The sequence below is a fragment of the Ignavibacteriales bacterium genome (genome assembly GCA_026390595.1).
Taxonomy (GTDB): domain Bacteria; phylum Bacteroidota; class Ignavibacteria; order UBA10030; family UBA10030; genus UBA9647.
This window is the reverse complement of the sequence record JAPLFQ010000027.1, coordinates 1-42,494: the sequence shown is the minus strand read 5'-3', so window position 1 is coordinate 42,494 and position 42,494 is coordinate 1. Positions and strand designations below refer to the sequence as shown.

44 protein-coding genes, 4 tRNA genes and 1 other RNA gene are annotated in these 42,494 nt (G+C 52.9%); 6 read left to right on the top strand and 43 right to left on the bottom strand.

The window, feature by feature from the left end; all coding sequences use genetic code 11:
• On the bottom strand, positions 1-1,054 hold a 1,054-nt coding region (locus tag NTU47_15745; protein MCX6135258.1), incomplete at its 3' end, for a tetratricopeptide repeat protein.
• Between the two features lie 143 nt (positions 1,055-1,197).
• Between NTU47_15745 and NTU47_15740 the strand changes: the two genes are divergently transcribed.
• Positions 1,198-1,707 carry a periplasmic heavy metal sensor gene (locus NTU47_15740; protein MCX6135257.1) on the top strand — a complete coding sequence of 170 codons (510 nt, stop codon included), beginning with the start codon at positions 1,198-1,200 and terminating at the stop codon, positions 1,705-1,707.
• 29 nt (positions 1,708-1,736) lie between these two features.
• Here the strand turns inward: NTU47_15740 and NTU47_15735 are convergent, their stop codons facing one another.
• The 8 genes from NTU47_15735 to NTU47_15700 form a co-directional block, all read right to left on the bottom strand.
• A complete protein-coding gene (locus NTU47_15735; GenBank protein ID MCX6135256.1) occupies positions 1,737-2,450 on the bottom strand; it encodes an SDR family NAD(P)-dependent oxidoreductase in 714 nt (237 codons plus the stop codon).
• The gene (locus NTU47_15730) at positions 2,447-3,166 is read right to left on the bottom strand and encodes an SDR family NAD(P)-dependent oxidoreductase (protein MCX6135255.1); all 720 of its coding nucleotides are present in this window, start codon (positions 3,164-3,166) and stop codon (positions 2,447-2,449) included. Before NTU47_15730 ends, NTU47_15735 begins: the two co-directional genes overlap by 4 nt.
• 2 nt (positions 3,167-3,168) lie before the next feature.
• Complete coding sequence (gene folE / locus NTU47_15725) at positions 3,169-3,750, bottom strand: GTP cyclohydrolase I FolE (GenBank protein ID MCX6135254.1); 582 nt, start codon at positions 3,748-3,750, stop codon at positions 3,169-3,171.
• Positions 3,751-3,752: 2 nt separating this feature from the next.
• Positions 3,753-4,160, bottom strand: coding sequence for a 6-carboxytetrahydropterin synthase (locus tag NTU47_15720; GenBank protein ID MCX6135253.1), 408 nt, complete (start codon positions 4,158-4,160; stop codon positions 3,753-3,755).
• Between the two features lie 17 nt (positions 4,161-4,177).
• Complete coding sequence (gene bcp / locus NTU47_15715) at positions 4,178-4,630, bottom strand: thioredoxin-dependent thiol peroxidase (GenBank protein MCX6135252.1); 453 nt, start codon at positions 4,628-4,630, stop codon at positions 4,178-4,180.
• A gap of 53 nt (positions 4,631-4,683) precedes the next feature.
• Positions 4,684-5,157, bottom strand: a complete 474-nt coding sequence (locus tag NTU47_15710; GenBank protein MCX6135251.1) for a peroxiredoxin — start codon at positions 5,155-5,157, stop codon at positions 4,684-4,686.
• Positions 5,158-5,377: 220 nt separating this feature from the next.
• The gene (locus tag NTU47_15705) at positions 5,378-5,773 is read right to left on the bottom strand and encodes a transcriptional repressor (protein ID MCX6135250.1); all 396 of its coding nucleotides are present in this window, start codon (positions 5,771-5,773) and stop codon (positions 5,378-5,380) included.
• Positions 5,774-6,198: 425 nt separating this feature from the next.
• A tRNA-Ser gene (locus tag NTU47_15700) sits at positions 6,199-6,286 on the bottom strand.
• Positions 6,287-7,254: 968 nt separating this feature from the next.
• On the opposite strand from NTU47_15700, the gene NTU47_15695 reads away from it, so the two are divergent.
• The 5 genes from NTU47_15695 (at position 7,255) to NTU47_15675 (ending at position 12,461) form a co-directional block, all read left to right on the top strand.
• Positions 7,255-7,341: transfer RNA gene (locus NTU47_15695), tRNA-Ser, on the top strand.
• A 131-nt stretch (positions 7,342-7,472) separates the two neighbouring features.
• A complete protein-coding gene (locus tag NTU47_15690; protein ID MCX6135249.1) occupies positions 7,473-8,762 on the top strand; it encodes a nodulation protein NfeD in 1,290 nt (429 codons plus the stop codon).
• 29 nt (positions 8,763-8,791) lie between these two features.
• A complete protein-coding gene (locus NTU47_15685) occupies positions 8,792-9,580 on the top strand; it encodes a slipin family protein (protein MCX6135248.1) in 789 nt (262 codons plus the stop codon).
• Complete coding sequence (locus tag NTU47_15680; GenBank protein MCX6135247.1) at positions 9,558-11,897, top strand: hypothetical protein; 2,340 nt, start codon at positions 9,558-9,560, stop codon at positions 11,895-11,897. Before NTU47_15685 ends, NTU47_15680 begins: the two co-directional genes overlap by 23 nt.
• Before the next feature lie 360 nt (positions 11,898-12,257).
• Complete coding sequence (locus tag NTU47_15675) at positions 12,258-12,461, top strand: cold-shock protein (GenBank protein ID MCX6135246.1); 204 nt, start codon at positions 12,258-12,260, stop codon at positions 12,459-12,461.
• Positions 12,462-12,554: 93 nt separating this feature from the next.
• Here NTU47_15675 and NTU47_15670 read toward each other — a convergent pair whose 3' ends face one another.
• The 34 genes from NTU47_15670 to serA all read right to left on the bottom strand — a co-directional run bounded on the left by NTU47_15670 (position 12,555) and on the right by serA (position 42,297).
• The gene (locus NTU47_15670; GenBank protein ID MCX6135245.1) at positions 12,555-12,971 is read right to left on the bottom strand and encodes a cobalamin B12-binding domain-containing protein; all 417 of its coding nucleotides are present in this window, start codon (positions 12,969-12,971) and stop codon (positions 12,555-12,557) included.
• Between the two features lie 27 nt (positions 12,972-12,998).
• Entirely contained in the window at positions 12,999-13,583 is a 585-nt protein-coding gene (locus NTU47_15665; protein MCX6135244.1) for a Maf family protein, read from the bottom strand.
• A gap of 65 nt (positions 13,584-13,648) precedes the next feature.
• Positions 13,649-14,065, bottom strand: coding sequence for a hypothetical protein (locus tag NTU47_15660; protein ID MCX6135243.1), 417 nt, complete (start codon positions 14,063-14,065; stop codon positions 13,649-13,651).
• A gap of 129 nt (positions 14,066-14,194) precedes the next feature.
• Positions 14,195-15,046, bottom strand: coding sequence for a DMT family transporter (locus NTU47_15655; GenBank protein MCX6135242.1), 852 nt, complete (start codon positions 15,044-15,046; stop codon positions 14,195-14,197).
• Between the two features lie 70 nt (positions 15,047-15,116).
• Positions 15,117-16,265, bottom strand: a complete 1,149-nt coding sequence (locus NTU47_15650) for a DUF362 domain-containing protein (protein MCX6135241.1) — start codon at positions 16,263-16,265, stop codon at positions 15,117-15,119.
• A complete protein-coding gene (locus tag NTU47_15645; GenBank protein MCX6135240.1) occupies positions 16,262-17,161 on the bottom strand; it encodes a decaprenyl-phosphate phosphoribosyltransferase in 900 nt (299 codons plus the stop codon). The genes NTU47_15650 and NTU47_15645 overlap by 4 nt, the downstream gene beginning before the upstream one ends.
• A 26-nt stretch (positions 17,162-17,187) precedes the next feature.
• Positions 17,188-18,852 (bottom strand): methylmalonyl-CoA mutase family protein, encoded by a 1,665-nt coding sequence (locus NTU47_15640; protein ID MCX6135239.1) that lies wholly within the window; start codon positions 18,850-18,852, stop codon positions 17,188-17,190.
• A 30-nt stretch (positions 18,853-18,882) separates the two neighbouring features.
• A complete protein-coding gene (gene mutL, locus NTU47_15635; GenBank protein MCX6135238.1) occupies positions 18,883-20,751 on the bottom strand; it encodes a DNA mismatch repair endonuclease MutL in 1,869 nt (622 codons plus the stop codon).
• A gap of 7 nt (positions 20,752-20,758) precedes the next feature.
• Positions 20,759-21,775: a dipeptide epimerase gene (locus NTU47_15630; protein ID MCX6135237.1), complete on the bottom strand. Its 1,017-nt coding sequence runs from the start codon at positions 21,773-21,775 to the stop codon at positions 20,759-20,761.
• Between the two features lie 6 nt (positions 21,776-21,781).
• A complete protein-coding gene (ftsY, locus tag NTU47_15625; protein ID MCX6135236.1) occupies positions 21,782-22,735 on the bottom strand; it encodes a signal recognition particle-docking protein FtsY in 954 nt (317 codons plus the stop codon).
• The gene (locus NTU47_15620; GenBank protein MCX6135235.1) at positions 22,735-23,295 is read right to left on the bottom strand and encodes a CDP-alcohol phosphatidyltransferase family protein; all 561 of its coding nucleotides are present in this window, start codon (positions 23,293-23,295) and stop codon (positions 22,735-22,737) included. The genes ftsY and NTU47_15620 overlap by 1 nt, the downstream gene beginning before the upstream one ends.
• Positions 23,295-24,791: an amidophosphoribosyltransferase gene (purF, locus tag NTU47_15615; GenBank protein MCX6135234.1), complete on the bottom strand. Its 1,497-nt coding sequence runs from the start codon at positions 24,789-24,791 to the stop codon at positions 23,295-23,297. Before purF ends, NTU47_15620 begins: the two co-directional genes overlap by 1 nt.
• Before the next feature lie 107 nt (positions 24,792-24,898).
• A complete protein-coding gene (locus tag NTU47_15610) occupies positions 24,899-25,195 on the bottom strand; it encodes a hypothetical protein (GenBank protein MCX6135233.1) in 297 nt (98 codons plus the stop codon).
• Positions 25,196-25,208: 13 nt separating this feature from the next.
• Complete coding sequence (locus NTU47_15605; protein ID MCX6135232.1) at positions 25,209-25,841, bottom strand: hypothetical protein; 633 nt, start codon at positions 25,839-25,841, stop codon at positions 25,209-25,211.
• A gap of 100 nt (positions 25,842-25,941) precedes the next feature.
• Positions 25,942-26,610 (bottom strand): outer membrane beta-barrel protein, encoded by a 669-nt coding sequence (locus NTU47_15600; protein ID MCX6135231.1) that lies wholly within the window; start codon positions 26,608-26,610, stop codon positions 25,942-25,944.
• 42 nt (positions 26,611-26,652) lie between these two features.
• Positions 26,653-27,846, bottom strand: a complete 1,194-nt coding sequence (locus NTU47_15595) for an aspartate aminotransferase family protein (protein ID MCX6135230.1) — start codon at positions 27,844-27,846, stop codon at positions 26,653-26,655.
• Complete coding sequence (gene coaE / locus NTU47_15590) at positions 27,843-28,460, bottom strand: dephospho-CoA kinase (GenBank protein ID MCX6135229.1); 618 nt, start codon at positions 28,458-28,460, stop codon at positions 27,843-27,845. Before coaE ends, NTU47_15595 begins: the two co-directional genes overlap by 4 nt.
• A gap of 50 nt (positions 28,461-28,510) precedes the next feature.
• The gene (gene rny / locus NTU47_15585; GenBank protein MCX6135228.1) at positions 28,511-30,073 is read right to left on the bottom strand and encodes a ribonuclease Y; all 1,563 of its coding nucleotides are present in this window, start codon (positions 30,071-30,073) and stop codon (positions 28,511-28,513) included.
• 31 nt (positions 30,074-30,104) lie between these two features.
• A non-coding RNA gene (gene ssrS, locus NTU47_15580) (6S RNA) lies at positions 30,105-30,344 on the bottom strand.
• Positions 30,345-30,404: 60 nt separating this feature from the next.
• Positions 30,405-30,713, bottom strand: coding sequence for a cell division protein ZapA (locus NTU47_15575; GenBank protein MCX6135227.1), 309 nt, complete (start codon positions 30,711-30,713; stop codon positions 30,405-30,407).
• Between the two features lie 84 nt (positions 30,714-30,797).
• The gene (locus NTU47_15570; GenBank protein MCX6135226.1) at positions 30,798-31,139 is read right to left on the bottom strand and encodes a hypothetical protein; all 342 of its coding nucleotides are present in this window, start codon (positions 31,137-31,139) and stop codon (positions 30,798-30,800) included.
• A 42-nt stretch (positions 31,140-31,181) separates the two neighbouring features.
• The gene (gene pheT, locus NTU47_15565; protein ID MCX6135225.1) at positions 31,182-33,605 is read right to left on the bottom strand and encodes a phenylalanine--tRNA ligase subunit beta; all 2,424 of its coding nucleotides are present in this window, start codon (positions 33,603-33,605) and stop codon (positions 31,182-31,184) included.
• 12 nt (positions 33,606-33,617) lie between these two features.
• Positions 33,618-34,628, bottom strand: a complete 1,011-nt coding sequence (gene pheS, locus NTU47_15560; GenBank protein ID MCX6135224.1) for a phenylalanine--tRNA ligase subunit alpha — start codon at positions 34,626-34,628, stop codon at positions 33,618-33,620.
• 131 nt (positions 34,629-34,759) lie between these two features.
• A complete protein-coding gene (gene rplT / locus NTU47_15555; GenBank protein MCX6135223.1) occupies positions 34,760-35,107 on the bottom strand; it encodes a 50S ribosomal protein L20 in 348 nt (115 codons plus the stop codon).
• 19 nt (positions 35,108-35,126) lie between these two features.
• Positions 35,127-35,321, bottom strand: coding sequence for a 50S ribosomal protein L35 (gene rpmI / locus NTU47_15550; protein MCX6135222.1), 195 nt, complete (start codon positions 35,319-35,321; stop codon positions 35,127-35,129).
• 11 nt (positions 35,322-35,332) lie between these two features.
• A complete protein-coding gene (gene infC / locus NTU47_15545; protein ID MCX6135221.1) occupies positions 35,333-35,890 on the bottom strand; it encodes a translation initiation factor IF-3 in 558 nt (185 codons plus the stop codon).
• Positions 35,891-35,901: 11 nt separating this feature from the next.
• Positions 35,902-37,842: a threonine--tRNA ligase gene (gene thrS, locus NTU47_15540; protein ID MCX6135220.1), complete on the bottom strand. Its 1,941-nt coding sequence runs from the start codon at positions 37,840-37,842 to the stop codon at positions 35,902-35,904.
• 107 nt (positions 37,843-37,949) lie between these two features.
• Positions 37,950-38,023, bottom strand: a tRNA-Val gene (locus tag NTU47_15535).
• Between the two features lie 151 nt (positions 38,024-38,174).
• Positions 38,175-39,143 carry an aldo/keto reductase gene (locus NTU47_15530; GenBank protein MCX6135219.1) on the bottom strand — a complete coding sequence of 323 codons (969 nt, stop codon included), beginning with the start codon at positions 39,141-39,143 and terminating at the stop codon, positions 38,175-38,177.
• A gap of 3 nt (positions 39,144-39,146) precedes the next feature.
• Positions 39,147-39,392: a hypothetical protein gene (locus NTU47_15525; protein MCX6135218.1), complete on the bottom strand. Its 246-nt coding sequence runs from the start codon at positions 39,390-39,392 to the stop codon at positions 39,147-39,149.
• 228 nt (positions 39,393-39,620) lie between these two features.
• A complete protein-coding gene (locus NTU47_15520; GenBank protein ID MCX6135217.1) occupies positions 39,621-39,839 on the bottom strand; it encodes a hypothetical protein in 219 nt (72 codons plus the stop codon).
• Positions 39,815-39,900: transfer RNA gene (locus NTU47_15515), tRNA-Leu, on the bottom strand. Before NTU47_15515 ends, NTU47_15520 begins: the two co-directional genes overlap by 25 nt.
• Positions 39,901-40,026: 126 nt before the next feature.
• The gene (locus NTU47_15510; protein MCX6135216.1) at positions 40,027-40,560 is read right to left on the bottom strand and encodes an ORF6N domain-containing protein; all 534 of its coding nucleotides are present in this window, start codon (positions 40,558-40,560) and stop codon (positions 40,027-40,029) included.
• A 537-nt stretch (positions 40,561-41,097) separates the two neighbouring features.
• Positions 41,098-42,297: a phosphoglycerate dehydrogenase gene (serA, locus tag NTU47_15505; protein ID MCX6135215.1), complete on the bottom strand. Its 1,200-nt coding sequence runs from the start codon at positions 42,295-42,297 to the stop codon at positions 41,098-41,100.
• Positions 42,298-42,494: the final 197 nt, after the last annotated feature.

Here is a 42,494-nt window from a genome sequence, read left to right as displayed (position 1 = left end):
CAAGCTCATACTGATAAAGCCTCCCAAGCTCAAACGCCGCTTTCGCTCCCGCCTCGGTCTTGGCATTGGTGGTGTCGACGAGACGATACATATCGATAGCTTCGTCGAGCTTGCCGCTCTTTTCCTGCGTGAGGCCGAGCTCATAGCGGATTGTTCCCCGGTAACCGAGAAAACGGTAATCGGACTCCATTTTCCGAAGTACCGAGATCGATTGGTCGAACTTATCGCACAGCCGATATGCGATCGCCGTCTGCAGCTGGCTATCGTACAGAGAGGATTCATCCGGTGAGTACTTCTCGACATCAGCATACGCAAGAGCCGCCTTTTCGTAATCAGGCAGCGAGAAATACAGGTCACCAACCTTTATCTGGGCTTCGGCCCGCATTGACCCATCACTCGCGGTTGCTACAGCCTTCGCATAGTGATCGATGGCAACGTCCGTGTTCTTCTGGGAAACAGCGATATCCCCCAGGATCATCAACGCCTCTCCGGCAATGTTCTCTTTGCCTTCACCTGCAGCAGCCAGAGCGAGGTCTTGTCCGACGCGGAGAGCGTCATCAAATTTGTTCAGTCTCTGCATCGTCTTCAGCAGCCAGAGCTGACTTTCCAGAGCCATTGAGCGCTTAGGATTCTTGGCGAGGAGTTCAGTGAATTTCCGCTCCGCCTTCACGAATTCTTCCTGGTAGAAGTACGACTTTCCAATCAGGAACAGAGCATCATCGACCACACCACTTTTTGGATAGAAGGACAATACGTTGGAGCATTTGTCAATGACTGCGGTGAATTTCTGCTTTGCCGTCGACCCTGTTGACACAGGCTGGTTGGGATTACCCGACTTCGCCTTCAATGTTGCCCGCGCCGCCAGCACTTCGGTTTCTGCTTCATCGAAGAGCCGCTTGGCGTTGTAGTAGGCATTGAAATAGGCGACTGTGTCATCGTAGCTCTGCGAAAACCAGCCACCAATAGAGCTGAATACTGAACAGCCGGACTGGCTAAGGCTCAGAAGGAGTACAAAGGCAAGTATTGTTGCGCGGATCGATCGCACGTTGACCATTTCTCCCTCCAATATATCAAACCTGTTCTTTGATTGCAAGAAACATCCTGCTGAAAACCAGCCCGGACGTTAAACCATCACCGTCGATTGCTATCTAATGCATGAATCCACTCAACTTGGCTTTTCACTCTGGAGACGGAATTATGAAAAAGGTCCTCATCGCTGTCAGTCTTCTCCTCCTGCCGCTTTGCCTTTCATTCGCTCAGGAGAGGCTCAACCGGCCGAACAGCAGTACCGACAATCGAGATCGCTTCGTTCGATTGCTGAAACTTACCGATGAACAGAAAAAGAGCATCGAGAGTCTCCGCTTCGAACTTGGCAAGAGATCCGTTGACCAACAGGCCCGCGGCAAGACCGCCCGCCTGGAACTTGCAGAGATGTTCAAGGCCGAACAGCCCAATCAGGCGGCAATACAGAAGAAGCTCGCCGAGATCTCGCAACTGCAATCAGTGCAGCGCGTTCTTCGTGTCGATCACTGGTTCGCCGTGAACAAGCTTCTCACACCGGAGCAACAGAAAATCTGGAAGAAGGCGTCGGCCAGACTCTGGGCTCAGCAAAAGGCAAGCATCATCCGAGGTCGAGCTGCACAAATCATGCGGAAAGGGCGAAACGCCCGCAGGGTTGCCCAGCCTCCTGGACCGATGGAACGCTGACAGTTCTAACGACGAAGAACGGTAACAAGTTATTTGGGGTTGGTCGGCCGGATATCTATCTCGCTGACCATCGCCCGTTCTGGAAGCATGAGAGCTGCCAGAACTGTATCTGCGACGTCTTGCGGATGGAGAATTTTCTCCGACTTTGAGGGGTCCTTTGGGGTTGGGGAAAAAGAAGTATCAACTGAACCGGGACAAATCGTCACCACACGAATATTGTGCTCGCGGACTTCGAGCATGAGTGACCGGGAAAAACCTATCAGAGCCCATTTCGTCGCGGCATATCCTGCACCACCAATGAATGCATTTCTGCCGGCAAGCGACGCGACATTCACAATCGCACCGCTTTTCTGAGCCTCCATAAACTTCAGTGCATGCTGTGTCGCCAGCATGACCGCACGCATATTCAGACTCCACATCCTGTCAAAATCACCAAGTGCGAGCGTACGAACTGGTGAAAATACACCGATGCCGGCGTTGTTCACAAGAATATCGAGTCTTTGATACTGCCTCTGCAGCTCTTCAAAGAGCTTTGCGATTTGTCGGTCATCCGTGAGATCAGCCGGAATAACTGAGCTCCTCTCACCACTCGACTCTATCTCCTTTTTCACCTGATTCAATTCCGCCACGGTTCGAGCAGTCAGAATCACTTCAACGCCTTCTTTCGCCAGGGACAGCGCGACGGAACGGCCAATTCCGCGTCCTGCGCCTGTGACCAACGCAACTGAGCCCTTGAGGTTCATACCTGCAAATCTCCAACTTGTGGACGAATAACGATATCCTCAACGACCATCGAGGGGGGTTGACAGCTCACGTAATACAGCATCCTGGCGATTTCATCCGGCTTCATCATCTGGTCCCCATACTTCTCGCGGTGCTTGGGATGCCAGATCGGCGTCAACACCGCACCGGGATACACATTCACGATTTTGATTCCCCTGCTTCGTGTTTCTGCCCGCAGGACATTCATCATGGCCTCTGCTCCCGCTTTCGAAGCTGCGTACGCTGACGATCCGGTGTACACAGCCTTCGCTGCGAATGAAAGCACATTGAGAATCAATCCTCGCCCCTTCTCAAGCATTCCCGGCAGGACAGCTTGCGTAGCGAGAAACGTCCCTCGCAGGTTCGTGGCCATAACCTCATCAAATTGCTCGATGGTCGTGGACATGAAATCTTTGAAATACGTCACCCCGGCATTGTTGATCAGGATATCAACCGGACCCAACCCTGTACGAATCGCTTCAGACGAAGAATAGACTTGTTCCGCGTTTGTGATGTCGCATGGGAACACCATGCAGGTCCCTGAAGAGGATACAATCTGACTTTGCAGCGATGCAAGATTTGCTGACGTGCGGGCGCTTGCGGCGATGGTGTCACCGTGTGATGCGAATTCTTCAGCGAGAGCCCTGCCAATTCCTGAACTCGCGCCAGTGATCCAGACGGTGCGTACTGATGCCATGGCTAATGTCCGAGTTGGCGCTGCAAAAGCGTGAGAAACTCCGTTCGGGTTTTCACATCGTCACGAAACGAACCCAGCATTGCGCTCGTGGTGGCGGCGGAGTCATGCTGCTCGACCCCCCGCATCATCATACAGAGGTGACGGGCTTCCATCACGACGCCGACCCCCCGAGGCTTCAGGTACTTGAAGATCGTTTCGGCGATCTCCTGCGTCAATCGCTCCTGCACCTGCAACCGCCTTGCGAAAACCTCGACGACTCTCGGCAGCTTGCTCAGTCCGATGATCTTTCCGTTTGGTATGTACGCAATGTGACACTTTCCGTAGAAAGGGACGAGGTGGTGCTCACAGAGGCTGAAGAAATCGATATCGCGAACGATGACCATCTCGCTGTACCGCTCTGTGAAAACCGCTTTGTTCAGAACCTTTTCGACATCTTCGTGATACCCCTTCGTAAGGAATTGATACATTTTCGCCACCCGATCAGGTGTTTTGGTCAATCCTTCTCGTTTCGGGTTCTCACCAAGGTGAACGAGAAGATCCGTAATCGTTTGCTCGAAATCTTTGCCGCCCATAGCTTTCTTCATAGTCATTCGCCTCGATATTCCACGACGTTGTTCTCGGTTTCATGAAGTCGAATCGAATACAGTGTCCCTTCCGGGATCTTCGGATACAGGACTATCCAGAATGCTTTCGCAATGTTCTCCGCGGTCGGGATCACACCGCGCATGAACTCCACATCCAGATTCAAGTGCTTATGGTCGACCTTGTCGATGATTTCCCTTCCAACAATCTCTTTGAGCTTTTTCAGATCTATGACATAGCCTGTCTCTGGCCGGGGTTTGCCGGCGACGGTCACCTCCACAACGTAGTTATGACCGTGGCCGTTCTTGTTTGAACATTTGTCATAAATCCTGTCGTTCTCAGCTTCGGTAAGTTGAGGATTGTAGAGGCGGTGGGATGCACTGAATACCGCCCTGCGCGTCACATACACCATCAGTTAATCTCCGTTCTTTAGAGTGCTGCAAGCACTTCATCGGTGTGGCCGTCGACCTTCACCTTTGAAAACACCATGGAAATTCGTCCTGTTTCGTCGATGAGAACAGTCGTTCGCTCGATGCCCATGTACTTCCGCCCGTACATCGATTTCTCCTTCCAGACACCGTACGCCTTCAGCGTTTCTTTTTTTTCATCACTCAGCAAGGGGAAACTCAAGTCATATTTCGCCGCGAACTTCCCGTGCGATGCGGCGGTGTCCGCACTGACCCCCAGAAGAACCGCTCCTTTCTTCTTGAGCGCCGGGAGATTCTCCTGGAAGGAGCATGCCTCCTTCGTGCAACCAGACGTATCGTCCTTCGGGTAAAAATACAGAACAACCTTTTTTCCCCGAAGATCCTTCAGAGAAATTGATGTTCCATCTCCCGTCGGAAGAGTGAACGGAGGCGCCTTCTCACCTATCTTCAGCATGCTGGATTTCCTTCCCTTTCTTCATTCCTTATTGCGGGCACGTCGAGAACACTTTATCGGATCGCCTCGAGCGCCTTGGACACTTCTTCATAGTTTGGCTCGACGCCGGGATTGTCGCTCACCCATACGTACCGAACCACCCCGGCATTATCGAGAATGAATACAGATCTTTTTGCAGCAGCATAACCCACAAGGCCTGCAAAGTTCTCCAGCACGATACCGTATGCCTTCACCGCTGTCCGGCTGTAGTCTGAAAGCACCGGGAATTGCAGGTTGTTCTGCGTTGCGAATGCCTTGTTCGAGAACGGGGCGTCGACGCTGATTCCCACCACATGGGCATTCAATTCGTTGAACCGACTCATTGAATCCCTCAATGCACACACTTCCTTCGTGCATACGCCGGTGAACGCTCCGGGGATGAAGGCAAGGACTGTCTTCTTTCCCAGAAACTCGGTCAGCGAACGGGGTTTCTTGTCTCCATCCACGAGTGTAAAATCGGGAGCTTTGTCTCCAACTTGTACGGCCATAGCACCTCCAACATTCATCTGGAATTATTGATTTGAGTTATTGTGCACGACTTGTATGTCCGAACGCAGGACAGAAAACACACCAGAGATGCTGGAACAGGCTTGCGGAACGCCAGCGGGACTGGTGAATCTTCGTCTCGTGATCCAAGAAGAAACGCTCAAGGTGCTTTTCAGGTTGATGGTTCGTTCGCAACCTCAACGAGAGAGCCGGACAAGGAACTTAGGCCTTACGCAGGCAATCGTTGCAGACCCCGTAAAAATCCAAGCGGTGCGCCGAGATCGTGCCCGGGACAGCATCGCGGACCCGATCGTGGAGGTCATCTTGAGGAGGAACTGCGAGGTCCCTCACAACGCCACACTGTTTACAAACAAAATGGTAGTGTTGTTCTATGGTCGCGTCGTACCGGTGAAGTCCTTCACCGAAATCGAGTTCGCGAATTTTCCCCTGCGCTGTAAGGATGTGGAGGTTGCGGTAGACGGTGCCAAGAGACACCCGGGGAATCTGTTCACGAACCTGTTCGTGAACCCATTCCGCGGTCGGATGAGAAGTTGTCCGCTTAAGGACCTGAAAGATCTTCTCTCGCTGTCTGCTTCGCTTTGTTCCGAGGATTTGCATTCTGACGCTTTACTTAGCAGTTATCGTTGGCAATATATCAAAACGCACAGGTAATGTCAAGGTAACTGCCTGACCACCATCCCGCGCCGCATTCGTTCCACTTTTCGCCGCTCACTTCATCCATATCCCAAACAAACGAGCATGTCGTTTTGTTCCTTGGTACTTGTAACTGACGATATCCGGCCGCGATGATCGTGAAACCTTCCGCAGGAACTCGTCAAGCCTGCCTGACCGTGAACGATGAATCTGGCACTCTGCTGCCGCACTCGGGCATCAAGGAAGCCGACGGTCGGACTTGATGCAGCTCGACTTGATATGGGATCCTGAGTCGTGTGGGGCTCGCGTGAACACGAGCCTTCAAAGTGTTATTGGGGAAAGACAACGGCGTGTAGAATAGCGTGGCGGGAAAGCGACTTTATTGCTTGCGGAAGGGGAGGGATTCGAACCCTCGATACCGCAATGCGGTATTCCGGTTTTCGAGACCGGCCGATTCAACCACTCTCGCACCCTTCCGTGTGGCTGCTAATAATTAGATAATATACGATTTGATTTGAAGAAGTTCAAACGAGCGAACATCAAAAAAAGCGTTTTGGAAGCCGGCCAGAGCTCTCGGTCGACTTCGTTGTGACGATCCCTACCGGCTGCTTCGTCTCCTCACGCGTTCCTCCGCCGCTATTCTCCCAGGCCGGAGATTGCCCGCCACAATTCTTCGAGGAGTTGATCACTGACGGGATTCGATTGGTCATGCGGGAAGCACCACATCCGCTTTCCGGACACCCCCTCCCCACTTCCACAGACTCGCAGTGAACATGATGCTTCGCAACTGGTATTCAAACCGACTTCAAACATGCTGCTACTCCTCGGCTGCCAGAATGTTCCGACTTCGTTCGAAATGAGCGTGTACAACATTCTTCCCACTCCACTCTCAGTGTTAATTTCGTAGAAAAGCTTGTCTCACGATCGAAGTCCTTTGCATTTTCAGCCATCTTTTGCTATTATTGTTTCAGTTGTAGATTCGTGAGAGGTTTGTAGTTTCTGGATGAGCCTGGACTAGGCAAGAACCACCGAAACCGCACCATCAGCATTCATCGGAGAGATGCAGGAGTGGCTGAACTGGCACGCCTGGAAAGCGTGTGTGCCTGAAAGGGTACCGTGGGTTCTGCGCCGAAGGCGCATCCGCCTCCGGCGGAGAATCCCATCATTACTTGCCTATGGTTCAGGTTTACGTTCTCTGGAGTGAAAGCCTACAGAAGCGCTATGCAGGAAGCGCCGTCGACGCTGCCAAACGGCTTGATGAACACAACGCAGGAAGAAGTCGTTTTACAAAAGGCGGCATACCTTGGATCTTGATTCACATTGAAGAGTTTCCTGACTTGTCTTCAGCTCGACGTCGTGAAGTTTTTCTGAAGACCGGAGTTGGAAGAGCGTGGTTGGATGTGCAATACCCCCAATACGCCCGAAGGAACAAGTAAGAAGACAACGGAGAGATGCAGGAGTGGCTGAACTGGCACGCCTGGAAAGCGTGTGTGCCTGAAAGGGTACCGTGGGTTCGAATCCCACTCTCTCCGCAACCACTGAACTCTGACAGTTCAACAACAAGTCGCTAGATCATCGCAGTTCTTTCGCCCAGAGTAAATCGCCGCGGCCTTAGTCGCGGTCCTATTCTCTGCACTTCAGCGAGCAAGTCAGGAGCTCTCCCATGAAGATCCTGCGAAGTGTGACCCTCTTAGTTCTTCTCACTCCATTTCTCACCGTTCCGGCGATTGCACAGAAGATCGTCGCCATCCGAATAGACAAGACGATCAATCCCGCCGCGGCGGAATACCTCCACAGCAGCATCCAATCGGCAACCGAGAAGCAAGCTCAGTGTCTCATCATCTTTCTCAATACCCCCGGCGGTCTTCTGAAATCTACACGGGCGATGGTGAGTGATATCCTTGAGTCGAAAATTCCGATCATCGTGTTCGTCTCCCCTCCCGGCTCGCAATCTGCGTCTGCCGGAGTGTTCATAACTCTTGCTGCCCATGTTGCAGCCATGGCTCCCGGCACGAATATCGGGGCCGCCCATCCGGTGACGCTGCAGGGAAGCATGGACACAACGATGATGGAAAAAGCCACGAACGATGCTGCTGCTTTTGTACGAACCATTGCAGAAAAGCGGCATCGAAACATCACCTGGGCTGAAGAAGCAGTCCGCCGCAGCCTTTCTATTACGGAAACAGAGGCGCTGAAGATGGGGGTCATCGATCTGGTTGCCAGGAACACGGACAGCCTGCTGGCGGCTCTCGACGGAAGAACAATCGAGCTCCCCTCCGGCCCGACAACACTGCACACCAAAGGCCAGTCAATTGAAGAATGGGAGATGAGTTTCACCGAGCGATTGCTTGACACCCTGAGCGATCCGAATATCGCATACGTACTGATGTTGCTCGGCATATATGGGCTTCTATTCGAACTGTACAATCCCGGTTCGGTATTGCCCGGTGTCGTTGGAGGAATCAGCCTCATCCTCGCCTTCTATTCATTGCACACACTCCCAATAAATTACGCTGGTCTCGCACTCATCGTTTTCGCCATCATTTTGTTCGTAGCTGACCTCAAGGTCGCCAGCCACGGCGTTCTCTCGGTTGGAGGATTGATCGCACTCATTCTGGGATCCATGATGCTGATACGATCGGATTCTGCACTCGAATTTGTTCAGATCTCCTGGAGTGTCATACTTACCTGCGCTGCCTTGACACTCGTGTTCTTCATGTTCGTCGTAGGATTCGGCCTGCGTGCGCTGCAGTCGAAACCGACGACAGGAATGGAGGCCCTCCTCGGCCTGTTCGGCGAGGCTATCACGCCACTCAATCCGCATGGACGCGTGAGAGTCCGCGGAGAGATTTGGAACGCACTCTCCGTTTCGGGCGAGATTCCAGCGAATTCAAAGGTCAGAATAGTAGGATTCGAAAACCTCACATTGCGCGTTCAAGAGGAGCGCAAGTAGCTGACAGTACCATCAGAAAGGAGTTCACCATGCAACCCGTTGCGGTGCTTATTATTGCGGCAATCGCTTTCGTCCTTATCATCATAGGAAATTCCATCAGAATTTTACGGGACTATGAGCGGGCAGTTATTTTCAGGCTTGGCCGGAAATCCAAGGCAGTGTTCAATCCAGGCGGCATGGGAAACGGGCCCGGACTGATCATCCTGGTGCCCTTGATCGATCGGATGATCAAGGTGAGTCTCCGCACAGTCGTGATGGACGTGCCGCCACAAGACGTGATCACGAAGGACAACGTCTCAATCAAAGTGAATGCTGTGGTCTATTTTCGCGTGATGGATCCCGACAAGGCTATCCTCGATGTTGAGAACTACCTTTTTGCGACCTCCCAGCTTTCGCAAACAACCCTCCGCAGCGTTCTGGGACAGTCGGAGTTGGACGAACTGCTCTCCGAGCGTGAGAAGATCAATATGAAGCTGCAGCAGATCATGGACAACCACACCGAGCCATGGGGCATCAAGGTATCGAATGTCGAAGTGAAACAAATCGATCTTCCACAGGAGATGCAGCGGGCGATGGCCAAACAGGCCGAGGCCGAGCGCGAACGGCGATCAAAAATCATTGCAGCCGAAGGGGAATTCCAGGCATCCCAGCGCCTTGCCGACGCGGCGAAAATCCTCTCGGACCAGCCGAGTGCTCTCACACTTCGGTACCTCCAGACACTGCGGGAAATCGCCACGGAGAATAACTCAACGACAATCTTCCCCGTTCCGATAGACCTGTTGAAGCCGTTTCTGAATGTCGACATCAAAAAGAAGTGACACGGAGGCGGCACCCCCAGGCGGATTCGATCCAATTCTGTTCGGTCAGAATTCGCTGAACAATGTCGTGGCGGTCCAGCAGCTTAACGAGTCATCTGTCCGGTTGTATCTCCGCGGCGCGCGCGACGATCGGCTCAAGGGGGCCGCAGGGCAGATCACGTCGGCCGACGCCGAGTTCTTTCCGTTCTTCTTCCTGTCGAGCCCGGTCCTCCTCGAGAACTACCAGAAGCGGTTCTGGATCAAAGAGCTGACCGGGTCGAACTATTATCGTCACCTCGTGGCCTTCCCGCGATGGAACGACATGTGGGAAGCCATCCGATTCATCCTCACTACGTACAACAAGAGCGCGTTGAAGCGGGCCGGACATTATTCGGAACTGACTCCTCTCCTCCTCAAACCCGATCCGATCACGCAATTCCTTCTTCAGTCGGGAACTGAAGACAGGATTATCGTCATCGCCCTTGCTGATAATTTCGGATGGGAAGAGATCATAGACGGGCGCAAGCTTTCAGAACCTGAGATGCTGAGACATTTCGTGCAGGCTATCCGCGAGAAGAACCCGGATGTGATCGAAGGACACGATCTGATCGACCACGTCCTTCCCTATCTTGCTCGGCGCGGTGAGTTGCATTCCATAGGATTGTCAATTGGGAGAGATGAGTCAGATCTCAGATCATACTCCCCGCGTGGAACCCCGCTCGAGCCTGGATTCGAAAATGCAGTCTACGAAGTTGCGGGGCGTCATTGCATCGATACGAGAGCTCTGGCCCAGGCGTATTCGTCATCCCGACGAAAACTGGAGCAGTATGATCTCCGCTATCTCGCTCAGCACTTCGAGTTCGCATCGAAGCCGGCAGCGATGATAGATCACGACCGGATCGCCTCCGTCTGGAGCGGGCAGCCGGGTCAGGTGATCGCCCAGGCCGAGCGGGATTGCGCCGAAATCCGTTATCTCGGCGAACACTTATCTCCGAGCTATTTCTTTCAGTCGCGCATGGTGCCCCTTTCCTATGAGGCGGTCGTACGAGCCGGAAGCTCCGCGAAAATCGAATTGATGATGTTGCGTGAATACATTCGTCAGAAGCACAGCGTCCCGAAGGCACAGGGGGGCGGCCAGCAGACCGGCGGGTACACTGACATTTTCATGACTGGAATAGTCGAGGGTGTTCTCCATGCTGATATCGAATCACTCTACCCTTCAATCATGCTCACGCAGGAGATTCAACCAGCCTCGGATGAATTGAGAGTCTTTTCACGTCTCCTCCAATCGCTCACGACCGCGCGCCTCGACGCGAAGCGTGCAATGAACAGCAGCGCCCATGAGAAGGAACAGTCGGCCCTTGATGCATTTCAATCTTCGCTGAAAATCCTCATCAACTCGTTCTACGGCTATCTTGGATATCCACGCGGGCTCTTCAACGACTACGAACAGGCGGACCGGGTGACTTCGACCGGTCAGGAGTTTCTCCGCATCATCATTCGCGAGGTCGAACTCCACAATGGGACGGTCATCGAGGCCGACACGGACGGACTGTACTTCATTCCCCCGGATAATGTACGCGGCGAAGAGCAGGAGTTGGTTTTCGTAGAGAAGCTCTCCCAATCACTTCCGGCGGGCATCAACCTAGTTTTGGCAGGCAGATACAAACAGATGCTGAGCTACAAGAAGAAGAATTACGCGCTGCTCGACTATAAGAACAGGCTCACCATTCGTGGAAGTTCGCTGATCTCGCGCACACTGGAGCGATTTGCGAAGAACTACATCCAATTTTGTGTCAGTCATCTGCTCCAGCACGATATTCAGGGATTGCACAGGCTCTATGTTTCGTTACTCAACGACATCACCCAGCACAGATGGGACGCTGTCGATTTCTGCCGAACGGAGACTATCCGTGACTCTCTCGATGACTACGACCGGGGCATCGCGGAAGGCAATCGAAAGCCCGCAGCAGCGTATGAAGTTGCCAAACGATCCGGATTGACGGTGAGACCCGGAGATCGCATTTCTTACTATGTGACGGGTACGCACGCAGGCGTCAAAATAGTTGACAACTGCAAGCTCGCCGAGGAGTGGGAACCGAACTTCCCCGACGAGAATACAGCCTACTATACCGAAAGGCTGAATGAGTGCTCACGTAAGTTCGACGCGTTCTTTGAACCCGAGGACTTCAAGAGGGTCTTTTCAGCTGAAGATCTGTTCGGGTTCGACCCCAAGGAGATGAAGATCCTGAGGCCGAAGGAGATGTCCCGGGATGAGACCTCCCCCGGAGATGACGATGCGGGAGAATTTGGAATTTGGCTTGACGAAGAGGCGTAGGGTCGCCACCCGAAGCTAAAGTCATTGGAACTCAATGGATTAGGCGCTCCCCTTTCGAGTTTTGTACGCCAAAGATGATCCGTGGGCCATGGGTCACTCGTGCTCGCCATCCGGCCTCCGAATTGGCGGGTCTTGCTTTTAATTCCAACAAATGCTATACTCGCAGTGTAATTCACCAACACCGTTTTTGTTTCAGCAGAAGTGGTTTTGGCTGTCTCTCTCTGCAGGCTGTATGACTTGTCCTGCGGGGGTGTGTGAAACAACCTTAATGAAGGGTGTCGGGCACAGCTGGACATCTTTTGTTTTTGAGAGACAAAAATTAGGTGTGCATGTTTAACCCTATAAGGAAGAAGTAACCTTATGGAACAAGGTACAGTCAAGTGGTTCAATAATGCGAAAGGATATGGCTTCATCAAACGAAGCACTGGTGAAGACGTGTTCGTGCATTATAAGTCCATCAACGGCGAAGGCTACAAGACGCTGAAGGAAGGCGACACTGTGGAATTCGAAGTTGAACAGGGCGCCAAAGGCCTGCAGGCTGTCAACGTTAAGAAGGCACCCTAGTTTTCATCTCTCAGAAAACAAAAACCCGCTCCGGGCAACCGTGAGCGGGTTTTTTTGTTTTCAGGACATTTGTTCACACGGCGGACACAACCGTCACACGCGTACCTCACCGCTGCGTTCTCCGGACCAGCGTTTGACATACGAGACAATATCGTTTGTCGATGCGCCTGGCGTAAAAAGTTCTCCGACACCCATTCCCTTCAACTCATTGATATCCTTTTCGGGGATGATCCCGCCGCCGAAGAGAAGGACGTCATTCAATCCCTTCTGACGCATGAGCTGTAGCACTTTTGGGAATATTGTCATGTGCGCACCGCTCAGCAGGCTGATGCCGACTGCATCGACGTCTTCCTGAAGTGCCGCCTCAACGATCATCTCGGGGGTCTTCCGTAAGCCGCTGTAGATCACTTCCATCCCGGCATCCCGAAGGGCAGCAGCTACAACCTTCGCCCCACGGTCATGACCATCAAGTCCCACTTTTGCGATGAGCACTCGAGTCTTTTGTCCCATACACTCCACTCCGTTTTGAATCATCGATCAATGATCATCGCGGACAAAATCCTGCAGAACCATGTAGAACTTCGTCAGCGGAAACCCGACAACATTGTAGAAACATCCCTCAACTCGTCTCACAAACACCGCTCCATAATCATCCTGAATACCATACGCGCCCGCCTTGTCCATCGGCGAGCCTGAGGAAACATAATCTGCAATCTCCTGCGGCGTGAGCGTTCGAAACCACACACGTGTTTTCTCGATTTGCACGGTCTTCCTGCCCGACCTCACATCGATCAGCGCAAAGCCCGTGTACACAGTGTGCATTCTGCCGCTTAAACTCCTGAGCATCCTCCTCGCTTCGGCCGGCGTGCGCGGCTTTCCAAGGATCTTGCCTTTCAGCACAACGATCGTGTCAGCGCCGATGACAATACCTCTTTTCGTGCGTTTCGCGATCTCTACGGCTTTGCTGAGCGCAATCCGTTTCGCATTGTGCTCTGGCGCTTCGTGTTTGAGCACATCTTCGCGCACATGACTCGGCCGAACAGTAAACGTCAGGCCGATCTGCTTCAAAAGAACCTTACGTCTGGGCGATTGCGATGCGAGTATGAGCGGAGGCAGTTTCATACGTCATAAAACAGAAAAAGCGATAACAGGGTATCGCTTCGGGTGAACAGCCTATGGACAGACAATTATCGGAACATCGCTTTGATGCTGCCCCATGTGCGTTTTGAAGCAGAACTCACATGAGATACGGTGACAATTTCAGTCTCGGGAGCAGGGTTTTGTCCGTTGAGGATTCGAACCCTGTACTGGAAGATACCGCTGGAACTCTTGAATACATCACTGTCGGTGAAGTCGTACGTCGAATTGTTGCCTTTCGCGGCGATGACTGAACCACTGATCAAAGCAAATTCGCCCGCTAACCCGTTTCGGCGAAGCACTTGGAAACCCTCGACCCCTGTTTCATCAATCGTTGTCCACCGGACAACAACGTTCGATCCATTGCTCTGTGCTGTTGGACGATCCTTGATGATGATCGCTGGAAGAGTTCCGACGATCACGACGGCAAGTGCAAGGGTTACTATGAGGCGTACGAGGTTTTTCATATGCTGGTTAGAAGGTAGATCTTTGCAGTATGAAACTCAAGTACTTTTTTCGCTATTCTCCTGCCTGTGTGAGATCGGTCAAGCCAGAGATTTTGCCGTTGCCACATTTGGGAGAGCTCCACCCAAGCACTATCCCGGTGAGAGCTCCGACACGAGGACCCCCCCTACGATTAATGCACCGCCAAACACCCCGAGAGCGCCAAGGACTTCCCCCAGAAGGACATAGGCGAACCCTGCTGCGAGCACAGGTTCGATAGAAAAAATAACCGCACTGCGCGTCGGAGTGGTATCTTTCTGATAGCGGTTCTGAACGAAAAGCGCAATGATGGTGGCAAAAACAATGAGGTAGAGCAAAGCCAGCGTTCCATCCACCGAGGGCACAAATCTGATTGCCTCGAACGTAAATCCTGAGGCCAGCCCGAGGACCGCGCACACGATGAACTGGGCCATAATAAGATGTACAGCATCAACCTCTTTCGAAAAGACATCGAGGTATACAATGTAGAACCCAAACGTGACCGCGCAGATGAGGTTGAGGCCATCTCCCAGATTGAACTCGGATCCCCCTGGAGAAGTAAGGAAGTAGAGACCTGCGGTGACGAGCAGGATCCCAACGATGTTTCCGGTTTTGGGAGCCCGTCGTTCGATCAAAAGCTGGCAGATGGGAGTGAAGACGACCATCATTCCGGTGATGAACGCAGATTTCGTTGCACCCGTGTACTGAAGCCCGATTGTTTGAGTCGCAAATCCGATGAACAACAAGACTCCCAAAATCCCGCCTTTGATCCAGGCGTTTCGCGGAGCAGCGAAAACCTTCCGTGGAAAGAACAGAGCAAACAGGACCGTTGCGACAGAAAACCGGACACCGATAAATATCAGAGGGGATATGCTGTCCAGGAGGTACTTCGAGGTGACAAACGTGCTGCCCCAGATGAGCGTGATTGACAACAGGAGTAATTCAGCCCTCGTTCTGGAACTCATTGGATAATCGTCTTCGTATGATTCGTGGAGAAGAGACCCGCTATGAACATGGCCACCCGGTGTGTATGGCTCAACCACCCTCGCGGGGTTCGTAGGCAGCGAACAGTTTTCCCCACTGAGTCGACTGCTTCCATTTGCTGAACACGCGCCGATCTCTCATCGGCCAGCGGTAGTAGTCATGATAGGCTTCGGAGCCAAAGATGAACAAATTGACCAGTGGTGTTCTGAAGAATATGTTCTGGAACTTCTTGAGCGGGCTGAACCAGAGAAGGTCTCCGGCCATGCTCGCGATGTTATCGCCCACCGAGAATTTCCAATTGACTCCCGAGACGTCCTCCCCCACCACCTTGATTGTCCGGGGATCGCCGCAGCCCAATCCGCGCTCGTGTGCAAGCCGGATGTACTTGATGCTCATCGGGTCATGTCCCATCATCTTTGCCGCTACCGCATCGATCGCAACCTGGTCAGCGCCGACAAGGATGACATTCTTCTCTTCCGGGTACATCGTGCGCGGGCCCGGCCCGTTGCCGGCTGTTGTTCCGTCCATCACTGCGAACAAGCCGGTATGAATTTCCTTCTGGATGGCGAGCAGATCAACGAGGGTCTCGTGAATCCAGGAATGCGTATAGTGGCGATATGTGCTTAACAAACCGCCGAAAGCATTTTTCATTGCGCCGGTGGTCGTCGTGTAGATGTGGCACTTCACCGTCGGGAGGTGCACGATGTTTTTGCCGAAAAAGAAGTCGGGAATGCGTATGCCATCCGGATAAATTTGGTCGAGCACGAGGAGCGGAGTCTTTGGTGCGTACTCGATCCATTTCATATCTCCGTCCTTGAAATTGAAGCGGACGGGGATATCATACTTCTTGAAGATCGGGACGTACTTGTTGAGGTCCTCCCCCTTGAACGCATCCGTGACGACGGTCTTGTTTTGAACACAGACGAGGTCCTTGTAGCCGGAGTTGCGCAGGCCGAGGATGGTCCCCTCGAGCTGCCACGGTGTGGTATTGGCCGCCGGGAACGGGAAATGCCACGAGATGTTGTCTTTCAGAATTGTAGGTGCGCCGGCATCGAGGGTGGCAGTGATGCCCGCCATCTCCATCGCACGTTCGATATCCTTCAGGACGGTCGCGGGCTTCGTCTTGACGACAACGACTGTGGGATCAACTGTTTTGAATCCGGTTATCCGCGTTGGCGATTTGGGTTGTGGAAGTTTCATCGTACTCCAAGCCAGATTTTGATATCCGAAAAATAGATGATGATGACACAGACACTGAACCACGCAACACCGTTCACCAGGGTAACCGGATCAGTGGTGAGCATATGAGTTGGATTGTCTTCCGTCTTCCTGGCTCTCACGAGATAAAGATATCGAAAAATGCCGAACAGGACAAACACCGTTGTGAAAATCAGATTCGAAGAACCGAAGATGCTGATCGTCCTTTCGGCAACCGTATAGAGCGCATAGGAAATTGCCATCCCCGACGCGGCGATCGTCATCATCTGATCAAGGAACTCGATGTCATATCCCCGTATTGCTGCCCGCCCCTCAAAGTGCTCGGAGTTTTTGACCAGCATCAGCTCCGCCCGGCGTTTCGAAATCGACAGGAATAACGAGACAAAGAGCGTGCAGAGAACGAGCCACTCGGACACCTGAACATGAATCGCGAACGCCCCTGCGAGAACGCGCAACATGAACCCTGCGGCAACGATGAACACATCCACCAGGATCACACGCTTAAGGAAGAACGAGTAGCCGAGATTCAGTACGAAGTACACCACTGCGACGAAGAGGAACTTCGCATTGAGCATCGTAACGAGGAAGCCGATAACGAGCATCAACCCGATGGCGAGGCCGACCGCTTGCGTAATCGTGATGGTACCGGCAGCGATGGGCCTGTTTCGTTTCGTCGGATGGAGCCTGTCCGCCTCCCGGTCGGCGATGTCATTGAAAATATACACCGTGCTGGAGAGGAGCGCGAACACCAGAAACGCCTGGGCAGCCATCCAGACGTACGCGCCGTCGAACAGATGCTTGGAAAAAATCAGGGGGGCAAAGATGAAGAAATTCTTCAGCCACTGTTCAGGCCTCATCAAACGCACAACCTTGCGCATAGAAGGTCCTCTTTGCTGGTGTACGATCAGAAGACAGCCGGTTCTTCGTAGATCCCGAAGGTTTCCGTCAGGGCGTCACACATTTCTCCGAGCGTCACGTACGAGCGAGCGCATTCCAGAAGGAGCGGTACCAGGTTCTTCTGGTCCGCTGCCGCCTGTTTCAGTACTGAAAGGGATCGTTCCACCGCTTCGGTGCTCCTGCTCTGGCGAACATCTCCAAGCCGTTTTCGCTGTTTGACCTCAACGTCTGGAGAAATTACGAGAATAGGAATCTCGATCTTCCCCTTCTCTTCCACGAAATCATTCACGCCCACAATGATCTTCTCTTTTGCTTCCAGTTCCCTCTGATATCGATATGCCGCATCCGCGATCTCACGCTGAAAGAAACCTGCTTCGATAGCTGGGATCACGCCGCCAAGAGTATCGATTGTCTCAAAGTACCGTTCCGCCGCCTGCTCCATCTTCGTCGTCAACGCTTCGACAAAATAGCTCCCTGCAAGCGGATCCACCGTGTTGGTGACACCTGTTTCATACGCGATAATCTGCTGGGTCCGCAAGGCGATCTTGACCGCCTTTTCCGATGGCAGCGCAAGCGTTTCGTCCATCGAGTTCGTATGCAGTGATTGCGTTCCGCCAAGGACTCCGGCGAGAGCTTGGTACGCCGTGCGAACAATGTTGTTCTCCGGTTGCTGCGCTGTCAGGGAGCAGCCTGCTGTCTGCGTGTGAAACCGCAACATCCACGAGCGCGGGTTCTTAGCTCCGTACTTGTTTCTCATTCGCTTTGCCCAGATGCGGCGCGCAGCTCGAAACTTGGCAATCTCCTCGAAGAAATCCACGTGAGAATTGAAGAAGAAGGACATTCTAGGAGCGAACTCGTCGACATCCAGCCCGCGTGCGATACCCGCCTCGACGTATGCAAACCCGTCAGCAAGCGTGAAAGCAAGCTCCTGAATCGATGTCGATCCTGCTTCACGGATGTGATAGCCGCTGACGGAGATCGGGTTCCATTGGGGCACTTCCTTGTTCAAGTACTCGAACATGTCGATGATCAACCGCATCGACGGGTTGGGAGGATAGATCCACTCCTTCTGAGCAATGTACTCCTTGAGGATGTCGGTTTGTGTCGTGCCTCGAAGTGTCTTGAAGCCGCACCCCTGCTTCTCAGCCACCGCAAGATAGAATGCCATCACCATTGCAGCCGGAGCATTGATCGTCATCGACGTCGAAATCTCCGACAGATTGATCCCCTTGAACAGGAGTTCCATATCTGCAAGCGAACTCACGGAGACACCGCAGATGCCGACTTCCCCTTCCGATAGAGAATCATCGGCATCACGTCCCATCAACGTAGGCAAATCAAAGGCGACGGAGAGTCCGGTTTGTCCGTGCTCGAGGAGATAGTGATAGCGTTCGTTTGTATCTTCGGGTGTGCCGAACCCCGCAAACTGACGCATCGTCCAGAGTTTCCCCCGGAATCCGGTTGGATGGATCCCGCGGGTATACGGATACTCACCCGGATAGCCAACCTCACCGAGGAAATTGATTGCCTCAACATCGTGAGGGTCATACAACATTTCGATCGGTTCACCGCTGACAGTTGTAAACTTCACGCCACGCCCTTTTCCGCTGGCCTTGACGGTCTCCTCCCATCGCGAGCGCTCCTCTCCTATGCCGTTCAGACCATCGTGCATGCGTCGTGCCTTTCCTGTTCCGTGAGTGAATTATGTCCTGCCGAAGCGGCGATCGAGTTCATCGATCGAGATCTTGACCACAATCGGCCGGCCGTGTGGACAGACGTACGGCATCTGCGTCGCGAACAGCTGGTCGATGAGAATAAGCATCTCAGTTGTTGTGAGCCTGTCCCCGGCCTTGATAGCGGCCTTGCAGGCAAAGGACTTTGCCAGGTTGTCGCGGGCATCGGTATGCTGTGCGTGCTCGTTGTTCCGGTATTCGTCGAGAACATCCTGAAGAATTCGGGCTTCGCCGCCGGCGCGGACATCCGCCGGGATTCCCTCAATGACAACCGTATTTTTGCCAAATGGTTTCAGATCGAACCCCAGCTTTTCGAGATGCGGCACAAGCTCCTTCGCAAGCGAGTAGTCGCTCGCGGTGAGCTGCACCGTTTGCGGAAAGAGCAGCTGCTGCGTCGAGGGAAGATTGTTCTCGAAGTTCGAAAGCGCTTTCTCGTAGAGTATTCGTTCGTGTGCGACGTGCTGATCGACAATCAGAAGGCCCGTGCGTATCTGTGAAAGTATGTATTTGTTCTGCACCTGCCAGATTGGCTTCCCGTCCTGTATGGACAGCTGCTCAGCTGACGTTCCAATCGGTTTGTGCTGAACGATTCGGTCCGGCGCACCGGCAGCGGACTTGCCAAGATCCGTTGGAAATGTCGCTTCCCCGTCGCGCTGCAGCACATCGTCTCCAATCCTCCGCTCCACTTTTCTGAACACCCTGCCCAGGTCGATATCTGGTGTATCGCTCTGCTGTGGGGGCATCAAATCCGCCATATTTGTCTGCATCCGCTCATTCTGAAGGAATCGGAGGTGCGCATCGGGTCCCGATGGCACCTGGCCGCCGCCGAATGTGACAGACGGGACCAAATCATGTTCACCGAGTGTTTTCCGAACCGATGTGAGAACAAAACGATAGATCGCGGATTCGTTTTCGAATTTCACTTCGAGCTTCGAGGGATGCACATTGACATCGATCTTTCTCGGATCGATCGTGAGATTAAGGATGTAGAACGGGAACGCCCCTTTCACCATCAGATGCTCGTATGCCTGGAACACCGCATGATTAAGGGCCCGGTTGATGACATACCGGCGGTTGATGAAAAGGAATTGTTCGGAGCGGCTTTTCCTGGCGAAATCAGGCTTGCCGATGAACCCATCGAGGGTGAGGAATTCTGACACTTCCGTGAGCTTGACCAGTGAGCGAAATTGCCTCTCACCAAAAAGATCAGCGAGTCGTCCTTCGACATCTTTGGGCTTGAGGTCGAGCAGCTGCTCATCGTCACTGACATACGTCCAGCCGATCTCAGGAAACGCGATGGCCATCCTCGTCACCACGTCCGAAATGTTCTTCAGCTCGGTGTTTCGGGTTTTGAGAAAGTTCCTTCGCCCCGGCGTGTTGTAGAACAGGTTCTTGACGGTTATCGACGTCCCTGGTTCAGAAGCAACCGGAGCCTGCTCCTTGAGTTCACTCCCCTCAATCCGGATCAGGGTCCCAAGGTCGTGCGACGGTTGTCGCGTCTTCAGCTCCACCTGCGAGACCGCTGCAATGGAAGCGAGCGCCTCCCCGCGAAAACCGAGCGTCACGATGGCTTCAAGATCCTGCGCTGCCGAGATTTTGCTTGTCGCATGGCGTTGGAATGAGAGCACGGCGTCTTCAGCCGACATCCCCTCCCCATCATCGACAACCTGCATCAAGGTCTTCCCCGCATCCCCAACGACAATCGTAATCTTTTTCGCCCCTGCATCGAGTGCGTTCTCGATCAGTTCCTTGATTGCCGACGCGGGACGCTGCACCACTTCGCCGGCAGCGATCTTGTTCGCAATATCAGCTTCCAATATGTGAATCTTCGTTGCCATGCGTTAATCAGGATCGCCTTTCTATTCCGATGCCCGGCCTGTCCAGAAGCGTGATGACCCCGTCAAGGCTTCTGACGCCATCGAAAGGATCGTTTGTGATAAGGACATTGCCGTCGAGGTCTGCGTAATCAATCAGCGGAGACAATTGAGCGGCAGCGGAAATCGCCACTGAGCTCTCGATCATACACCCGATCATGACTTTCATTCCGCACGCTCGCGCCGTATGAATCATCCGGAGTGCTTCGCGCAGTCCTGTGCATTTCATAAGTTTGATGTTGATGCCGTCAAATGCTCCCTGCAGTCTTGGAACATCGTGGAGGCGTAGAGAGTTCTCGTCAGCAATCAGGGGAAGGTTCACGCGTTCCCGCGTCCATGCCGTCCCCGCAAGATCAGCCGCGGGCATAGGTTGCTCGACAAATTCCACGCCCTCCTGCTCCAGCCACTTGATCTTTTCCACAGCCTGTTCCCTGACTTTCCATCCCTCGTTCGCGTCCACCCGAAGCGCCTTTTTCGTCACGTTCCTGACGGCACGAATTATTTCTTCGTCATTATCACCGCCGAGCTTCACTTTCAGTATGGGATACGCTTCAGCCTCCCGGACTTTCTGCTCGATGACAGCCGGGGAATCGATCCCGATCGTATACGACGTGAGAGGGGTCCTGGACTTGTCGAGCCCCCAGTATTTGTGAAGCGGCAGCCCAAGCTTCCGGCCGACCCAGTCGTGCAGAGCGATGTCGATCGATGCCTTCGCCGCCGTATTCCCTTCCGCTATACCATTGACAGAGGTCAGTATCGACTCAATCTGGAAAGGATCATTGAACCTCGTCCAATCGATGCGCGATACAAATGACGTGACGGAATCTATTGATTCTCCGTACCGCGCTATCGGAGCTGACTCCCCAAAGCCCGTAATCCCGTCGTGTTCGAGCTCGACGATGACCACGGGAGAAACATCCCGCGCACCCCGTGCAATCGTGAACGTGTGCCTGAGCTTCAGATCGTATCGGCTGCATGTGAGCTTCATCAGAGATCAGCTTTCTGGATTGAATCCTTCAAAGAGGGCATCCACAAAGGCCCTTCTGTCAAACACCTGCAAATCATCTATCTGTTCGCCGACGCCGATAAATTTGACCGGGACCTTCAACTCCTGGCTTATGGCCAGCACAATTCCCCCCTTCGCCGTCCCATCCAGTTTCGTCAGCACAAGCCCGGTGACTTCCACAGCTGCCGTGAATTGCTTCACCTGCTGCAGCGCATTCTGACCCGTCGTTGCGTCGAGCACAAGCAACACCTCGTGCGGAGCGCCTGCAAGCCGCTTGTCGAGCACGCGTCCAATTTTCTTCAATTCTTCCATCAAATTTATCTTCGTGTGGAGACGCCCTGCGGTATCGATGATGACGACGTCGGCCTTCCGTGAAATCGCCGAGCTGAGGGAATCATAAGCGACCGCCGCCGGATCCGCTCCTCGCGCCTGCTGAACAATCTCCACGCCGGCACGCTGCGCCCAGATCTCGAGCTGCTCGTTGGCAGCGGCCCTGAATGTATCGGCAGCCCCGACGATCACCTTGTAACCTTTTTCCTTGTAGACGTTGGCCAGCTTGCCAATCGTGGTCGTTTTGCCGACCCCATTCACACCGACCACCATGATGACATACGGCCTTGGTTCGGCCGGAAGAAGAAGTTCTGATGAATCAGAATTTCCGTTGACATGCAGCACACTGGCAATTTCATCCTTTAGGAGATCCGTCAAATGATCCGATGATTCGATTTTCTCCTGCTTGACGCGCTTCTTGATGTTGTCAAGAATCAGGACCGTCGTTTCAAAACCCACATCACCTGAAATGAGGATTTCCTCCAAACGGTCGAGCATGTCGTCGTCGATAATTTTCTTCGTGCTGACGAGCGTTGCGACCTTGCTGAAGAGAGTATCCCTCGTCTTCGTCAAGCCATCTTTGAGTTTCTTGAACGCATCACCAAACAACATTACTGCACACCTTTCTTTGCGAACAAATTTCCGACGAACAACCGCTGCACATACAGGAGAAACGACAGAGACATCAGGAACACGCTCGTCCAGATGGCAACCTGTCTGATACCTTCCAACGAAGGGATGGCAAGATCCGACAGCAACATGACCACGGCAATCGAGGTCACAGCGAACTTGCCGGGCCAGTTCGACTGTGTGATAATATTCTTTTTTGACTTGATGTAGATGCCGCCGACGAGGATCAGGAGATCGCGAACGACGATGACAACCAAGAACCAGAGAGGCATCGCCCCCACCAGCACGAGCATCAGCGAGCCCCCTCCTGCCGCGATCTTGTCCGCGATCGGATCGATGATCTTGCCAAAGTCTGTCACCTGATGCAGGCGACGTGCGACATATCCATCAAGAAAATCCGTGATCCCGGCCAGCAGCAGGACAACGGCGGCCCATTCCCGGTTGTTTGGGACGGCCGAGAAAAGAAAGTACGCGAGCGGAGCGAGCAGGAATATCCGGCTGAAACTGAGAACCGTGGAGATTGTCCAGATTCGTTGGAGCATCAGGCGTCGTTGACGTCCTTGGCGGTTTCGCGGTCTATGGAAACAGGATAGACGCCGCTGAAACAGGCGGTGCAATAGTGCGACCCGTTTTCGTGGGGAGCGGCCTCGAGGAGATTTTCCATCGAAAGGTACGCGAGAGAATCAACGCCAAGTTCCTGTCTGATCAATTCGACATCGCTCTCGCAACGATTAGCAATCAATTCTGCCTTGCTGGGAAAATCCATTCCGTAGTGACATGGGAACTTGATGGGCGGAGAAGTGACACGAAAGTGGATTTCCTTCGGTTCCGCTTCGCGAATCAGGCGGACGAGCTGCCTGGACGTGGTTCCCCGGACTATGGAGTCGTCCACCATCACCACCTTTCGGCCTTTGATCACTCCCTTGACCGTATTGAACTTCGTCTTCACCCTGAACTCTCGCCCCGCCTGGTCGGGCATGATGAATGTCCGTCCGACATAGTGGCTGCGGATCAGTCCGATCTCGAGCTTGACGTCGTCACCGATCTTGTTTGCTTCCCTCACGAATCCGAGCGTGGCAGTGTTGCTCGAATCGGGAACACTGATGACCACCACGCGGTCATCGTCGTCTTCTGGCTTCACGGGCGACTGCTGCGCGAGCAGTTTCCCCAGTTTGCGCCGGACCTTGTCGACGTTCTCACCGAAGATTTTGCTGTCAGGCCTTGAGAAATAGATGTACTCGAAGATGCAATGATGCGGCTCCGGGGGCTTCGAGACGTGGTACGACTTCAGCGTTCCGCTGTCGATCCCCTCCTGGTCGATCACCAGAATTTCTCCCGGCTCCACTTCGCCGATATACTCGGCTCCGATGATATCGAATGCGCACGTCTCTGACGCTACGACAAACGCAGTTCCCAGTCTGCCGAGTGCAAGCGGCCTGAAACCATGAGGATCTCTGGCGGCAATGAGGCTCGTGTCGGTGAGGATAACCAGGGAATACGCCCCCTCGACAGTCTCGAGCGCTTCCTTGATCTGCTGTATCTGGTCTTCTTTCTTGCTGCGCGCGGTCAGATGCAGAATGATCTCGCTGTCGGACGTCGATTGGAAGATCGTCCCATCCGCCTGCAATCGTTCGCGAAGAGAATTGAAATTTGTCAGGTTCCCATTGTGCCCGAGAGCGAGGTTGCCGGCACGATAGTTCACAACCAGCGGTTGGATATTGAACTTGTTGTCTGCTGAACCGGTAGTGGAGTAGCGGTTGTGCCCGATGGCCGCCCGGCCTCTGAGCTCTTCCTTGAGGATCGAAGGATCTTTGTACACTTCGGCGACGAGGCCGACACCCTTGTGAGAGTAGAACTTGGGCCTGCGTTTGACCAGATCGAAGTCGCTGGTTACTATTCCAGTCGCTTCCTGACCGCGGTGTTGGAGGGCGTGCAGTCCGTAATACGTCATGAGAGCGGCTTCGGGATGGTTGAATATTCCGAAAACGCCGCAATGGCAGCGGGGTTTCCCTTCGATGTGGTCGAGTTCTGTCATCATTTAAAAGTAAGGAAAAAATGCGGCCTAAACAAGGAGGGATGTCTCAAGAAAAAGAAGGCCTGATACACAGCGAAGTGTACCAGGCCGCGGAACAGGGGCATCACTCGTCAGCGCTTCACTTCAATCGTTCTCGAGTAGACGGTCACGAAGCTCGTCACGATGTTGATGACGATGTCAAGAGGCGCTTGCTCGGTCTTGATTTCATAATCTTTCGCGCCCTTTGCCATAGTCTTCGTGTCGACAGAATTAATGGGAATCAATCCCCACAATGCATACCACTGCCGCGTTTGTTCCACTGAACTCCCTTTGGCACCCTCACCAACCACATGATAATGCGTCATGCATCCGCTTGCCAAAACCAACAGGGCAAGGAGCCCCAACACTGTAACAATTGTTGTCCGCATATATGTACTCCTCTTAGTTGAATGGTGCTGTGGATTGATACACCTCGACTGAGCCCGCTACCGACTCGATCGTTCTGATCATGAGGGGAAATGATCCCCGTGGAACTGCAAAATCGAACTGAATTGGCTTCTTCAACCGAACGCTGCTAAAAACCATCTTGAAGTTCACCCGTTGATCGTCGATAACCCTCAGTTGATGAACCTTAAACCCCTTCGCCGAAAAGAGCGCCGATTTGATTTCGGCGTTCGGCGTCGAAGCCCGGAAAAAACTTTCGAACTCCTGCATGGTCATGCTTGAATCGTTCGTATCGAATCCGGCGAACGAGGCGATGGTAACCACGCTGCCGGATGACGGGTGGCTCCAGGCATAGAGCAACTCGGGCTGTCCGAGGCGTCCTTTCCCCGTTACGCCTTTCGAACGCTCGGCCGCCGCACGCTGAGCCGCTTCGAGAGTATTTTTGGACAATGCCTTCCACCCCTTGGGTGGTGCAAACGAAACGCCAAGCGCTGTATCGGAAAATGCTGGGCCGACCAGCGATGTGTCCACCGCGAACCGGATATCCTGCGGGCCGGCAGGTTTTGGATTATGCTGAGTGCAGCCCAGAACGGCCGAGCAAATGAAAATCCCTAGAACAATCCTGTACACAAGACTCCTGATGTGGTACCGACAATGCGCTGTTGTCACAATGAGGACTGACTGCCCGCCAACGACTCGACTTCAAAACCCCCTACGATCTGGGAAACCTCTATTTGCCGAGCGTAAACTGAAAACTGCCCAGGAACGATATCGAGTTCACCCGCCAATCAAGCTTGTCCACAATATCTGTAAATCCCCGGCTGTACACGAGATGCATGCTCACAGCGGTCTTTTTGTCGATCTGAAAAACATACCCCCCGCCGATCTTCCACTCGAAGCGAACTTTCATGTCCTCGATTCCTGTGTTTACAGTCTGGACAGCATAGCCATTAGAGAAACTGTAACCAGGAGTAAGAATTTGGGTTGTCGTTTCAGACTTCCCCTGTACGGGAAATCCAATACTCGGTCCGGTAACGAAATAGAATGGCCGGTTCGGGAGCGTGTATCTGAAAAGAGGCTCGATCGAAAGATAGGCAACCGTCACGGATGCGTCGGATGAATAGTCGATTACTCCGTCCGTCCCCGAGTACGTGATCTTCCCAATTCTGTTGTCGAACGATATCGTCGCGAGCAATCCAATGGACCCTGTGAAAGAGAGATTCGCCTGTCCGCCAATTATGACACCCACCCCAGTTGCCTTTCCCGGGAGTTCCGTTCCTGTATGCTCGTTATAGTTTCCCCCCACCGCGGGACCCACGGCAATTTGGAACTGTCCTGGTGCAAGTGAAGCTCCGGCAAGGCTAAGCGTCAGAATGCAAACGAACCATCTGATCTTCATCGAGTCCTTTCAAGTCGTTAGACAATTCACGAAAACCTGGATCTACTTCAGGATGCCGCTCAGGACATCTCCAAGTTCCTCGAGCATCGTATCGCAATGCTCTTGTGTCACAATGTAGGGGGGCAAGAAACGCAAGACCGTCTGATGTGTGCAATTGACCAGTATCCCCCGCTCTTGCAATTGATCGACGACAGGCTGGCCATCTTGCGTGAGATCGACTCCAAGCATGCATCCATGGCCTCGTACATCCTGTATGAACGCAGGAAATTTCGTCTTCAAGTCCAAGAAACGCTTCCTCAGATACTCACCCGTCTCTCCGGCTTTCTGCATAAGTCCTTTGTCAAGGACCTCATCGAGGACGGCGTTTCCGGCAGCGCATGCCACAGGGTTTCCGCCAAACGTGGTACCATGCATACCGTAGGAGAGCACATCGGCGACACGATCGTCGCCCAAAAACGCACCAAGAGGTAAACCGCCTCCGATCGCTTTAGCGATCACCACAATATCAGGACGAACGCCGAAGTGCTCGAACGCGAAAAATTTTCCCGTCCGCCCGATGCCCGACTGAATTTCATCGGCGATAATAAGAAAACCGAACTTCTGTCTCATTTCGTTCAACGCCGCCGCGAACTCCGGGCTGACTACAAATACTCCTCCCTCACCCTGGATGAACTCAAGAATCACACCCAGCGTCTTGTCATTGACCGCTTCCCGGAGTTGAGCCACGTCATTGTATCCGACATGCGATACATTTTGGAGGAACGGTTCATATCCCTCACGGTATTTCTGGCGTTCCGTGAGAGAGAGCGCTCCCATAGTCCGTCCGTGGAAGGAGTTTGTCAGGCCGATCAGTTCGGTCTTGCCGTTCGTCTTCCCCCATTTGCGTGCAACCTTGATGGCTCCTTCCACAGCTTCAGTTCCGCTGTTACCGAAGAATATGCGCTTGAATCCCGACGCCTTGATCACTCTCTCAGCAAGCTTTACCTGCGGTTCTTGAACGTAGTAGTTCGAGAGGTGGATGTACTTTTTGACCTGATCAATGATCGCCTTGTTGATACCAGAATGATTGTATCCGAGCGCATTAACGGCAAGACCGCCGAAGAAGTCGAGATATCGCTTTCCGTCTTTCGCGTAGAGATAAACACCTTCTCCCCGCTCGATGTCAAGCCCCAACCTTTTGTATGTGTGGAAGAAGTACTTGTCTTCCTTCTGAAACATGTTCAGCTCTTCGCTCATAAAGTCCCTGCGATGTTTTCCAGGATTGAAAGAAGAAATTCGACCGACACCTTTAGGTCATCGATCGATCCGTTGTTACGAACGACGTAATCCGCCTTGCGGAGCTTCGACTGTGTCGACTGTTGCGACCGAATCCGTTTCCGGACATCGACAGCGGTGAGCTTGTCGCGGCGAACGACCCGTCGAATCCGATCAGCCTCAGGAGCGTCAACAACAATCACATAGTCAAGGTGTTTGTCAAATCCTGCCTCGTAGATCAGTGCAGCCTCAACGATACCGAGCCGGACTCCTGCCTTCTCCAGCTTCACAAACCGCTTTCCGACTTCAGCTTCAACTCGTGGGTGTACAAGAGCATTGACCTTACCGTGTAGAGCTGGATTCGAGAAGATTGTTGACGCGACGTACTGGCGATTGAGCTCGCCGTTACTACGATAGGTGGAGGAACCAAGCAGCGTCAAGAGCGCCTTCCGCAACGTTGCGTTGCCGCTCATCAGTTCCTTTGCGATCTTATCAGCGGAGAGGACGGGGACGCCGAGGCGGGAGAACGTGGAACAGACAAGCGATTTCCCGCTTCCGATTCCACCGGTTACACCAATTCGGAGAATATGACCCAATAAAAATACCCCGGAAGAAGTGATACAACGAAGTGCAGCTATGAAAGCCGCTATTTCGCAAATGCGACGGAGCGGAATTCCCGAATGACAGTCACTTTGATCTGACCCGGGTATTCCATCTCCTGCTGGATCTTGTTGGCAATTTCGTGCGACAATTGGTCCGCCGCCGCATCATCGAGGAGGTCGTGATTGCAGATCACGCGAATCTCCCTGCCAGCTTGAATAGCATAAGTATTGACCACGCCATTGAACGATTTCGCCATCGATTCGAGCTTTTCCAGCCGCTTCACGTACCATTCTACTGATTCACGACGTGCACCGGGCCTCGCACCACTAATAGCATCGGCGGCCTGCACGAGCGCAGCAATCGCATGCTCCATCGGGATATCTTCGTGGTGGGAACCAACGGCATTGGAGACGATTGGATGCTCATTGTACTTCTTGCAGAGCTCGAATCCGAGAAGGGCATGAGGCCCCTCGACGCTGCGATCGATCGTCTTTCCGATGTCATGGAGCAATCCCCCCCTTTTTGCCAGGGTGGCATCAAGGTTCAGCTCAGCAGCCATGATGCCGCTCAGAAAGGACACTTCGATGCTGTGTTGAAGCAGGTTTTGGCCGTAGCTGGACCGGTACTTCATTCTTCCGACATGCTTCACGATCTCGGCATGTGCACCGTGCAACCCAACTTCGAGGAGTGCGTTCTCGCCAGTCCGGACTGTTTCCTCTTCCAACTCCTTCTTGACCTTCTCCACGACTTCTTCAATCCGCGCCGGATGGATGCGACCGTCAGCTATCAGCCGCTCCAAAGATACTCGCGCAACTTCTCGCCGAAACGGGTCAAACCCTGACAGGATAACGGCTTCAGGTGTGTCATCTACGATAACATCTACGCCGGTAGCAGCTTCAAAGGCACGGATGTTTCGCCCTTCTCGGCCAATGATCCGGCCCTTCATTTCGTCACTCTCGAGGTTGAGAACGCTGACTGTCGTTTCTACCGTGTGGTCCGCAGCTGTTCGCTGAATTGCCTGAACAATGAGCTTTTGCGCTTCCCGCTTGGCATCCTCTTTTGCCTTGTCGCGCAGTTCTTTCATCATTTGGGCAGATTCGGACTTCACGGTCTCAATCAAGTTGTCAGCCAGCTGTTTCTTGGCTTCCTCGCGGGTTATGCCTGAAATCCGCTCCAACCGCACGTTTTCTTCGCCAACGAGCCTGGTGAGCTCCTTGTCCTTCTCATCAAACCTTTTGCGCTTCTCTGAAAGTTCCTTTTCAAGGCCCTGCAATGACAATTCTTTTTTGCTCAGCAGGTCCAGTTTTCGATCAACGTTCTCTTCACGGGAAATGAGCTGTTTTTCGAAGGCCTGCATCTTGTTTCTCTTGGACTGAGCTTCGCTCTCGAACTCCTTTTTTCGCTTGTACCATTCGTCTTTCGCCTCAAGCAGTTTCTCCCGTTTGAGCGTATTCCCGTCTTTTTCCGCTTCTTCGATGATCCGTTTCGCGCGTTCTTCGGCGCTGCCGATCTTGCTCTGTCCCATCCTGATGTTCAGATACCAGCCGGCGTAGACCATCACACCGCACAACACAACAACCATCGGTACAAGGATGTAGATTTCCATAAAACTCCTCCGTCAACTCTCGCGCAAAAAAAACCGCACTCGTCGGCCGAAGATCAAGGTGTATTGAAAGAACCTCATTCAACACGGTGGGTGCCTGCCTAAGCATTTCACGCTTCCACTACCCGCTCGTCCCGACGAGGTCGGGAGTCATCGCATGGCATCTCCGCTTGCGGCGAAGAGGTGGCGTGCGCTCCACGCTTATGAGTCAAGCTCCCTATTAAAGTAACTGTCAGGTTCTTTAATAAGTTTTGATCACGGCTGACGGTGCGGAAACTCGTATCAAGTACCGACCGTCTTGATGTTGAGAAAGAACAAGCGAGAGAGATTCAGACTAATCACTCTTTGGTACGGTTGTATCAACCTCCAGGCAATTGTCGAGATAGTTCGACAGCTTGATGATCTCCGTCTCCAAATGTGTCAACGACTGCTGACTTCGTTCTCGTTCTTTCATCAGATCTTCGGTAATATTCAAAGCAGAAAGCACCGCAACAGTCAATGGCGGCTGCTCTGGAATCTTCTCATGAATTGTGGATATCATCGTATCCACATAGGCTGCGATCTTCTTGGTAAAATCCTCATTCTCACCGCGCAGAGGATACTCTGAACCGAAGATTTTGACCTTAATGCTCTTTCCGTTCATAGGCTCGCACGCACCGAGTGATAGATATCGAGTGAATTTCCCAAAGACCTAGCCATGGCCACGATCAAAACAAGAACACGAGGACTACAAGTGTGAATTGATTTTTCCGATGAGGTCCTTGATCCTTGCTTTCAGTGCCTCCTTTTCTTCTTTCGTGAGGATGTTCGATCCATTGGACTGCAATCGAAGCGCATCCTGACGCAAGCGTTCCAGTTCCCGTTCTTTCGCTGCAAGCTCCACTTTCAAACTCTGCTCGACAGCTTCGAGATCGTCCACTTTCCTCTGAAGCACGCCGTTCGTCTCTTTCAACTGGACGAGCACTTCAGAAACGAGACGTGCCTTCTCCCACAGAGCTTCGAGAGAAGTTTCAATCGTCTTGCTTTCTTTGCCACTTATGACTTCAGCTTCGAGGTGCTGATCTGGCAAAGCTGGTCTCCTCAAGGTTAACTGAAACACACAGGGCGCACGTTATATCGCACGCAATTTCGCGTTGCACGTTAATTCGACATGTTGAACGATCCGAGTGACTACGGCGTCAATTTCGCTATCGGTCAACGTGCGATCCATTGGCTGGAACTCCAGCGAGTATGCTAAGCTTTTACTTCCAGCCCCAACCTGATCTCCGACATACATATCAAACAAGACCAGATCCGTGAGCAGGGTTCCACCAGCCTCCCTGATGGACCAGGCCACAGTTCCATGTTGTGTGGCGGTGCTGACGACAAATGCCAAGTCACGATGCACCCCTGGAAACCGCGGCAACGGCTCAAGCTTTTTCTCGGTTACCCAACCCTTCTGCAACTCCGTCACACTGAGTTCACACACAAAGACGGAATCGTCAATATCAAATCCTTGTACAATTGACTTGCCAACCTTTCCGAGAAATCCGGCATAAGTACTATTGATTTCAACTGCTAGAGCACTTTCAATTAAAGCGCTTGCGCTATCATAAGAAATAAACCTGTATTTGTCAAGGCAAAACTTGGACAGCAGTGCCTGTACCTCTCCTTTTAGGTCAAAAAGGTCGGTGCTGCGATGCTCAGTTCCATATTGTGCAGGACCCGAATGACCACACAAAACCACAAGGATCCGCTCCTCCTCGAGGAAAGCATCCAGATTCTCACCAGCTTTCTCACCCCGCAAGCCGAAAACGTTACCGATTTCGAACATGCGAAGGTCTTTGCGGCCATGAGACCTGTTGTGCTGGACGACCGTCAACGCACCAGGGACGAGGCTCGTCCTCAGAACGGAAGCTTCAGCACTGACCGGATTAAGCACTTCTACGGCTCGGTCACCCATAAGATGGCCCTTTGTGCGATCCTGCAGACTGTAGGTCAGCATTTCATTGAAGCCCGCTCCGATGAGATAACTGCGGATTTCATCTTGCAGGAATTTCGTTCGCAGCGGCTTGCCGAAGTCCACCGTTGTCCGAGTTTTCGTCTCAATGTTGTCATATCCAAAGGCGCGGGCAATCTCCTCGATCAGATCGATTTCTTCCTCGATATCGTAGCGAAATGACGGGACCTGGAACTTGATAGTGTCTTTCGTCTTCCCGACCGGTTTCAGGTCTAATCGCTTCAAGTACGACACAATTTGTGCCTTTGAAAGCGATGTCCCCAGGATAGCGTTCGCCCGATCGACGCGCAGAGCAACAAAGGTCGGTCGCAACTTCTTGGGATAACAATCAATACCGCCCTTCAGAATCTCTGCGCCGGTTAATTCCTGCATCAGCTGCGCTGCCCGGTTGGCAGCAAACACTGTCATACCGATGTCAACTCCACGCTCGAATCGCTGCGAGGCGTCAGTAGACAAACCAAGATACTTCGATGTACGCCGCACGCTCCCCGGATCGAAGTTCGCACTCTCGATCAGAACAGTCGTCGTCTCATCACTGATCTCCGTGTTCGCTCCCCCCATCACGCCTGCAATCGCTACAGGTTTCTCTCGATCGCATATCATCAGGGTGTCGGACTTCAGCACGCGCTCCTTTCCATCGAGCGTCGTGAATGTATCACCTTCGCTTGCGCGCTTCACCACTATCGCATGCCCGGCCAGCCTGTCATAGTCGAACGCATGAAGAGGCTGCCCGGTTTCCATAAGCACATAGTTCGTGATATCGACGATATTGTTAATCGGCCGAATTCCGATCGACTCAAGCCGGTCCTGCATCCATTTCGGCGACGGACCCATTGTGACATTTCTGACGACTCTTGCCGAATATCGCCGGCAGCTCACGCTGTCTTGAATCTTGACCGTTGCGAGTTTCGTCGTCGGTGTCTTGCTTTCCCTGACAGTCACCTTCTTGAGCGCGGCCTTCTTGCCTGTGAGCATTTGGAGTTCCCGCGCCACACCAATGTGACTGAGCCAGTCCCCCCTGTTTGCGGTGACCTCCATATCGTAGATCACGTCAGTCAATCCCAGGAACTTCGCAAATGGAGTCCCGGGTTTCGCACTCTCTTTCAGGACGAGTATGCCGGTGGAGTCACCGCCCAGCCCCAGTTCGTACTCCGAACAAATCATCCCGGTTGATTGCACTCCGCGTATGTGTACCCGCTCCAGGGTGAATGGCTTACCGTCAGGATCATGCTGATTTCGAGGAATGACGGCCCCAACCAGACCAACGACGACTTTCTGCCCCGCAGCAACATTCGGAGCCCCGCAGACAACTTCAACCATCTCGGACCCAACGTCCACTTTGCAGAGTGACAGCCGATCTGCATTGGGGTGCTTTGATCGCTCCACGACTCCGCCGACTACGAACTTATCAAATCGAGCAGCAAGTTCCTCAAACCCTGCCACCTCGAGCCCTACCATCGAGAGTTTGTCTGCGACGGCAGCAGGCCTCAAGGAAAGACTCAAGCACTCTTTCAGCCAATCATGGGAGATCTTCATAATAAACCGTCATTAGAACTGTTGTAGGAATCGGATATCGTTTTCGTAAAACAGCCGGAGGTCATCCACACCGTATCGGAGGCACGCAATGCGTTCGATGCCCATACCAAACGCGAACCCGGTGTACTTCTCCGTATCGTATCCGACATTCTTCAGCACGTGGGGATGCACCATTCCAGAGCCGAGGCACTCCAGCCATCCTACAAACTTGCACATTCTGCATCCTTTTCCTTTGCACAGGAAACAGGAGATATACATATCCGCGCTTGGTTCCGTGAATGGGAAGAATGTAGGCCGAAACTTGAATTTCACATCGTTTCCGTAGAACTGATGCGCAAAGGCAACCAGCGTCCCCTTGAGATCGCTGAACGTGACTCCCGTATCAACGTGGAGCCCCTCGATCTGGTGAAAACTGACAAGACTACGGGCGCTCACCGCTTCGTTCCGATACACCCTGCCGGGCATGATTTCACGTACCGGCGGATTCTGTTTCTCCATGGTCCTGATCTGGACGGGGGATGTATGCGTCCTCAGCAGCACATCCTTCGAGATGAAGAACGTATCCTGCATGTCACGCGCAGGATGGTCAGCAGCGAAGTTCAGAGCTCCGAAATTGTAGTAATCTGTTTCGATTTCCGGTCCGGTCGCCACTGAAAACCCCATGCTTGCGAAGATGCTCTTGATCTCATCCATTGTCTGGGTGATAGGGTGTTTCGTCCCAATCGGCTTCGGCCGACCAGGCAGAGTCAGATCGATGCTGACGGCCTGACTGGCGACTGCCACACTCAGCGTTTTCTTTCTCTCGTCGAAAGCAGATTGCGCCGATCCCTTAAGCATGTTCAGAACTTTTCCGAGGGCTGGTTTGTCAGACGCGGGAACGCCTTTCATTTCTTCGAACAGAAGTGCAATCGTTCCGTTGCGCGACAGGTACTTCACGCGGATCTGCTCCAACGCAGCGTCGGTAGAAGCATTGGAGATCTCAGTCTCGAATGCGTTCCGGACTTCATTGATCTTTTCTGTCATATCATTGGCTCGTCAATAGGGTCACAGGCACCGGTGCCGCCACCCAAAAAAGACAAAATCTTCCTGCCAACCCGTCCCGGCTCTTCACTGGAAGAGTCGGGACCGTACTACGGTTGACACGAAGACTCAAATTATGCTGTTACAAACTTCACGACCTCAGCGAACGCCTGCGGATGGTTCACTGCCAGATCGGCAAGGACCTTTCGATTGATCGCCACGGATTTCTTATCCAGGCCGGCAATCAATCTGGAATACGTAGTCCCGTTGATACGGGCAGCAGCATTGATACGAGCGACCCAGAGGCTCCGATATTCGCGCTTCTTCGTTTTGCGATGGCGATACGCGTGCGTCAGGGCTTTCTCTACGTGGCCTTTTGCGATCGTGTAGACTTTACTTCGACCACCCCAGTAGCCCTTGGCTTTCTGCAGGATTTTCTTTCTGCGTCTGTGGGATGCGACTTTGTTCTGTGAACGCGGCATGAAACTTTCTCCTTCTAAATTATGCTAACAAAAACCGTCGCACTTTGTACGCTTCGGTCTCTGAAACCAAGCCGGGTTTGCGAAGATGGCGCTTACGTTTGGTTGATTTCGATGTGAGTATATGGCTCCGAAATGCTTTCCGCCGTTTGATCTTCCCGCTGCCCGTCACTTTGTACGATTTCAGCGCTCGCCGGCGGCTCTTCATCTTTGGCATGCTGTACTCCGTTATGTTGATTCTGTCGTTTGTTTACTGCCTTCGGCCTTCTTCTTCGTTTTGTCGGCCACATAGTATGCAATCATCTGACGTCCCTCCATTTTTGCAGGAGCGTCGATCTTTGCTATATCCGCGAGCTGCTCCGTGAAGCTATCGAGCATCGCCCGTCCCTGATCCTGATACGTAATCTCCCGGCCCTTGAATACCACCGTGGCCTTGACCTTGTGCCCCTCCTCGATGAAGCCCCGCGCATGACGGACTTTGAAATCGAAATCGTGTGTATCGGTGTTCGGATGAAAACGGATTTCTTTTACCAGGGTGACGTGCTGGTGTTTCTTCTGCAGCTTTTCCTTTTTCGCAAGCTCATACTTGTATTTCCCGAAATCCATGATCTTGCACACCGGCGGATCAGCTGTCGGGACGATTTCGATGAGATCGAGCGTTCTCGCCGCCGCAGCTGCGAGGGCTTCCTTTACCGTCAGAACACCAAGCTGTGCCCCCTCGTCGTCGATGACCCGTACTTGGGGTGCCCTGATTTCCGTATTGATTCGTGCGCGCTCTTGCTTAATGGGGGTGCCTCCTATACCGTGAGTGATTTGCGCTGAATGGCATCGAGAACCTTGGCGAGGAACGCCGAGCGCTCCACCGTCCCAAGATCACCTTTCGTATGCTGACGCACCGAAACAGTATTGCCTGTCTTCTCTTTTTCCCCGACGACGAGCATGAAGGGGATCTTCTTCATTTCGCAATCGCGGATCTTGTATCCGATTTTCTCATTCCTGTCGTCAAGCTCCACACGAACACCGGCACTCTTCAACTCGTCAAAGACCTGCTTGGCATACTCCAAGTACTGGTCTGTAATCGGGAGCACCGCGGCCTGCACAGGTGCCAGCCAGAGTGGAAACTCCCCGGCAAAGTGCTCGATAAGAACACCTATAAACCGTTCGAGAGAACCAAACGGCGCCCGATGAACGACCACCGGCCTATGCTTCTGACTATCCGCTCCGGTATATTCGAGGTTGAACCGCTCCGGCATGACATAATCGACCTGCACAGTGCCGAGCTGCCACGTTCGCCCAAGAACGTCCTTGACCATGAAATCGATCTTCGGTCCGTAGAACGCCGCTTCGCCGATCCCTATGTAGTAGTCGAGTTTCGCTTCGTCCGCCGCTTCCTTGATGTCTTTCTCGGCCTGGATCCACAGCGAGTCTTCACCGCCGTACTTCTCTTTGTTTTTTGGATCCCGGAACGACAACCTGGTCTTGAAATCGCTGAACCCGAGCGTCGTGAACACGAGCTGGATCAGTTCGATGACGGACACAACTTCAGCTTTCAATTGGTCCTGGCGCAGGAAAATATGCGAATCGTCCTGCGTGAAACAGCGCACACGGATCAGCCCATTCAATTCGCCGGACTGTTCATAGCGATAGCAAGTGCCAAATTCCGCGAGCCGTACTGGCAGATCGCGATAACTCCGCGGTTTGGCCGCGTAAATCTGGAAGTGATGCGGACAGTTCATCGGCTTCAGGAGATACTCTTCATCTTCCACCTTGATGGGCGTAAACTGACTGTCCTTGTAGTACGGATAATGTCCGCTTGTTTTGTACAGATTGATATTGCCGATATGCGGCGTAACGACCGGCTGATATCCGCGCTTCCGCTGCTCGGAGCGCATGAAACCCTCGAGCTCCTCGCGGATCACGGTCCCCTTCGGGAGCCAAAGCGGAAGACCGCCTCCGACTTTTGATGTAAGGAGAAACAATTCGAGTTCCTGGCCGAGCTTCCGATGATCACGGCGTTTCGCCTCCTCGAGGCGGTACAGGTGCTGATCCAGCTCCTGTTTCGTCGGGAAGGTGACTCCGTAGATACGCTGGAGCATCTTATTCTTTTCGCTCCCGCGCCAGTAGGCCCCGGCAACGCTCAGAAGTTTGATCGCCTTGACCCTTCCAGCCGACGGCAAGTGCGGGCCGTAGCAGAGATCGGTAAAGTTACCTGAGTGGTAGAACGTGATCGTCTGCCCCTTCAGCTCCTCGAGAAGCTCGATCTTGTACGGATCGTTCTTCTCCTTGAAGTATTTGGCCGCGTCATCCCACTTTCGCTCTTCGCGTATGAATGGTTCATCCTTTGCGACAAGCTCATACATCTTGTCTTCAATCTTCTGAAGATCATCTCCGGTCAGCGTATGCTCGCCGAGATCAAGATCGTAGTAGAAACCGATTTCGATCGGAGGACCAATACCGAATTTCGTCCCCGGGAACAGAGCCTCGATGGCCGCAGCCATCAAATGGGCGGAACTGTGCCAGAAGGCGTACTTGCCGCCATCGTCATTCCATTTAAGGATCTTCAGCGAAGCGTCGGTATCGATTTTTCGGCTGAGATCCCAAACCTCACCGTTGACTTCAACCGCCAAGGCTTCACGCGCCAGCCCCTTGCTGATTCCCTCAGCAATGTGACGACCGGTGATCCCTTGCTCAAACTGCTTCGTGCTTCCGTCTGGAAGAGTTATGGTAATTTGTGACATCGTTTCTAAGATAAAAAAATCGGAGAGTTGCTCCGATTATCCGCTTTCCTATGGTTTGTCAGATCTTCGCGGGACATTCCGTAGCCTCTGACCGAACTGATGGAGTGTGGGCTCTATAGGACTCGAACCTATGACCTCTACCATGTCAAGGTAGCGCTCTAACCAACTGAGCTAAGAGCCCAAATACCATATTCTTAGGCTTGCATCCTGACCAAGCTTGGAAATATTACTCAAAATTCGTCCTAAAATCAAGCGCCTTTTACAGTTCGGCGCAGAGAATTCGTAAAGAAATTCACTTGCGCAGGTTGCTCACTGTACCGGATGAATTCCCCTCAATGGTAGAAATCTCGCACCCAACGATGGCTTTTGAGCTCGGAAAGGAGTCCTGAGCTGAGGAGTCTGCCATCCGAGAAGCTGCTGTTTCTGACAACGTTTGTCGTTGATCGCATGCCGGGTATCACTGTGGAAACCGCGGGATGACTCAGCGTGAACCTCAACGCCAGTTCCGCGATGTTGTGAGCTTCGGAGCCCCCGACCTCCATCAGATTGGACACTCGTTCCATAATCTGCTGCTTTCGGTCTTCTTTGAAATAGTGGTTACGAAAATCGCCATCAGGGAAGACTGTATCAGCAGTGATGATACCTGACAACCCTCCTTCGTCCAAGGGTACCCTCACGATGATACCAATGTTCTTCTCCAGGCAGAATGGGAAGAGCTTGTCTTCGGGTGATTGATCGAAAAGGTTATAGATAATCTGAAACGTATCGACCTTTCCCGTTGCTGCGAGCCTGAGAGCATTTTCCGGTTGATGATCATTGATCGAGACCCCGAAGTGCCGAATTTTCCCTTCCTCCTTCAGCTTGCTGATTGCATCCTGCCACTCCGCCTCTTCGGTCCAGGTATCATCCCAGACATGAAACTGCTGGATGTCCACAAAATCGAGGTTCAGGTTCTTGAGACTCTGCTCGGTCTTTTTGATAATGTAATCGTGCGGGAACGTCTCGCTGAGCTTTACCCCCTTCTGTGCCGGCCACTGCCCATTCTTGGGCGGGACCTTCGTCGCCACATAGATCCTCTCTTTCCGTTCCTTCACAAGCCGCCTCACCAAGCCTTCGCTGTGTCCATCGCCATATACCAGTGCGGTATCGACGAAGTTGATGCCAAGGTCGATTGCTTTGTAGAGAGCACGCATGGACTCGTCGTCGGTCGCTCCCTGCCACATCGCGCCCCCTATGCCCCAAGCACCATAGCCGATCTCGGACACGTTGATTCCAGTCTTGCCAAATGGTCTGTAGTTCATGCATTACCCTTTCTTTTCGCCGCTCCCGGATGAGAGCTTTTTGAACAGCGCGTCGATATCCTGTTTTGTCTTCCTCACGACGTATCTTTTTTGAATGGCCTCGAGCTTCGCCGTTGCTAAGGCATCGAGTTCCTCGTCATCCTTGTCTCTTTTCGCGAACATTTCAAAGTCGTAGCGATCGGAGGAAGACATTTTGGGGAGATAGTCCCGAAGCTCCTGGATGAGCTTGTGTTGCTCGATGATTCGCATGTTTCTTTTTACCCTGATAGTAGGCTCTCCAGCCAAACCGGATGTGATGATCTGCCGATCCCTCGCGCTCCATTCGACAGTCTGAAATCCCTGATCACTATTCGATATGCGAAATGCTCAAGGCGGGAGCAAGTTCATGCCTTGCGTGGGCCACGGTGAATACCGAATGATGAGTGAAGAAGAAGCCAGGTGAAGTTCGAGCCGAGGGCGTGATACTTCGCCTCTCGCTTATGAGGTGCTCAGAAGTTCGCTCGGGATCTCCTGGTTCGTGCCGAGAATGGGATCCTTCGACTCCCCCTCGCTTCGCTCGGGGTCGCTCATGATTCCTCCACGGGTAATCTCTTGTGAAACCGATTGGCCGAGAGCGGGACTCTCCGCCATAGGCGGATCAGCCTTCAACCGAGAACCCGCCTTCTTGCTTGTGCCGAGAATGGGACTCGAACCCATACGCCCTTTGCAGGACACAGGATTTTAAGTCCTGTGCGTCTACCAATTCCGCCATCCCGGCATTATAAACAGTCTGGAGTTTGAACGTGATGGAAAGTTAACGAAGTTTGGGCGGGAAGGCAAGGCGAAGCTCATTCATACCCCTCATCCGGCTCGAAGAAACTCTAGCGGTTTGGCTCCGCATTTCCTAGAATCCAATTCGTCTGGCTGGCTTCTCGGGAGGCTTCATGAGCTCGCGGATCGCCTCGAAGATCCCGCGGATTTGTCTGTCGTGTGTCTCAAACCTTCGTTCAAGATCACCCAGTTTGATTGCGAGTTCTTTGTGAGCTGCCAGAATTTCGCGCAACCGGACAAAAGCGCGCATGATCGCTATGTTCACCTGAATTGCCCTCTTGCTCCTGAGCACGGATGATAGCATTGCAATCCCCTCCTCCGTGAACGCGGCCGGAGGATACTTCAGATGACGACCCTGTTTTAAGGTCACAAATTGTGACCTTAAACCCAGTACGTGCGCAGCGACCAATTTCGCTTCTGCAGACGTCAACGTGAACATGAAATCACCCGGGAAACGATTCTTATTGCGCCTGACAGCCTGCATGAGGACTTTTGGAGGAACTCCATACATTTGCGCGAGATCAGTGCTCAAGAGTACTCTCTGCCCCCGGATCACAAGAATGCGCTTGTCGATGGAGGTAACCGCTACGACCGTTCGCTTGGACATCGATGGCTCCTTGATCTGATGTAGAGGTCGGTGAAATGCACACCCGAACCTAAGGAGTCGAATTCTGGAATCAGGCACAACAAATTTGCATTGGCGATATGACTCACCAATCGGAGCAGATCGGGAATGGCTGGACACAGGCCATTTGACTTTTGTCCCCTCTTTCCAGATTCACAATACAATTGCGAATGAGGATGTACTCTCTCCTGACTCGGGCAACTTCTTGCCTTTCTGACTCGATGATTCAGAGTGCAGGCATGGTGAGACAGAGCTTGAGGCTTCGTCAGAATGGAGGTGGTAGCCTTGAACCAGGGGGCGGGGAACTTTTCATTCAGCCGGCCCTTGGCAGCGCGTCGAGGAACTTCGCCAATTCGTTGCGGATTTCAATCCGCCGGCTGGTTCACGATTGTGATCATCCCTGGCGTACAAGGAGATTCCTGACGAATGCTTTTATGAATTATCCTGACGTGTATTGGGGCGGGATCGACGTGGGGAGATGGGAATGGACACAGAACTTTCTCACAAAGGGCACTCAGATCACACAATCCTCACCTTGATCGTGTGATCGACACGAACCAGGTCATCAAACAATGAATCTTTGTATTCACTATCCACATCGGCGATCGCATAGCCGATAAGTTCGTTCGTGCGGAGATACTGTGAGAGCACATTGACATTGTTCTTTGCGAAGATTCCGTTTATCTGCGACAGGACACCCGGAACATTGCGATGCACATGCAGCAACCTGTGAGTATGCGGATCATCGGCCTTCGGCAGGTTGATACGCGGAAAATTCACACTCGTAAACGTGCTACCGGTTTGCAGGTAGTCAAGAAGCTTCTTCGATACAAAGTCGGCAATATTCTCCTGCGCCTCTTCTGTGCTTCCGCCGATATGCGGTGTCAGGAGGACATTGGGCAGTCCCTGCAATGGGGAGGAAAATGGCTCTTTGCCGTCTTTTGGCTCGTCGGGGAAAACATCGACTGCAGCTCCACCAACCTTGCCATTCTTCAGGTTGCGTGCCAGAGCTTCGATGTTCACGACATGGCCCCGGCTGAGGTTCAGCAGGATCACGCCGTCAGTCATCAATCGGAACTGATCCTCATCGATGAGGTTCTTGTTCGCAGGCGTGCCGTCTACATGAATCGTGATGATCTCTGCGACGTTCAGCAACTCTGAGAGACTTCCAACCTTCGTAGCATTCCCGATGGTCAGTCTGTCAACGATATCATGGTAGTAGACATCCATCCCGAGCGCTTCAGCCAGGGTTGAAACCTGTGAACCAATATTTCCGAACCCGAGGATCCCGAGTTTCTTACCTCGTACCTCCCGCGCATTGTCAGCTGATTTGTCCCATACTCCTTTATGGGCCTGGACCACCTTATCGTGAAGCCGGCGGATGAGAAAGACAATTTCGGCAATCACCAGTTCCGCGACACTCCGAGTGTTGCTGTAGGGTGCATTGAAAACAGGAATCCCTTGCAGAGAAGCCGCTTCAAGGTCGATCTGATTGGTTCCTATGCAATATGCCCCGATAGCCTGGAGATGTTTTGCTTTCTCCAGCACTCGCGCCGTGATCTGCGTGCGGGAGCGGATACCGAGAACCGAAACGCCCTCGAGTGCAGAAATAAGTTCGCTTTCATCCATGCTCTTCTTCTCGGAAACGACGACCATCCCGGAGGATTGCAGGGTTGAGATTGCTACAGGGTGAACGTTTTCCAGCAGTAGGGTCTTCATGGCAATTGGAGACGACGAGGAGACTTCAAGCATCAGAGCATTGCGTACAAAAAAAAGGCCCTCCTAATGAGAGCCAGTCATTCAACACAGGTCCGACCACGATTCACTGTTCAACTTGTTCTGCACCACTCTCTTCAAAGCTCTTGAGGCGCCGGGCGGATTCGAACCGCCGCATAAAGGTTTTGCAGACCTCTCCC

Bases quoted from the DNA above. Each gene is read 5' to 3' on its own strand.
- NTU47_15690 (MCX6135249.1), top strand. From the start codon at position 7,473: ATGAAGATCCTGCGAAGTGTGACCCTCTTAGTTCTTCTCACTCCATTT.
- NTU47_15675 (MCX6135246.1), top strand. From the start codon at position 12,258: ATGGAACAAGGTACAGTCAAGTGGTTCAATAATGCGAAAGGATATGGC.
- rny (MCX6135228.1), bottom strand. From the start codon at position 30,073: ATGGAAATCTACATCCTTGTACCGATGGTTGTTGTGTTGTGCGGTGTG.
- NTU47_15510 (MCX6135216.1), bottom strand. From the start codon at position 40,560: ATGTCCAAGCGAACGGTCGTAGCGGTTACCTCCATCGACAAGCGCATT.
- NTU47_15620 (MCX6135235.1), bottom strand. From the start codon at position 23,295: ATGCTCCAACGAATCTGGACAATCTCCACGGTTCTCAGTTTCAGCCGG.
- NTU47_15525 (MCX6135218.1), bottom strand. From the start codon at position 39,392: ATGCGAATCATCGAGCAACACAAGCTCATCCAGGAGCTTCGGGACTAT.
- NTU47_15530 (MCX6135219.1), bottom strand. From the start codon at position 39,143: ATGAACTACAGACCATTTGGCAAGACTGGAATCAACGTGTCCGAGATC.
- NTU47_15705 (MCX6135250.1), bottom strand. From the start codon at position 5,773: ATGCAAATCCTCGGAACAAAGCGAAGCAGACAGCGAGAGAAGATCTTT.
- NTU47_15740 (MCX6135257.1), top strand. From the start codon at position 1,198: ATGAAAAAGGTCCTCATCGCTGTCAGTCTTCTCCTCCTGCCGCTTTGC.
- serA (MCX6135215.1), bottom strand. From the start codon at position 42,297: ATGAAGACCCTACTGCTGGAAAACGTTCACCCTGTAGCAATCTCAACC.
- folE (MCX6135254.1), bottom strand. From the start codon at position 3,750: ATGAAGAAAGCTATGGGCGGCAAAGATTTCGAGCAAACGATTACGGAT.
- NTU47_15600 (MCX6135231.1), bottom strand. From the start codon at position 26,610: ATGAAGATCAGATGGTTCGTTTGCATTCTGACGCTTAGCCTTGCCGGA.
- NTU47_15630 (MCX6135237.1), bottom strand. From the start codon at position 21,775: ATGAAGCTCACATGCAGCCGATACGATCTGAAGCTCAGGCACACGTTC.
- NTU47_15735 (MCX6135256.1), bottom strand. From the start codon at position 2,450: ATGAACCTCAAGGGCTCAGTTGCGTTGGTCACAGGCGCAGGACGCGGA.
- rplT (MCX6135223.1), bottom strand. From the start codon at position 35,107: ATGCCGCGTTCACAGAACAAAGTCGCATCCCACAGACGCAGAAAGAAA.
- NTU47_15650 (MCX6135241.1), bottom strand. From the start codon at position 16,265: ATGAAACTTCCACAACCCAAATCGCCAACGCGGATAACCGGATTCAAA.
- bcp (MCX6135252.1), bottom strand. From the start codon at position 4,630: ATGCTGAAGATAGGTGAGAAGGCGCCTCCGTTCACTCTTCCGACGGGA.
- rpmI (MCX6135222.1), bottom strand. From the start codon at position 35,321: ATGCCAAAGATGAAGAGCCGCCGGCGAGCGCTGAAATCGTACAAAGTG.
- purF (MCX6135234.1), bottom strand. From the start codon at position 24,791: ATGATGACAGAACTCGACCACATCGAAGGGAAACCCCGCTGCCATTGC.
- ftsY (MCX6135236.1), bottom strand. From the start codon at position 22,735: ATGTTGTTTGGTGATGCGTTCAAGAAACTCAAAGATGGCTTGACGAAG.
- pheS (MCX6135224.1), bottom strand. From the start codon at position 34,628: ATGACAGAAAAGATCAATGAAGTCCGGAACGCATTCGAGACTGAGATC.
- NTU47_15645 (MCX6135240.1), bottom strand. From the start codon at position 17,161: ATGCGCAAGGTTGTGCGTTTGATGAGGCCTGAACAGTGGCTGAAGAAT.
- NTU47_15680 (MCX6135247.1), top strand. From the start codon at position 9,558: ATGTCGACATCAAAAAGAAGTGACACGGAGGCGGCACCCCCAGGCGGA.
- NTU47_15610 (MCX6135233.1), bottom strand. From the start codon at position 25,195: ATGCGGACAACAATTGTTACAGTGTTGGGGCTCCTTGCCCTGTTGGTT.
- thrS (MCX6135220.1), bottom strand. From the start codon at position 37,842: ATGTCACAAATTACCATAACTCTTCCAGACGGAAGCACGAAGCAGTTT.
- NTU47_15665 (MCX6135244.1), bottom strand. From the start codon at position 13,583: ATGAAACTGCCTCCGCTCATACTCGCATCGCAATCGCCCAGACGTAAG.
- NTU47_15520 (MCX6135217.1), bottom strand. From the start codon at position 39,839: ATGGGTTCGAGTCCCATTCTCGGCACAAGCAAGAAGGCGGGTTCTCGG.
- pheT (MCX6135225.1), bottom strand. From the start codon at position 33,605: ATGAAGATCTCCCATGATTGGCTGAAAGAGTGCTTGAGTCTTTCCTTG.
- mutL (MCX6135238.1), bottom strand. From the start codon at position 20,751: ATGGCAACGAAGATTCACATATTGGAAGCTGATATTGCGAACAAGATC.
- NTU47_15710 (MCX6135251.1), bottom strand. From the start codon at position 5,157: ATGGCCGTACAAGTTGGAGACAAAGCTCCCGATTTTACACTCGTGGAT.
- NTU47_15720 (MCX6135253.1), bottom strand. From the start codon at position 4,160: ATGGTGTATGTGACGCGCAGGGCGGTATTCAGTGCATCCCACCGCCTC.
- NTU47_15685 (MCX6135248.1), top strand. From the start codon at position 8,792: ATGCAACCCGTTGCGGTGCTTATTATTGCGGCAATCGCTTTCGTCCTT.
- NTU47_15660 (MCX6135243.1), bottom strand. From the start codon at position 14,065: ATGAAAAACCTCGTACGCCTCATAGTAACCCTTGCACTTGCCGTCGTG.
- NTU47_15575 (MCX6135227.1), bottom strand. From the start codon at position 30,713: ATGAACGGAAAGAGCATTAAGGTCAAAATCTTCGGTTCAGAGTATCCT.
- NTU47_15670 (MCX6135245.1), bottom strand. From the start codon at position 12,971: ATGGGACAAAAGACTCGAGTGCTCATCGCAAAAGTGGGACTTGATGGT.
- NTU47_15640 (MCX6135239.1), bottom strand. From the start codon at position 18,852: ATGCACGATGGTCTGAACGGCATAGGAGAGGAGCGCTCGCGATGGGAG.
- NTU47_15595 (MCX6135230.1), bottom strand. From the start codon at position 27,846: ATGAGCGAAGAGCTGAACATGTTTCAGAAGGAAGACAAGTACTTCTTC.
- NTU47_15730 (MCX6135255.1), bottom strand. From the start codon at position 3,166: ATGGCATCAGTACGCACCGTCTGGATCACTGGCGCGAGTTCAGGAATT.
- NTU47_15655 (MCX6135242.1), bottom strand. From the start codon at position 15,046: ATGAGTTCCAGAACGAGGGCTGAATTACTCCTGTTGTCAATCACGCTC.